This is a genomic window from Xanthomonas sp. LF07-6, from assembly GCF_034105445.1.
Classification (GTDB): domain Bacteria; phylum Pseudomonadota; class Gammaproteobacteria; order Xanthomonadales; family Xanthomonadaceae; genus Xanthomonas_A; species Xanthomonas_A sontii.
Genome location: NZ_JAXGGI010000021.1, coordinates 1 through 56,869 on the forward strand (window position 1 = coordinate 1; position 56,869 = coordinate 56,869).

At 69.3% G+C, this 56,869-nt stretch carries 40 protein-coding genes and 4 pseudogenes; 23 read left to right on the forward strand and 21 right to left on the reverse strand.

The window, feature by feature from the left end; genetic code table 11:
* Together SLW56_RS19870 and SLW56_RS19875 are read left to right on the forward strand one after the other, a co-directional pair.
* Positions 1-355, forward strand: a 355-nt coding sequence (locus SLW56_RS19870; protein WP_320695360.1) for a transposase, incomplete at its 5' end; no start/stop codon positions are given.
* Positions 356-518: 163 nt separating this feature from the next.
* On the forward strand, positions 519-1,061 hold the full coding sequence (locus tag SLW56_RS19875; RefSeq protein WP_017912458.1) for a glutathione peroxidase: 543 nt from the start codon (positions 519-521) through the stop codon (positions 1,059-1,061).
* Positions 1,062-1,194: 133 nt separating this feature from the next.
* On the opposite strand, the gene SLW56_RS19880 is transcribed toward SLW56_RS19875, so the two are convergent.
* Entirely contained in the window at positions 1,195-1,365 is a 171-nt protein-coding gene (locus tag SLW56_RS19880) for a hypothetical protein (protein ID WP_320695361.1), read from the reverse strand.
* A 565-nt stretch (positions 1,366-1,930) separates the two neighbouring features.
* On the opposite strand from SLW56_RS19880, the gene SLW56_RS19885 reads away from it, so the two are divergent.
* Entirely contained in the window at positions 1,931-2,203 is a 273-nt protein-coding gene (locus tag SLW56_RS19885; RefSeq protein WP_320695362.1) for a hypothetical protein, read from the forward strand.
* Between the two features lie 11 nt (positions 2,204-2,214).
* On the opposite strand, the gene SLW56_RS19890 is transcribed toward SLW56_RS19885, so the two are convergent.
* The 6 genes from SLW56_RS19890 to SLW56_RS19915 all read right to left on the reverse strand — a co-directional run bounded on the left by SLW56_RS19890 (position 2,215) and on the right by SLW56_RS19915 (position 6,462).
* Positions 2,215-3,303, reverse strand: a complete 1,089-nt coding sequence (locus tag SLW56_RS19890; RefSeq protein WP_267084929.1) for a VacJ family lipoprotein — start codon at positions 3,301-3,303, stop codon at positions 2,215-2,217.
* A gap of 3 nt (positions 3,304-3,306) precedes the next feature.
* Complete coding sequence (locus SLW56_RS19895; RefSeq protein WP_267084930.1) at positions 3,307-3,624, reverse strand: STAS domain-containing protein; 318 nt, start codon at positions 3,622-3,624, stop codon at positions 3,307-3,309.
* Positions 3,614-4,282: an ABC transporter substrate-binding protein gene (locus tag SLW56_RS19900; RefSeq protein WP_017909943.1), complete on the reverse strand. Its 669-nt coding sequence runs from the start codon at positions 4,280-4,282 to the stop codon at positions 3,614-3,616. Before SLW56_RS19900 ends, SLW56_RS19895 begins: the two co-directional genes overlap by 11 nt.
* Positions 4,279-4,818 (reverse strand): outer membrane lipid asymmetry maintenance protein MlaD, encoded by a 540-nt coding sequence (mlaD, locus tag SLW56_RS19905; protein WP_017909944.1) that lies wholly within the window; start codon positions 4,816-4,818, stop codon positions 4,279-4,281. The genes SLW56_RS19900 and mlaD overlap by 4 nt, the downstream gene beginning before the upstream one ends.
* Positions 4,819-4,921: 103 nt before the next feature.
* Positions 4,922-5,671 (reverse strand): MlaE family lipid ABC transporter permease subunit, encoded by a 750-nt coding sequence (locus SLW56_RS19910; protein ID WP_017909945.1) that lies wholly within the window; start codon positions 5,669-5,671, stop codon positions 4,922-4,924.
* Positions 5,671-6,462, reverse strand: a complete 792-nt coding sequence (locus tag SLW56_RS19915; protein WP_043093985.1) for an ATP-binding cassette domain-containing protein — start codon at positions 6,460-6,462, stop codon at positions 5,671-5,673. Before SLW56_RS19915 ends, SLW56_RS19910 begins: the two co-directional genes overlap by 1 nt.
* A 329-nt stretch (positions 6,463-6,791) precedes the next feature.
* Here SLW56_RS19915 and SLW56_RS19920 point away from each other — a divergent pair, with 329 nt between their 5' ends.
* Positions 6,792-7,079, forward strand: a complete 288-nt coding sequence (locus SLW56_RS19920; protein WP_017909947.1) for a hypothetical protein — start codon at positions 6,792-6,794, stop codon at positions 7,077-7,079.
* Here SLW56_RS19920 and SLW56_RS19925 read toward each other — a convergent pair.
* The 4 genes from SLW56_RS19925 to SLW56_RS19940 form a co-directional block, all read right to left on the reverse strand.
* The gene (locus SLW56_RS19925) at positions 7,072-7,641 is read right to left on the reverse strand and encodes a GNAT family N-acetyltransferase (RefSeq protein ID WP_267098977.1); all 570 of its coding nucleotides are present in this window, start codon (positions 7,639-7,641) and stop codon (positions 7,072-7,074) included. The two genes, SLW56_RS19920 and SLW56_RS19925, sit on opposite strands and share 8 nt — an antisense overlap.
* A 10-nt stretch (positions 7,642-7,651) precedes the next feature.
* Positions 7,652-8,188 carry a tail fiber protein gene (locus SLW56_RS19930; RefSeq protein ID WP_295909725.1) on the reverse strand — a complete coding sequence of 179 codons (537 nt, stop codon included), beginning with the start codon at positions 8,186-8,188 and terminating at the stop codon, positions 7,652-7,654.
* A gap of 60 nt (positions 8,189-8,248) precedes the next feature.
* Positions 8,249-8,776 carry a tail fiber protein gene (locus SLW56_RS19935; RefSeq protein ID WP_295909726.1) on the reverse strand — a complete coding sequence of 176 codons (528 nt, stop codon included), beginning with the start codon at positions 8,774-8,776 and terminating at the stop codon, positions 8,249-8,251.
* Positions 8,777-8,844: 68 nt separating this feature from the next.
* On the reverse strand, positions 8,845-9,390 hold the full coding sequence (locus SLW56_RS19940; protein ID WP_295909727.1) for a tail fiber protein: 546 nt from the start codon (positions 9,388-9,390) through the stop codon (positions 8,845-8,847).
* Positions 9,391-9,694: 304 nt separating this feature from the next.
* Between SLW56_RS19940 and SLW56_RS19945 the strand changes: the two genes are divergently transcribed.
* The 5 genes from SLW56_RS19945 (at position 9,695) to SLW56_RS19965 (ending at position 25,341) form a co-directional block, all read left to right on the forward strand.
* Positions 9,695-14,389 (forward strand): putative Ig domain-containing protein, encoded by a 4,695-nt coding sequence (locus SLW56_RS19945; protein WP_295909757.1) that lies wholly within the window; start codon positions 9,695-9,697, stop codon positions 14,387-14,389.
* A 598-nt stretch (positions 14,390-14,987) separates the two neighbouring features.
* A complete protein-coding gene (recC, locus tag SLW56_RS19950; RefSeq protein WP_320695363.1) occupies positions 14,988-18,395 on the forward strand; it encodes an exodeoxyribonuclease V subunit gamma in 3,408 nt (1,135 codons plus the stop codon).
* Positions 18,392-22,273, forward strand: coding sequence for an exodeoxyribonuclease V subunit beta (gene recB, locus SLW56_RS19955; RefSeq protein WP_320695364.1), 3,882 nt, complete (start codon positions 18,392-18,394; stop codon positions 22,271-22,273). Before recC ends, recB begins: the two co-directional genes overlap by 4 nt.
* Positions 22,270-24,261, forward strand: a complete 1,992-nt coding sequence (gene recD, locus SLW56_RS19960; RefSeq protein ID WP_320695365.1) for an exodeoxyribonuclease V subunit alpha — start codon at positions 22,270-22,272, stop codon at positions 24,259-24,261. The genes recB and recD overlap by 4 nt, the downstream gene beginning before the upstream one ends.
* A 21-nt stretch (positions 24,262-24,282) precedes the next feature.
* Positions 24,283-25,341 (forward strand): virulence RhuM family protein, encoded by a 1,059-nt coding sequence (locus tag SLW56_RS19965; protein ID WP_320695366.1) that lies wholly within the window; start codon positions 24,283-24,285, stop codon positions 25,339-25,341.
* 101 nt (positions 25,342-25,442) lie between these two features.
* On the opposite strand, the gene SLW56_RS19970 is transcribed toward SLW56_RS19965, so the two are convergent.
* Positions 25,443-25,775 carry a hypothetical protein gene (locus SLW56_RS19970; RefSeq protein WP_010341478.1) on the reverse strand — a complete coding sequence of 111 codons (333 nt, stop codon included), beginning with the start codon at positions 25,773-25,775 and terminating at the stop codon, positions 25,443-25,445.
* Between the two features lie 254 nt (positions 25,776-26,029).
* Between SLW56_RS19970 and SLW56_RS19975 the strand changes: the two are divergent.
* Together SLW56_RS19975 and SLW56_RS19980 are read left to right on the forward strand one after the other, a co-directional pair.
* Positions 26,030-26,311 (forward strand): annotated as a pseudogene (locus SLW56_RS19975) (HigA family addiction module antitoxin); the annotation flags it as partial.
* A 27-nt stretch (positions 26,312-26,338) separates the two neighbouring features.
* Entirely contained in the window at positions 26,339-26,590 is a 252-nt protein-coding gene (locus tag SLW56_RS19980; protein ID WP_267124166.1) for a type II toxin-antitoxin system Phd/YefM family antitoxin, read from the forward strand.
* A 118-nt stretch (positions 26,591-26,708) separates the two neighbouring features.
* Here SLW56_RS19980 and SLW56_RS19985 read toward each other — a convergent pair whose 3' ends face one another.
* From SLW56_RS19985 to SLW56_RS19995, 3 genes and pseudogenes are all read right to left on the reverse strand, one after another.
* Positions 26,709-28,394, reverse strand: a complete 1,686-nt coding sequence (locus tag SLW56_RS19985) for an ATP-binding protein (RefSeq protein WP_267124163.1) — start codon at positions 28,392-28,394, stop codon at positions 26,709-26,711.
* Between the two features lie 15 nt (positions 28,395-28,409).
* Positions 28,410-29,633: a DUF4297 family anti-phage-associated protein gene (locus SLW56_RS19990; RefSeq protein ID WP_320695367.1), complete on the reverse strand. Its 1,224-nt coding sequence runs from the start codon at positions 29,631-29,633 to the stop codon at positions 28,410-28,412.
* Positions 29,634-29,692: 59 nt separating this feature from the next.
* Positions 29,693-30,166 (reverse strand): annotated as a pseudogene (locus SLW56_RS19995) (restriction endonuclease); the annotation flags it as partial.
* 272 nt (positions 30,167-30,438) lie between these two features.
* Between SLW56_RS19995 and SLW56_RS20000 the strand changes: the two are divergent.
* Positions 30,439-31,140 (forward strand): DUF2306 domain-containing protein, encoded by a 702-nt coding sequence (locus SLW56_RS20000; protein ID WP_320695368.1) that lies wholly within the window; start codon positions 30,439-30,441, stop codon positions 31,138-31,140.
* A gap of 300 nt (positions 31,141-31,440) precedes the next feature.
* Here the strand turns inward: SLW56_RS20000 and SLW56_RS20005 are convergent, their stop codons facing one another.
* The 4 genes from SLW56_RS20005 to SLW56_RS20020 form a co-directional block, all read right to left on the reverse strand.
* Positions 31,441-32,703, reverse strand: coding sequence for a lipase family protein (locus SLW56_RS20005; protein ID WP_320695369.1), 1,263 nt, complete (start codon positions 32,701-32,703; stop codon positions 31,441-31,443).
* Between the two features lie 598 nt (positions 32,704-33,301).
* A complete protein-coding gene (locus SLW56_RS20010; protein WP_320695370.1) occupies positions 33,302-33,757 on the reverse strand; it encodes a hypothetical protein in 456 nt (151 codons plus the stop codon).
* 713 nt (positions 33,758-34,470) lie between these two features.
* On the reverse strand, positions 34,471-35,376 hold the full coding sequence (locus tag SLW56_RS20015; RefSeq protein ID WP_320695371.1) for a type II toxin-antitoxin system RelE/ParE family toxin: 906 nt from the start codon (positions 35,374-35,376) through the stop codon (positions 34,471-34,473).
* Between the two features lie 223 nt (positions 35,377-35,599).
* A complete protein-coding gene (locus SLW56_RS20020; protein ID WP_320695372.1) occupies positions 35,600-37,708 on the reverse strand; it encodes a methyl-accepting chemotaxis protein in 2,109 nt (702 codons plus the stop codon).
* A 340-nt stretch (positions 37,709-38,048) separates the two neighbouring features.
* Between SLW56_RS20020 and SLW56_RS20025 the strand changes: the two are divergent.
* The 6 genes and pseudogenes from SLW56_RS20025 to SLW56_RS20050 form a co-directional block, all read left to right on the forward strand.
* Positions 38,049-38,598, forward strand: a pseudogene (locus SLW56_RS20025) (YdeI/OmpD-associated family protein).
* Positions 38,599-38,694: 96 nt separating this feature from the next.
* Entirely contained in the window at positions 38,695-40,044 is a 1,350-nt protein-coding gene (locus tag SLW56_RS20030) for an MFS transporter (protein WP_320695373.1), read from the forward strand.
* Positions 40,045-40,213: 169 nt separating this feature from the next.
* Positions 40,214-40,813, forward strand: a complete 600-nt coding sequence (gene folE, locus SLW56_RS20035) for a GTP cyclohydrolase I FolE (protein ID WP_017909619.1) — start codon at positions 40,214-40,216, stop codon at positions 40,811-40,813.
* Positions 40,814-40,844: 31 nt separating this feature from the next.
* Entirely contained in the window at positions 40,845-42,314 is a 1,470-nt protein-coding gene (locus SLW56_RS20040; protein ID WP_153753350.1) for a DUF3375 domain-containing protein, read from the forward strand.
* A complete protein-coding gene (locus SLW56_RS20045) occupies positions 42,301-42,990 on the forward strand; it encodes a DUF4194 domain-containing protein (RefSeq protein WP_267084947.1) in 690 nt (229 codons plus the stop codon). Before SLW56_RS20040 ends, SLW56_RS20045 begins: the two co-directional genes overlap by 14 nt.
* A gap of 95 nt (positions 42,991-43,085) precedes the next feature.
* Positions 43,086-47,099: pseudogene (locus SLW56_RS20050) on the forward strand (SbcC/MukB-like Walker B domain-containing protein); the annotation flags it as partial.
* Here the strand turns inward: SLW56_RS20050 and SLW56_RS20055 are convergent.
* Positions 47,005-47,778, reverse strand: a complete 774-nt coding sequence (locus SLW56_RS20055; RefSeq protein ID WP_017912277.1) for a TSUP family transporter — start codon at positions 47,776-47,778, stop codon at positions 47,005-47,007. The pseudogene SLW56_RS20050 and the gene SLW56_RS20055 overlap by 95 nt on opposite strands.
* A gap of 96 nt (positions 47,779-47,874) precedes the next feature.
* Here SLW56_RS20055 and SLW56_RS20060 point away from each other — a divergent pair, with 96 nt between their 5' ends.
* The 5 genes from SLW56_RS20060 to bphP all read left to right on the forward strand — a co-directional run bounded on the left by SLW56_RS20060 (position 47,875) and on the right by bphP (position 55,415).
* The gene (locus SLW56_RS20060) at positions 47,875-48,267 is read left to right on the forward strand and encodes a YchJ family metal-binding protein (protein WP_152237060.1); all 393 of its coding nucleotides are present in this window, start codon (positions 47,875-47,877) and stop codon (positions 48,265-48,267) included.
* A gap of 269 nt (positions 48,268-48,536) precedes the next feature.
* Positions 48,537-50,813: a lytic murein transglycosylase gene (locus tag SLW56_RS20065; protein ID WP_320695374.1), complete on the forward strand. Its 2,277-nt coding sequence runs from the start codon at positions 48,537-48,539 to the stop codon at positions 50,811-50,813.
* A gap of 693 nt (positions 50,814-51,506) precedes the next feature.
* Positions 51,507-52,757, forward strand: coding sequence for a TCR/Tet family MFS transporter (locus SLW56_RS20070; RefSeq protein WP_148827721.1), 1,251 nt, complete (start codon positions 51,507-51,509; stop codon positions 52,755-52,757).
* A 157-nt stretch (positions 52,758-52,914) separates the two neighbouring features.
* Positions 52,915-53,514: a biliverdin-producing heme oxygenase gene (locus SLW56_RS20075; protein WP_152238544.1), complete on the forward strand. Its 600-nt coding sequence runs from the start codon at positions 52,915-52,917 to the stop codon at positions 53,512-53,514.
* Positions 53,511-55,415 carry a bacteriophytochrome BphP gene (gene bphP, locus SLW56_RS20080; RefSeq protein ID WP_267112390.1) on the forward strand — a complete coding sequence of 635 codons (1,905 nt, stop codon included), beginning with the start codon at positions 53,511-53,513 and terminating at the stop codon, positions 55,413-55,415. The genes SLW56_RS20075 and bphP overlap by 4 nt, the downstream gene beginning before the upstream one ends.
* Positions 55,416-55,436: 21 nt before the next feature.
* On the opposite strand, the gene SLW56_RS20085 is transcribed toward bphP, so the two are convergent.
* A complete protein-coding gene (locus SLW56_RS20085) occupies positions 55,437-56,615 on the reverse strand; it encodes a benzoate/H(+) symporter BenE family transporter (RefSeq protein ID WP_320695375.1) in 1,179 nt (392 codons plus the stop codon).
* Positions 56,616-56,869: the final 254 nt, after the last annotated feature.

The following is a 56,869-nucleotide window of genomic DNA, read 5'->3' on the forward strand; positions in this document are numbered from 1 at the left end:
CACCAGCGCGGCCTTGATGCTGGCCGAGCTTGGCGATGTGAGGCGCTTCGCCGATGCCTCGGCGGTGACCGCCTTCGCGGGCCTGAATCCGTGCCTGCAGGAGTCGGGCGAGCGCAAAGGCCACGTCTGCATCTCGCGCACCGGCTCGCCCCGCTTGCGCGCAGGCCTGTTCATGCCGGCCCTGGTGGCCATGACCCACAACCCGATCATCCGGGCGCTGAAACAGCGGCTGAGCGAACGCGGCAAAACCGGCAAGCAGATCGTGTGCGCCGCCATGCGCAAGCTCCTGCACCTGGCCTACGGGGTTCTCAAATCGGGCACGGCGTTCGATCCGAAAAGGGGCCTTGCCTGCTAGGGGGTAAGACGGTATCTGTGGGATCACATGATCCGCAGCAAAAGCGGGTGTTACGTGCCTGCACAGGCTAGCTGTCGGTGCGCTGAGTCACGCGGTCACGGCATGCGCATGCCGCACCGGCAGCGACTATGCTGGCGCTCCCTTTCGATCGAGGTAATGCCCCATGTCCGAGTCGTTGACCGCCATTCCGCTGACCCGCATCGATGGCCAGCCGGCCACCCTCGCCGCGTTCGAGGGCAAGGTGTTGCTGATCGTCAACGTCGCCTCCAAGTGCGGCCTCACCGCGCAGTACGCGGGCCTGGAAGCGCTGTACCGCGAGAAGCAGGCCGCCGGCCTGGAAGTGCTCGGTTTCCCGGCCAACGACTTCAAGGGCCAGGAGCCGGGCAGCGAGGCGGAGATCCAGCAGTTCTGCCAGCTCACCTACGACGTGACCTTCCCGATGTTCTCCAAGATCGCGGTTACCGGCGAGGACACGCATCCGCTGTACCGCGCGCTGATCGCCGCGCAGCCGCAGACCGAGGGCGAGGGCCCGATGCGCGAGAAGCTGGCCGGTTACGGCATCGAGCCGAATCCGGCGCCGGGCGTGCTGTGGAATTTCGAGAAGTTCCTGGTCGGCCGGGACGGCCAGGTCCGCGCGCGCTTCGCTCCGGACGTTACCGCCGAGGATCCGCGCCTGCGCGCGGCGATCGACGCGGCGCTGGCGTAACGGCGCGCGGCGCCATCTGGCTGTGCTTGGACGAGCTGAAGGTGTGTTGCGGCGTCTAGGTAGTTGGTGAACGAGCCGGAGAGGTGATCGATGTCCTCGTTGGCCGGCGTCGCTTGTTGCGGCTGAACCGCTCCTACGCAAGGCGTGCAGCATCGAAACCGTTGCCGTTGCCGTTGCCGTTGCTTTGCCGTTGCTGTTGCCTTGGCTGTTGCTTGGCTTTGGCTGTTGCTCTGGCTTTTGATTTACCGGGTTCCCTTCCGAAGCGGCGGCCATCGCGGGGAAAAACCCGAAGGGCGGCGTACATGGATGTACGCCGTCCGCGGCAGGGCAGGGCTCGCCGGAAAAAGGCGAAGCACTGCTTCGCCCCGGCGGGCGGGCTGGCGCCGTGAGGCGACTGCCCCGGACTTGGCTGCGAAGCAGCCAAGCCCCTTCCGCGGATCCCCGTGATGGACGCGGACCCGGAGCGCGCAGCGCGGAGGGCGCGAGGCAGGGCGCGCTTTCTTTTGGTTACCTTTTCTTTGCGCGAGCAAAGAAAAGTAACTCGCCCGAAAGGGCGAAAGCCTTTGCTGTTGAATGACATATCAGATGAAGTGAACTTTAGGAGCGGCTTCAGCCGCGACCCACATGATCCGCAATGCCTGCCGCGGCTGAAGCCACTCCTACGAGCTAGCGGTTGCCAACATATCAGCAAGAGCAAGAGCAAAGCTTTCGCCTTGCGGCGAGTCACTTTTCTTTGCTTGTGCAAAGAAAAGTAACCAAAAGAAAGCACACCCCGCAGCGCGCCTTCCGCGCTTCGCGCTCCAGGTTCGCAGCCACGACGGGGATTCGCGGAAGGGGCATCCTGCCCCTGCCGCGAACGGCGTACATCCATGTACGCCGCCCTTCGGGTTTTTCCCCGCCGTGGCTGCCGCGCCGAGGGGACCCCGGTAAATCAACTGCAACAGCAACAGCAACAGCAACAGCAACAGCAGGAACAGGAGCAGGAGCAAAGCCGGCTGCACCCTGTAGTCCGCCGCGACACTCGATCACCCACTGCAAACCGCGCGCTCATCCCGCACATCGCGCTGCGCCCACAGGCGATGGCGGCAAAAGCTTCGGACACAAAAAACCCGGCCGAAGCCGGGGTTTTCTGTGCTGCCTAAGTGCAGGCGACTCAGCGACCGCCGCGCCACTCCGGGACCGGCATCGCATCCACCGGCACCGTCGGATTGGTCTCTTCCTCGCGCAGATAGGCCGGCAGATCGTCGTCCTGACGCTTGTGCCCGCGCATGTCGCTCTCGATCTGATAGTTGCGGCGCTGCAGCCACGCATCGCGGGTCAACTGGTACTCGTCCGGCGCCTGGTCGCGCAGACTGTCCAGCGACAGCAACTGCGCGCGCGTGTCGACCAACTGCAGGCCCTGCAGACCGATGCGCACTCGGTCTTCCTCGATCTGCTGCAGTGGCGACAGCGGCGCGTCGCCGACCAGGCCGAACGCATCGCGCACCGTGCGCGGGCCGAACAACGGCAGTTCCAGGTAACGCGAGCGGCGCCAGCCCCACACACCCAGGGTCTGGCCGAAGTCCTCGCTGCGCCGCGGCAGGTTGGCGTCGGTGGCCGGGTCGAAGATGCCGCCGATACCCAGCGTGCTGTTGATCAGGAACCGGCTCAGGGTCTGCCCCGCCTGCAGCGGACGGCCCTGCAGCAGCTGGTTGACCATGGTCAGCGGCGAACTGAGGTTGTCGAAGAAGTTGGTCACGCCCAACCGCACCGGCCGCGGCACCACGTTGACGTAGGCGCGTGCCAGCGGCCGCGCCACGCCACGGTCGACCACGTTGTTGAAGGCATGCACCTTGCGGTTGAACTTCTCCCACGGATCGTAGCTCTGCGGTGCAGGCACGCCCTCCGGCAGGGTCGGATCGGCGACCGGGTTGTACGGGTCGCCGCCGTACAGCGCGGCGTAGTCGTCCTCGGCCGAGGTCGGCGTGCCGTTGGCCGACGCGGCGCCCGGGGCAGCACTCGCCGGCGGCATCGCCGCAGGCGCGCTTGCCGGTGCCGGCGCGGCGCCGGTGTCCATGCCGGTGGCGCTGTCCGCGGTCGCCGACGCGGCGTGCGCATCGGGAGCCGCGGCGCTGTCGCCGGCGGCCGGCGCGGTCTGTGCCACCGGCGGCGGTGGCGGTGGCGGTGTGCGCTTGGGCGCGCCAGCGCAGGCGCCCAGGGCGGCGGCCAGGGTCAGGGAGGTAAGGATACGCAGCACGTTCATGTGTCAGCTCGCCGCAGGGGGAGAGTGGAAGTCCAGGGTCGAGGCCAGCCGGTAGGCGGCGCTCAGGTCGGTCAGGCCGGCCGGGGCGCCATGGATGGCGACCTCGGCCTGGCCCTGGGCGCGCAGGCGCGCGGCAAGTTCGGCGAGCAGCGCCAGGCCGGCGCTGTCCACCCGCGAGACGCCCTGCAGGTCCAGCGCGCGTGCGCCCGGCAGCGCGCGCAGCGCTGCCGGCCACAGCGCGGTGGCCGCGGCACGGTCGAGCACGCCGCTCAGCGCGAGCGTGTCGCCGTCGCGGCGCAGCTGCGGCGCATCACTTGCCACTGTTGCCCGCCGGTGCCGCCTGCAGCGTGCCGTTGCGCAGCTCGGCCGCAACCTCGGGGATCGACTTGTTGCGCAGCGGGGTGTCGAACTGGTTGCGGAAGGTCTGCACGTAGGACACGCCCTCGACCATCACGTCGAAGATCTTCCAGCCCGCGCCGGTGTTGCGCAGCAGGTAGTCCACCGGCACCGGGTCGCCGCCGCTGCGCAGCAGTTCGGTGGAGACCTTGACGCCGCGGCCGCCGGGCAGCGGGGTTTCCGACTTCACCCGCACCTGCGGCTTGCCTTCGAAGGTCAGCAGCGAGGTGCCGTAGCGCTGCATCAGGTTGTCGGCCATCGCGTCGCCGAACAGCTTGACGTCGGCGTCGGAGGCGCCGCGGCCGTGCACGCCTAGCACCAGGCGGGCGGCGTAGTCGCGATCGAAGGACTTGTTCATCTCGCTGTCGATGAACTGGCGCAGCGCGGTCGGGTTGCTCTTGAACTCGCTGCGGCGCTGTTCCAGCGTGGTCAGGATGCGCGTGCTGTTCTCCAGCACCACCTTGCTGGCCGAACCGGCCTGGGTGGCGGCGGCGGCCGGCGCGGCGGCCTGGGCCAGGGCGGCGGAAGGCGCGGCCACGGCCAGCGCGGCGGCGAGAGCGGCGGAAAGCAGTTTGATCGTCATGGCTTGGGTTCCGTTGCGGGCGTGGTGGGGTCGGCCGAGGGTGCGGCAGCGGGTGTTGCGTTCTTGTCGCCGCCGGCGCTGCCGCCGCCGAACATGTACTTGCCGACCAGCTGGATCAGGTCCACCGCCGGCTGGGTGAAGGCGATTTCCTGGCCGGGCTTGAGCGTGTCGGGGTCGCCGCCGGGCTGCAGGCCGACATAGCTCTCGCCCAGCAGGCCACTGGTCAGGATCGCCGCCGAAGTGTCGGCCGGCAGGTCCTTGTACTTGTCGTCGATGGACAGGGTCACCACCGAGTCGAACTTGGTCGGGTCCAGGTCGATCTTGGCGACCTGGCCGATGATGACGCCGCCGATCTTCACCGGCGCCTGCGCACGCAGCTGGCCGATCTGCGAGAAGCGCGCGACCAGGTCGTAGCGGTGGCCGCCGAAGCCCCACTGGCGGTTGGTGGAAGCCAGCGCCAGCACCAGCAGCGAGGCCAGGCCCAGCAGCAGGAAGGCGCCGACGGCGAACTCGAGACGGGGACCACGGAGAGCCATAACGTGTCTACCTTGTTGATTCAGCGTGGCCGCGGCGCCAGTGCCGCGACCGGGATGTTGCCGCGGAGCCTGCCGTCGCCGGCCGGTCCCGCGTTGGCGCCGCTCAGCGGAACAGCAGCGCCGACATGACGAAGTTGAACATCAGCACCAGCAGCGAGGCGTTGACCACGGCGCGGGTGGTGGCCACCGAGGTGCCCTCGATGGTCGGCTCGGCATGGAAGCCGACATAGGCCGCCACCAGCGCCGCCGTGCCGCCGAACACCGCCGACTTCAGCATCGCCACGCCGAAGTCGTCCCAGAAATCCACGCTGCTCGACAGCGCCGACCAGAACGTGCCGCGGTCCAGGCCGAGCGCCGCCACCGCCTCGAAATAGCTGGCGCTGATCGCCAGCGAGCAGAAGATGCCGGTCAGCAGCGGCACGGTCAGCACCGCCGCCCAGAAGCGCGGCGCCACCGCCTTGGCCACCGGGTCGATCGCCATCAGCTCCAGCGCCTTGATCTGGTCGGTCGCACGCATCAGGCCGAGCTCGGCGGCGATGGAACTGCCGGCGCGGCCGATGAACAGCAGCGCGGTCAGCACCGGCGCCAGCTCGCGGTACAGCGACAGGCCGAGCAGCGTGGACAACGCATCGGAGGCCCCGTAGGTCTGCAGCGTGCGGTAGCCCTGCAGGGTCAGCACCAGGCCGACGAAGGCGCCGCCCACCGCGATGATCGGCAGCGAGCGCGCGCCGACCTTGTAGATCTCGCGGATCAGCTCGGCCAGCAGGTCCCGGGTCGGCAGCGAGCCGCGCAGCACGGTCAGGAAGAACAGCCCGGCACGGCCCAGGGAACGGATCGGGGCAACGATGGCCATCAGGCGGCGCTCCGCGCGCGCTGCGGCGCATCGAACGGGATCGGGCCGTCGGGACGGCCGTGCAGGAACTGCTGCAGCAACGGATCGCTGCTGGCCTGCAATTCCTGCGGGGTGCCGGCGAACACCACGCCGCCGTTGGCGATGGCCACGGCCTGGTCGCAGATCGGCAGGGTCTCGTGGACGTGGTGGCTGACGATGATGCTGGTCAGGCCCAGGGTGTGGTTGAGGCGCTGGATCAGGCTCATGATCACGCCGGAGGCGATCGGGTCCAGCCCGGTCAGGGGTTCGTCGTAGATCATCAGCGGCGGGTCCAGGGCCAGTGCCCGCGCCAGCGCCACGCGCCGCGCCATGCCGCCGGACAGCTCGCGCGGCCAGGCGTCGGCAGCGGCCAGCAGGCCCACCGCGTGCAGCTTCAATGCGACCAGCCGCTGCAGCACCGGTTCGGGCAGGCGGGTGTGGGCGCGCAATGGCAGCGCCACGTTCTCGGCCACGCTCAGGTCGGTCAGCAGGCCGTTGCCCTGCAGCAGCACGCCGATGCTCTTGCGCGTCTCGCGCAGCGCACGGCTGCCGCGCGGCAGCGGCTTGCCGAACACCTGCAGCGTCCCCGCGGCCGGCTCCAGTTCGCCGGTCAGCGCCGCCAGCAGCGTGGACTTGCCGCTGCCGGAGGGGCCGAGCACCGCGGTGATGCTGCCGCGCGGCACGCTCAGCGAGACGTCGCGCAGGATCGCCCGGCCGCCGCGGTCGATGCGCACGCCCGACAACTGCACCAGATTGGATTCGGAAGACGCCATCGCGACCTTTAACGAAAATACAACATAGGATCGATCCGTTCGGCTGAACTTAACCGAACTGGCCCGTGCAGTATTGTGGCACCGCGCGGGCCGGTGTGCGCGCCCGCTTCACCCCGTTCATGCAACAGCGTGTCATGCGGCCGCGCATTGGTCGTCGGCGACGCCGCATCGCCTCGGGATGGCCGCCACCGCGCCAGCGCCTCGCAGCTGCACTTGAGGGGTGGACAAAAGGCGGTGTGGACAAATGCCCGCACAGCGCTTGTGCGCGTCGCGACGGCACGCGACGATGCCGGCATGGCGACCGTGCCGAACCACACCTGGAGTCAAGGATGGAGCTGTTGAGCTTGGAACACTTCGCTGGAAGCGTGAACGAGACGTTCTCGGCGCAGTTGAACGAAGGCGAGGTCGCATTCGTGCTGGTCGAAGCGCGGCCGCTGCCGACGCCGCCCGCGGCGCGGCGCGCCCCGTTCTCGCTGCTGTTCCGCAACGGCTCGGCGTTTCTGTTTCCGCAGCAGACCTACCAGATGCGCCATCCGCGCCTGGGCGAGATCGGCATCTTCCTGGTGCCGGTCGCGCGCGAACGCGACGGCTTCCTGTATCAGGCGGTGTTCAACTGACGCGCGCGTCCGGCTTCGTGCCGGCGCCATCCCAGCGCATGGCCAGATGGGTCTGGCCGGCCTCGCCGGCAACGAAGCCCAGCCGCGCGTAGAGCCGCTGCGCTGCGGGATTGGCATGCAGCACGTGCAGCGTCAGTGCGCGCCCATCCGCATGCGCGATCGCCTGTGCCTGCGCGATCAGCGCGCCGCCGATGCCGTGGCCGCGGCAGTCCGGCAGCAGGCTGATATCGACCAGGACGTGCGGATCCGTGCTGCGGTCCAGATACAGCCGGCCCAGCCGCGCGTGCGCGTCTTCCACGATCAGGAAGTCCGCGCCGGGAAAGTGTTGCAGATAGTGCGCATGCTGCAAGGCGAACTGCTGGTCGAGAAAGGCGCGCTTGGCTGGCTCCGGCCAGGGGACTGCGGCCAGTTCGTCGCGCCGCGTGCTGGCGTACAGGTCGCGTAGCCAGGGTAAGTCTTCTGCCCGTGCCGGACGCAAGGCGATGCCGCGAGCCCGCAGCGCCGCAGGCGCTGCGAGCCCGGCGTCCCGCGGCGGGAAGCCGGGCGACGCGGCGATCGACATCGCGCCTGCCTCAGTTGAAGGCCGGATAGTCGCCCTGCAGCGCGATGCAGAAGTTCACCGCCAGATACGGCTGGCGGTTCTCGTGCGGCTGGCCGGTGCCGGTGGGCAACAGCATGGTCGGGGAGAACTGTTTGTCCGGCGCGACGGCATTGTATGGACGCGCGTTGCTGCTGCCAGGTGAAGACAGTGCCGCGCCGCTGACGGGCGCGCTGCTCTTCTTTGTCTGGTCAGACAACGAAAACGAATTGACGCCGTGCTGGTGCAGCGGGATCTGCGTGCTCTGCAGGCTCACCGAGGCCGAGCCGAAGTTGCTCCCCAGCGTGTGCGGGGTCAGGCCCGGCCCCGCACCTTGCTGACAGCCGGCGCGTGCCGAGAAATTCGGCAACTGGAAGGTGGTGGTGCCATTGCCGCCATAGGCCGCGCCCAGCAGCGAGAACAAGGCGGTGTTCTGGGCGACCGGCAGCACGGCGCCATTACAAAAGGCCCAGCCATAGGGGTTGTAGTCGAAGCCGAACAGCTGGATTTCGCCGAGATAGGGTTCGGTCATGAGCGGAGTCCTCCGATGGAGCGGATGCGGGCCGCAGCCGGTCGGCGCGGCGCAGGGGGATCAGGCCTGTTGCGGGAAGATGCCGGTGGTGGCGATGCAGTACTGCACCGTCAGCGTCGGCATGACGTTGTCGTGCGGCTGGTCGCCGCCGGCGAACGAAGTGCTTTGCCCGGACATCGCTTGCACAGTGGCACCAGTAGTGGTGGTGAGATAGAAGACGTCGCCGCTCACCGCGCCAGGCAACAGGCCTGAGGGCGCGGTCGCTGTCGCCGCTGCAGTGGTGGCCTGCGCGACGTGCGTATGCGCAGGCATCTGCAGGTCGGTCAACGTCACCGTCTCGGTGCCGGCCTTCTGGGCGAGGGCATAGTTGCTGAGTCCCGGTCCCTGGCCCTGATGGATCGGCAGGCGTCCGCGCAGATCCGGCACCGCGAAGGTGCTGGTGCCATTGCCGCCGTAGGCGGTGCCGAGCAGCAGGTACAACGGTTCGTATTCGGAGATCTGCAGCAGCGTGCCGTCGCACGCCTGCCAGCCCAGAGGGGTGCGGCCGAAGCCGAACATGCGGATTTCGCCGATGAAGGGAGTACCCATGAGATGCTTCCTGGTCGATGAGGCGCCACGCGCACCAATGCGCGCTGTGCGCCCGAATGCGGATGCGCCTAGCTGCGCGAAGGGAAGATGCCGGACAGCGCGATGCAGAAATTGAGCGTGGTGTACGGCTGCACGTTCGGATGCGCCTGGCCGCCGCCTTGTGTACCGACGGTGGCTTGCGAGAGCGGAACCATGCTTCCCGGTGCAGCGTACAGCGATGTCGCCGCTCCCGTAGTGGCGCCGTTGTTCGCGAAAAGGCGCCCAGTCGGGTTGCGGCTGTTGCCTGCGGCGCTGGTGCACTCCACCAAATGCAGATGTGGCGGCAATTGTTCCGTCACCAGCGTCACAGTCTCCGCACCGGCGGCCTGGCCCATCGGCATCGCAGCCGGCTGCCACGCCGGATCGGCCGACGGTCCATAGCCCATCGGCGTGCGCCCGCGCATGTCGGGCAAGCCGAACGTGATCTTGCCGTCGCCGCCGAAGCGGTTGCTGAGCAGGCTGAACAGGGCCTGGTTCTGATTGATCGGCAGCAATTGCCCGTTGCACTGCGCAAAATACTTCGGCGCAAACGCGAAACCGGTCAGCATGATCTGACCGATGAAGAACTCGCTCATGCGGATCTCCCCCCGGAGTGGATAGCGCCAGACCTCGTGTCTGGCACCGGACTACTTAATCACGACTTCGGCGACTTGCAAGAGACGATTTCGCTGAACCAGACAGACGTGATGCATTTGTTGCTTTACGCAGCGCCGAATTTGTTGTTCCAATAGCGGCGCGACGCGCATGGCCGATGCTTGCTGGGCCGATGTTCCGCGAAGTCCGAGGCGCCAGGATGGCTGCCAGCGCCCATGGGGTGGCGCGTTTTGGGGGAATCAAAATATGTCTACGAATTGCACCGGTTCGCGCCGTGGCGCGCGCATCGCATTGCGCTGGTCGATGTTGCTGACTCTGTTGACGGTGGCGACGTTGTTCTCCGGCGTGGCCGCAGCAGCGCCGTCCCAGTATTGCCCGACGTTGAACGCCACCGTCGCCCAAGGCGGCTCGGTGCAAATCGATGTCACCACCTGCGACGGCACCGGCGTAGACGACATCGGCGTCGGCTGGAATGGTGTGCAGCCTCCTCACGGTACGCTGGTCGTTCCCAGCCCGAGCGGTGCGCAGGGAACGCAGATCATCACCTACACGCACAATGGCGACAGCGCCACGAGCGACACGTTTCCGCTCGAAGACGGCGCTGGCAACACCATTACCGTCAACATCACCATCACCCCAGCGCGCACCGCCAGCATCACGGTCTCCCCGTCCAGCGCCAACGAGGACAGCGGCACGCCCTTCGTCTACACGGTGACGCTGAGCTCGACCAACAGTTCGGCGACCACGGTGAACCTGACCCGCAGCGGCACGGCCACCAGCGGGACCGACTACACCGGTGCGGTCAGCAGCGTCGTGGTGCCGGCCAACGCGACGTCCGCCAGCTTCAGCGTCACCCCGGTCACCGATACCACTGTGGAGCCGGACGAGACGGTGATCTTCCAGGTGGCCAACGGTACCGGCTACTCGATCGGCAACCCCTCCAGCGCCACCGGCACCATCCTCAACGACGACCAGCCGGCGCTGTCGGTCAACGACGTGTCGCAGAACGAGGGCAATTCCGGCAACACCGCGTTCACCTTCACCGTCTCGCTCAGCCAGCCGGCCGGCAGTGGCGGGGTCAGCTTCGACATCGCCACCGCCAACGGCACCGCGACCGCGGGCACCGACTACATCTCCTCCAGCGTGAACGGGCTGACCATTCCGGCCGGCAGCAGCAGTGCCACCTTCACCGTGCAGGTGATCGGCGACACGCTCAACGAACCCGACGAAACCTTCTTCGTCAACGTCAGCAACGTCAGCGGCGCCACCGTCGCCGACGGACAGGGCCAGGGCACCATCGTCAACGACGATGCGCAGCCGTCGCTCTCGATCGGCGATGTCAGCGTCATCGAAGGCAACAGCGGCAACACCACGGCGACGTTCACGGTTACCCTCAGCGCCGCCAGCGGCCAAACCGTCATGGTCAACTACGGGACCGCCGACGGCACCGCCACTGCCGGCAGCGACTATGTCGCCACCTCGGGTCCGCTGGCCTTCGCGCCCGGCACCACCGTGCAGAGCATCGCAGTGACGATCATCGGCGACACCACCGTCGAGCCGGACGAGACGTTCACGGTGACCCTGTCCGCTGCCAGCAACGCCACCATCGCCCGCGCCACCGCCACCGGCACGATCCTCAACGACGATGCGGTGGTGACGATCTCGCCGACGTCGCTACCGGCGGCCACCGCCGGCACCAGCTACAGCCAGACCTTGACGGCCAGTGGCGGGACGGCGCCATATGGCTTCGCGATCACCACCGGCACATTGCCGGTGGGCATGCTGCTGAGTTCCGCCGGCGTGCTGACCGGCACGCCCAGCGGCAGCGGCAGCTTCAATTTCACCGTGTCCGCGACCGACAGCGGCGCGTCGCCCATCAGTGGTAGCCGTGCCTATACGTTGACGGTGGCTGCGCCAACCGTGACGCTGCCGGCGACGACCCTGCCAAACGGCACCGCCGGCCAGGCCTATAGCGCGGCGATCACCCAGGCCAGCGGCGGCATCGCGCCGTACACCTATGCCGTCACGGCCGGCGCCTTGCCGGCAGGCGTGACCGTCAACAGTGCGACCGGTGCGCTCAGCGGCACGCCCACCGTGACCGGCAATTTCAGCTTCACCCTGGTCGCGACCGACAGTACCTCCGGAACGCCGGGCCAGGCGTCGCGCAGCTATACGCTGGCGATCGTGGCGCCGACCTTGACCGTCGCCCCGTCCACCCTGCCGTCCGGGACCGCGGGCACCGCCTACAGCCAGACGTTGAGCACCAGCGGCGGGACGGCGCCCTACACCTACGCGCTCAGCTCCGGTGCCTTGCCTGCGGGCCTGAGCCTGAGCAGTGCCGGTGTCCTATCCGGCACCCCGACCGTGGCCGGCAGTTTCACCTTCGTCGTCGGCGTCACCGATGCCGGCAGTTTCGGCGGCTCGCACGCCTACACCCTGTCCATCGCCTCGCCGACCCTGGCCATCACCCCGCCGACGTTGCCGGCAGCGGCGATCAACGCCAGCTACAGCCAGGCGCTGAGCACCAGCGGCGGCACCGCACCGTACAGCTATGTGCTCAATGCCGGCGCCTTGCCGAGCGGGATGAGCCTGAGCGCGGGCGGCGTGCTGTCCGGTACGCCGACCACGGCCGGCAACTTCGCGTTCACCGTGGGCGTTACCGACGCCAACGCCTTCACTGCGGCGCAGGCGTTCACCCTGACGGTGGCCTCTCCGACGCTGACGCTGTCGCCGCCGGCGCTGCCGGCCGGCACCGCGGGCAGCGCCTACAGTCAGGCGCTCAGCGCCACCGGCGGTACCGCGCCCTACAGTTACAGCCTCGCTACCGGCGCGTTGCCGGCCGGGCTGAGCCTGAGCGCGGCCGGCGTGCTGTCCGGTACCCCGACCCAGGCGGGCAGTTTCGTCTTCACCGCCACCGTCACCGACAGCACCGCCGGCGTCCCCGGCCAGGCCAGCCGCAGCTACACGCTGAGCATCGCGGCGCCGACCCTGACTCCGGGGCAGCCGACCTTGCCTGCCGGCACCGCGGGCACCGCGTACAACCAGACCCTGAGCACCAGCGGCGGCACCGCACCGTACAGCTACAGCGTGGTCAGCGGCGCGCTGCCGACCGGGCTGAGCCTGACCCCGGCGGGCGTGCTGTCCGGCACGCCGAGCGCGGCCGGCAGCTTCGCCTTCAGCATCAAGGTGAGCGACGCCAACGGCTTCTCGGCCACGCAGGCCTACACCCTGACCATCGCCTCGGCGGTGCCGGCACCGGTGGCGGCGAACGACACCGGCGCCACCCTCGTGGATACCGCGCTGACCCTGGCGGTCACCGGCAACGACACCGGCAGCATCGACAGCATCGCCATCGCCACCGCGCCCAGCCACGGCACCGCGACCGTCGATGGCGTGCGCCTGGTGTACACGCCGGCGCCGGGCTACGTGGGCGTGGACAGCGTGCACTACACCGCCATCGGCGCCGGCGGCAGTTCGGCCCCGGCCGTGGTCACCATCACCGTCAACGCCCGCCCCATCGCGGTGTCGGTGACGGTGCCGGCGGTGACCGGGCAGACGCAGACCCTGGACGTCACCCGCGACGCCACCGGCGGTCCGTTCGTGGCGGCCGCCGTGGTCGCGGTGCTGCCGGCCAACGCCGGTACCGCGACGATCACCCGCGCGGCCGCCAGGGCCGCCGGCGTGCCGACCGCGGCCGCGGACGACGGCCCGGGCTTCATACTGACCTTCGTGCCGAACCCGGCCTTCTCCGGCAACGCCACGGTGCGCTTCACCCTGTCTAATGCATACGCGACCTCGGCCGCGGCGGACATCGTGTTCGTGATCGCGCCGCGCCGGGATCCGACCCAGGATGCGCAGGTGCGTGGTCTGATCGACGCGCAGGCCGAGTCGACCCGGCGCTTCGCCAAGGCGCAGATCGACAACTTCCAGCGCCGCCTGGAGGCGACCCACCGGGGTGCGCGCGGCTTCGACAACGGCGTGAGCTTCCAGGCCAGCTCGCAGTGCCGCCAGCGCGACCGCACGCTGCAGAGCGATCGCAACCTGGACGCGCAAGCGTGCGACCCGGCCAACCGCGACCTGCGCGACGGCGCCATGGACGGCGGCGCCGACACCGCGTCGGCGGCACCACGCGATGCCACTGCGGCAGGCGATCTGGGCCTGTGGGTGGGTGGTGCGATCCGCTCCGGCAGCCTGGACAGGCAGTCGCAGCGCGCCGGCGTGGATTTCCAGACCGATGGCCTGAGCCTGGGCGCCGATTACCGCGTCTCCTCGTCCTTCGCATTGGGCGCGGGCGTGGGCTTCGGCCGCGACGACAGCGATGTCGGCCGCGACGGCAGCCGCAGCAAGTCGACCGCGTACACGCTGGCGCTGTATGCCAGCTATCACCCGGGCCAGACGCTGTTCTTCGACACCCTGGTCGGCTACCAGTTGCTGTCCTACGACCTGCGCCGCTACGTCACCGACAACGGCGCCCTGGCCGAAGGCGACCGCAGCGGCCACCAGTGGATCGCGTCGCTGTCGGCCGGTGCCGATCTGCAGCGCGGCGATTGGCAGATCACCCCGTACGCGCGGGTGGATGCCGCGCGCGCCACGCTGGACGCCTACAGCGAAGCGGCGATGGCGCCGTATGCGCTGCGCTACGAGGACATGGACGTGGCCACCACCACCGGCAACCTCGGCTTGCGTCTGGAATGGCGCAGGCAGACGTCCTGGGGACGGCTGACGCCGCAGTTCCGGCTGGAGTACCAGCACGACTTCCAGGGCCGTGGCGACGCCACGCTGGGCTATGCCGACATCGTCGGCGGCACCCTGTACCGCACCGGGCAGAGTGTCTACGACCGCAACCGGCTGATGCTGGGCGTCGGCGTGGTGTTCAGCACCGACCAGGGCTTGTCCACGCGCGTGGAATACCGCGGCGTGACCGACGGCGACAGCGGCAGCGACCAGACCTGGATGTTCAACGTCGAGAAGAAGTACTGACGCTTTGAGCCCCTCTCCCCCCGGGAGAGGGGTTGGGGTGAGGGTCCAACGCGCAGCGACGCGCGATGTTTGGGTGCACCAGGCTGGCGCCCGTACCCTCATCCGGCCCTTCGGGCCACCTTCTCCCGAGGGGAGAAGGGAGCGGCTAGCTCCTCTCCCCCCGGGAGATGGGTTGGGGTGAGGGTCCGGCGTGAAGCGACTCGCGATGTGTGGGTGCGCGAGGCTGGGCCCGTACCCTCATCCGGCCCTTCGGGCCACCTTCTCCCGGTGGGAGAAGGGAAGGGCTAGCCCCTCTCCCCTCCGGGAGAGGGGGTGGGGTGAGGGTCCGGCGCGAAGCGTCTCGCGATGTTTGGGTGCACGAGGCTGCGCCCGTACCCTCATCCGCCCCTTCGGGGCACCTTCTCCCAGTGGGAGAAGGGAGCGGCTAGCCCCTCTCCCCCCGGGAGAGGGGTTGGGGTGAGGGTCCGGCGCGAAGCGACGCGCGATGTTCGGGTACACGAGGCTGCGCCCGCACCCTCATCCGGCCCTGCGGAGCACCTTCTCCCAGTGGGAGAAGGAAACAGCGCCGCCTGCCCGCATCCGGCACAATGCCCGGCACATGCCTGCCCCGTCCGCGCCCGATTTCCGGCTGTATCCGTCCAACGCGCTGGATACCCTGGCCGCCCTGCTTGCCGAAGAACTGCGCCGGCCGTCGCCGGGGCAGCCCTTGCTGGCGCCGGAGGTGGTGCTGATCCCGCAGGTGGCGATGCGGCGCTGGCTGCAATCGACCCTGGCCGCGGTGCACGGGGTGGCGGCGAACCTGGAATTCCTGACTCCCGGCGAATTCGTCGCGCGCGCGCTGGAGCGCAATCTCGGTGCCGCGGCCGACGACCTGGACATGGCGACCATGCACTGGCGCCTGTACGCGGCACTGCAGGGCGACCTGGGCAGCGATGCGGCGCTGGCGCCGCTGGCCGGCTATCTGGCCGATGGCGATGCGCTCAAGCCGTGGAGCCTGGCCGGCGAGCTGAGCAACGTGTTCGAGAAGTACCAGGCCTGGCGTCGCGACTGGCTGCTGCGCTGGGAAGGCGGCGCCGACCCGGACGATCCGCAGGCGCGGCTGTGGCGGCGCATCGCCACGGGCCGCGCCTACCGCGCACGCCGCATCGGCCAGTACCTGGACCGCTACGCGCGCCCGGACGGGCCGTTACCGCAGGGCCTGCCGCGGCGCTTGTTCGCCTTCGCCGTGCTCAACATCTCTCCGGATGTGCTGCGCGTGCTGGCCACGCAGGCGCGCGCCGGCACGCTGCACTTTTACCTGCCGACGCCGGCGCAGGGCTACTGGGGCGATCTGCAGACGCTGTGGCAGCGCCGCCGCGAGGGCGGGGCGGTGGACCTGTTCGCCGACCACGTGCAGGAGAACCCATTGCTGCAGGCCTGGGGCGCGGCCGGGCGCGATTTCATGGCGCTGATCGGCGACTACGAGGTGGTGCATCCGCTGGCCGAGATCGCGGTCTATGCCGATCCGCTGGAGTCGGGCCGGCGCGCGCTGGCCGAGGGCGGCCTCGGCGACAGCCTGCTGCGGCGCATGCAGAGCGATCTGTTCCATCGCCGCGCGCCGGCGCGGCCGGCGCCGCTGGCCGCGGTGGACCCGCACGATCCCAGCCTGCAGGTGCATGCCTGCCACACCCGCCTGCGCGAACTGCAGGTACTGCACGACCAACTGCGGGCGCTGCTGGACGACCCGCGCTTCGAGCCGCCGCTGCAGCCGCGCGAGATCGCGGTGCTGTCGCCGGACATCGATCCCTACGTGCCGTATCTGGACGCGGTGTTCGGCGGCCACGCCGGCGACGACGCCTTGCCCTATGCGCTGGCCGACGCCAGCCCGCTGGCCAGCGAGCCGCTGGCCGAGGTGTTCCTCGCGCTGCTCGGCCTGCCGATCGCACGCTTCGGCCTGCACGAGATCCTGGACCTGCTCGCCAGCGCGCCGATCGCCGAGGCCGCCGGGCTGGACGAGGCCGGGCTGGAACGTCTGCGCGCCTGGCTGCACGCCGCCGGCGCGCGCTGGGGCCTGGACGCAGCGCACCGGCAGCGCCACCAGGCGCCGGCCGACGACGCCTACACCTGGCGCTTCGCCCTGGACCGGCTGCTGCTCGGCCACGCCAGCGGCGCCGAGGACGACATCGACGGCGTGGCGCCGTGGCCGCAGCTGGAAGGCAGCGCGCTGGCCGCGCTGGACACGCTGCTGCGCCTGCTGCGCGTGCTCGATCGCCACCAGGCCGCGCTGGCCGAGCCGATGCCGCCGGTGCAGTGGCGCGAAGTGCTGCTGGGCCTGCTCGAGGCGCTGCTGCCGCAGAGTCCGTCGGCACCGCGCCAGCAGCGCGCGCTGGAGCGCTTGCGCGCGCTGATCGACCAGTTCGCCCGCGACGCCGCCCGCGCCGACTACGCCGACGCGGTGCCGGCCGAAGTGGTCCGCGCGCACTTCGCCGCGGTGCTGGGCGAATCGGACACGCGCGCGCCGCTGCTCACCGGCGGCATCAGCTTCGGCCGCATGGTGCCGATGCGGCTGCTGCCGTTCCGGGTCATCTGCCTGCTGGGCATGAATGATGGCGACTTCCCGCGCCGCGATCCGGCCGCCGGGCTCAACCGCCTCACCGCCGAACTGGGCACCACGCGCCGCCGCCACGGCGACCGTTCGACGCGCGAGGACGACCGCTTCCTGTTCCTGCAGCTGTTCGCCTCGGCGCAGGAGGTGTTCTACCTGAGCTACCTGGGCGCCGACGCGCGCGACGGCAGCGTGCGCGAACCCTCGCCGCTGGTCGGCGAACTGCTGGCCTGCGCAGCCCAGTACCATGCCGACCCGGCCGCCGCCGCCGCGCTGGTGGTGCGGCATCCGCTGCAGCCGTTCGCCGCCGCCGCGTTCGGCGCCACCGGTGCGGAGGACGCCGATCCGCGCCGGTTCAGCTACCGCCGGCAATGGCGGCCGGCGGTGGACAGCCTGGTCGGCCAGCGCCAGCCGCTGGCGCCGTGGATCGACGCGCTGCCGGCCGCGGCCGACGACGCGCTGCCGGCGCAACTGTCCATCGACGACCTGCGCCGGCTGCTGGTCGATCCGGCCGGGCAGTTCCTGCGCCAGCGCCTGGGCCTGCGCCTGCCCGATCCGGCACAGGCCGACAGCGATCTGGAACCATTGCTGGCGCCCAGCCGCGGGCTCGATCAGTACGGCCTGCAGCAGCAGGTGTTCGAGGCGGTGCTGCGCGAGGACACCGAGGCCCTGTACGAACGCCTGCGCGCCCGCGCGTTGCTGCCGTCCGGGCCGCTGGGCCGGCGCCAGCTCGACGAGCGCGTGCGCCAGTTGCGCCCGTACGCCGAGGCGTTCCGGCAGTGGCGCGGTGGCGACGACGCGCCGCTGGCGCCGCGGCTGCAGGTGGACCTCGACGGCACCGCGCTGCATGGCCGCCTGCCGGGTTGGTACGCGCCCGGCGTGGCACGCGTGCAGGTGGGCGCCTTGAGCGGGCGCAGCGCGATCCGCCACGGCCTGGAATGGCTGCTGCTGCGCGCCGCCGGCGAACGCGCGCCCTACGTGCGTTTCTTCGACCACGACGACAGCCTCGGCCCGCATCCGATGGATCGCGAGCCGCTGCCCGCCGCGCAGGCGCAGCAGGCGCTGGGCGAACTGCTGCAGCTGTACCGGCATGGCCGGCAGGCGCCGCTGGCGTTCGCGCCGTACAGCAGCTGGAAGTACTACCAGGCCGCGCGCGCCGGCGATCTCGACAAGGCGATCAAGGACGCTGCCGCGCAATGGCAGGCCAGCTTCGGCTGGAGCGAGGCGGACAGCCCGGAACTGCGCCTGGTCGGCCGCGGCCGCGACCCGTTCGCCGATGCGCAGCGCTTCGCCGACTTCGCCGCCACCAGCCAGCGCGTGTTCGGCCTGCTCGAACTGGGCGACGCCGGCCCCGCACTCGATCCCGACCGACTGAGCGAGAGCTGGCAGCGCTGGCGCGGCACCCAGGAAGACGCCGAATGAACGCCGCACCCGACCGCGACCCCTACCTGCAGCTGCCGCTGCACGGCGTGCGCCTGATCGAGGCCAGCGCCGGCACCGGCAAGACCTTCACCCTGGCCACCTTGTTCACCCGCCTGGTGGTCGAACGCGGCCTGCGTCTGGGCCAGATCCTCGCCGTCACGTTCACCGAGGCCGCCACCCAGGAACTGCGCCGGCGCATCCGCGAGCGCCTGGCGCTGGCGGCCAGCCTGGTGCCGGATGCTGCCCCGGACCTCGTAGGAGCGGCTCTTGTCCCCTTTTCGGGATTAGCCGCGACCGACCTCGCGACCGACCCATCGCAGCCAACCCCGCACCAAGACCCACCCGACGTCGCCCTCACCCGCGCCATCCTCGCCGCGCACCTGGCCGCCAGCACCGAAACCCCAGCGGCCCTGCGCCGCCGCCTGCAGCAGGCCGCCGAGGACATCGACCTCGCCGCCATCTTCACCATCCACGGCTTCTGCGCGCGCGTGCTGCGCGAGCACGCGCTGGAAAGCGGCCAGGCCTTCGCCGCGCCGCAACTGCTCACCGACGACCGCGAACTGCTGCGCGATGTCGCCGCCGACCTGTGGCGGCAACGCGCCGCCGATCCGGCGATGGCCGAGGACCTGGTGGCGCTGTGGCCGGGCGGACCGGACGGCATGGCCACCGATCTGCGTGAACTGGTGCGGCATCCGACGCTGTTGCCGGCCGCGCCGGTCTTTTCCGCCGAGGACGGCGCCGTGTTGCAGCAGGCCGCGCAGCGCGCCGGCGTGGCGCTGGCCGAGGCGTTCCGCACGCACGGCACCGCCTGTTTCGAAGCGATCGCCGCGGCGATGGATGCCGGCGTGCTGAGCAAGGTCAGCTACAAGTCCGACTGGCTGACCGCGCTGTGGCACTGGCTGGACGCCTTCGCCGCGGCACCGACCGCGGACGCGCCACCGCATCCGAAGCTGATCAAGCTCACCGCCGCCGAACTGATCGCCGGCACCAACAAGAAGCACGCCGAGCGCACCCCGGCCTCGCCGCTGGGCCACGCCATTGACGGCTACCTCGCCGCGTTGGCGCAACTGGCGCAGTGGCGCACGCAACGCCGCATCTGCCTGCTGCACGCGTTGCGCGCCGACGCGGCGGAGCGGCTGGCCCATCTCAAGCGCCAGCGCCGCGTGCAGACCTACGACGACCTGGTCGAGGGCGTGGCGCGCGCGCTGGAAGGCCCGCACGGCGCCGCTCTGGCGCAGCGGCTGCGCGCGCAGTACGCGGTGGCCCTGGTCGACGAATTCCAGGACACCGACGACCGTCAGTGGACGATCTTCCGCAAGGTGTTCGCCCCGGACACGGCCAATCCCGCTGCGGCGCAGGACGACGCGGCGATCGCGCCCTCGCTGCCCGCGCCGGACGACACGCTGCCGCCGCTGCTCGCCCTGATCGGCGATCCCAAGCAGGCCATCTACGGCTTCCGCGGCGGCGACGTGCGCACCTACCTGGCCGCCGCCGCGGACGCCGAACGCGCGCCGCCGCTGGCGCACAACTTCCGCTCGCGCCCGGCGCTGCTGGCGGCGATCGACGCGCTGTACGCGCAGGCCGGCTACGCCGAGGCCTTCCTCACCGACGGCATCGCCTTCCACCCGGTGCAGCCGGGCAGCAAGCGCGGCGATGCCGACCTGCAACGCGGCGGCGTGCCGGCCCCGGCGCTGACCGTGTGGCGCGCACCGGAACCGCCGCCGCCACCGGCCACCGCCAAGGCGCCGGGCAAGCCCAAGCCGTGGAGCGCCGGTCGCGCCCGCGAGTTGTGCACCGCCGCCTGCGTGGCGGCGATCCGCGGCTGGCTGGCCGATGCGCGCGACGGCCGCGCGAGCTTGCTCGGCCGCCCTGTGCAGGCCGGCGACATCGCCGTGCTGGTGCGCAGCCATGGCGAGGCCACGCGCATCCAGCAGGCGCTTGCCGCCGCCGGCATTCCCGCGGTCGCCGCCGGTCGCCGCAGCCTGTTCGCCACCGACGAGGCGCTGGAGCTGTTGGCCCTGCTGCAGGCGCTGCTCGATCCCGGCGACGACGGCCGTTTGCGCGCGGCACTGGCCACCGTGCTGATCGGCGAGGACGCCGCGGCCATCGCCGCACTCGACCACGACGGCGAGCGCCACCGCCGCTGGCAGCAACAGGCGCTGGACTGGCGCGAGCGCTGGCAGCGCGGCGGACCGCTAGCCCTGATCGGCGACCTCGGCGCCGCACACGGGCAGCGCCTGCTGGCATTGGTCGATGGCGAGCGCCGCCTCACCAACTACCTGCAACTGGCCGAACTGCTGCAGGAAGCCGACACCCGCGCGCTCGGCCCGCATGGCCTGGTCGACTGGCTGGCGCGGCGCATCGCCAATGCCGACGACAGCGACGAAGCGCAGCAACTGCGGCTGGAGTCGGACGCACGCCGCGTGCAGATCGTCACCCTGCACAAGAGCAAGGGCCTGGAGTATCCGCTGGTGTTCCTGCCGTACGCCGGCATCGGCCGCAGCGAGCGCAGCCCCGGGCGCCACTGCGTGGTGCCGGCGCCGCAGGGTGGGCGCCAGTTGCAGTGGAACACCAGCCGCAGCGGCGGCGAGTCCGACCCGGCCTGGGACACCGCTGAGGCCGCGTGGAAACAAGAGCAGCGCGCCGAGGACGCGCGCCTGCTCTACGTCGGCCTGACCCGCGCCGAACACGCACTGTGGACCGCCACCGGCGCCTTCCCGCAGCACGAGCGCACCGCGTTGGCACCGATGCTGCGCGATCTCGATGCCTTGCAGGCCGCCGCTGCTCCCGGCGCCATCGCCATCGACAGCACCCCGCCGCCGGCGCAGTTGCCGCGCCTGCCGCCCGAGCCGGCGCCGCCGGTGCCGCCGGCGCGCGTGCCGCAGCGGCGCGTGCTGCCGGAGTGGTGGGTGTACAGCTTCACCCAGCTCGCCAATGCCGATGCCGGCAGCGACCCGATGGCCAGCGCCACCGTGCCCAGCAGCGGCGGCAGCGACGAACCCGCCGCCAGCGAGCCGGTCAGCGCCGCGGTGGAAGTGGACATGGTCGACCGTCGCTTCGTCGGCAACCGCTTCGGCGTGGCCATGCACGACGTGTTCGAGCGCTGCGACTTCGCCGCCTGGCGCGACTGGCACCCGGGCCAGCCGGCGCCAGCGGGGCAGGCCACCGCCATCGTCGAAGCGCTGCAACGCGGCGGCTATGCCGAGGACGAACTGGAAGACGGCACCGCCATGCTCACCGCCCTGGTCGGCAACACCCTCACCGTGGCGTTACCCGAAGGTACCTGCCTGGCTGCGGTGCCGGAAGAGCAGCGGCGCAACGAAATGGAATTCCACTTCGCCATGCGCCCGACGCGCGTGGACGCATTGCTGGCGCTGCTGCACCGCTTCGGCGTGGCCGGCGAGCGCCAGGCGTTCGGCGCGCGGCAGCGCCTGGAGGGACTGATGACCGGCCTGATCGACCTCACCTACCAGCACGACGGCCGCTGGTACGTGCTCGACTACAAGTCCAACCGCCTGCCGGGCTACGACCCCGACGCCCTGGCGCGGGCGATGGCGCACAGCGAATACACCTTGCAGGCGCTGATCTACACCGTGGCCCTGCACCGCTGGCTGCGCTTCCGCCTGGGCGGTGCCTACGACTACGCCCGCGACTTCGGCGGCGTGCGCTACCTGTTCTGTCGCGGCCTGGACGCCGCCCGCGACCCATCGCCGGGCGTGCACGCCTGGCGCTTCGACCCGGACCTGATCGAAGGCGTCGACGCCCTCTTCGCCGGCGCCCCGCTTGAGCCCCTCTCCCCCCGGCGACCGCAGGAAGTCCCCGTGGGAGAGAGGGGTTGGGGTGAGGGTACGTCCGCCCACGGAGCCCCCACCCCGTGAGCCAATCCAACCTCCTCGCCACCCTCTACCGCACCGGCACCTTGCGCACGCTGGACCACGCCTTCGCGCACAGCCTGAGCCGCCTCGACCCGAACACCCCCGACCTGGTCCTGGCCGGCGCCGCCCTGGCCTCGCTGGCAGTGGCCAGCGGCCACGCCGGCCTCGACCCGGCACGCGCCAGCCTCCTGCTCGACAGCCGCGACGGCGCCGCCCCCACGCTGCCCACCGCAGACGACTGGACCCGCGCCCTGGCCGCCTCGCGCTGGGTCGCACAACCCGCCGCCGAAGACCCGGCCAGCCCCGACTGCCCACTCGTACTCGAACACGGCCTGCTCTACCTGCGCCGCTACCGCGAATACGAACGACGCCTGGCCCTGGGCCTGCGTCGCCTCGCCGCACAGCCGCTGCCGCATAGCGACCTAGCCGCCCTCGCACCCCTGTTCGCCCAGCTCTTCCCTCTCCCCCCGGGAGAGGGTGCCCGCAGGGCGGGTGAGGGTACGACTGCCAACGATCCATCCGACCGCCAAGCCCAAGCCGCCGCCCTCGCCCTGCGCCGCGCCCTGCTGCTGGTCACCGGCGGCCCCGGCACCGGCAAGACCACCACCATCGCCCGCCTGCTGCTGCTGCGCCTCGCCCAGGCACGCGCCGCCGGCCTGCCGCCGCCGCGCATCGCCCTGGCCGCGCCCACCGGCCGCGCCGCCGAACGCATGGCCGAGAGCCTGCGCGCCGCGGTGGCGCGCGCACTCGCCGACGGCGTCGACCCGACCCTGGCCGAGGCCCTGCCGGCCGGCGCCAGCACCCTGCATCGCCTGCTCGGCGTCATTCCCGACCTGCCGCGCTTCCGCCACGACGCCGACAACCCGTTGCCGTTCGACCTGATCGTGATCGACGAAGCCTCCATGGTCGACCTGCCGCTGATGTGCAAGCTGGTCGACGCCGTGGCCGACGGCGCGCAACTGATCCTGCTCGGCGACGCCGACCAGTTGCCCTCGGTCGAGGCCGGCGACGTGCTCGCCGCGATCCTGCAGGCCGCCGGCCACGGCGACGCGCTACAGCCCGACGACGCGCAGGCGCTGCAACCGCTGCTCGGCCACAGCGCGGTCGCGCACGACCAGGGCGGCCTGGCCGGGCACCGCGTGCACCTGCTGCGCGGCTACCGCCAGGCCCAGGACTTCGCTCTGGCGCCGCTGGCCGACGCCGTGCGCAGCGGCGACGCCGACGGCGCCCTGCGCCTGCTGCGCGACGGCCAACTCGCCGGCGTGCACTTCCACGACGGCGTCGACGACGCGCTCGCCGCCGGCGGCGACGCCCTGCTCGCGCACTGGCGTGCCCTCGGCGACACCGACGATCCGGCGCAAGCCCTGCGCGCCGCCGCGCGCCTGCGCCTGCTCACCGCCGTGCGCGCCGGTCCGCAGGGCGCGCGCGGACTCAACGCGCGCATCGAACAACTGCTGGCCGAGACCGCCAGCGGCGCGCGCCGCCTCGGCGCCGCCGCGCCCTGGTTCCACGGCCGCCTGCTGCTCATCACCGAGAACAGCTACCGCCACGGCCTGTTCAACGGCGACGTCGGCATCTGCCTGAAGGACGCACAGGGCACCCTGGTCGCCTGGTTCGACGGCGCCGGCGACGGCCAAGTCCGCGGCTTCCACCCGGCCGCACTGCCCGCGCACGAAAGCGCCTTCGCCATGACCGTGCACAAGGCCCAGGGCAGCGAATTCGAGGAAGTCTGGCTGCAGTTGCCGGCCCGCGACGCCCGCGTGCTCAGCCGCGAACTGGTCTACACCGGCATCACCCGCGCCCGCCGCGCGCTGCACATCGCCGCCAGCGAACCGGTGCTGCGCGCCGCGCTCGCCCGGCACGCGGCGCGGATCTCGGGGTTGGCGTGGCGGTTGGGTGGGGAGCAGCAGCCACAGTCGCAGCCGATGCGGCCTGCAGCCGATATCCTTCCCGAACTACCCAGCACGCCGATCCAGGGCGCGCTGTTTTGACGAGCCGCGTCAGGAGCTGGCATGCGTAACGACGACAAGGACGCCCCCACCTCGGAATTGATCCTGTATCGCAGCGAGGATGCGCAGACGCGCATCCAGGTGCGGCTGGAAGGCGAGTCGGTGTGGTTGACGCAGGCGCAGATCGCGGAGCTGTATCAGGTCTCGGTCAAGACCATCAGCGAGCATTTGCAGAACATCTATGCAGAGGGGGAAGTCGAAGCTGAACGAACTGTCCGGAAACTCCGGATAGTTCAAGCCGAAGGTAGCCGCCAAGTGCGCCGCACCCTCGACCACTACAACCTCGACGCCATCCTCGCCGTCGGCTACCGGGTCCGCTCCGCGCGCGGCACCCAGTTCCGCCAGTGGGCGACGGCGCGGCTGTCCGAGTACCTGATCAAGGGCTTTGCGCTGGACGACGAACGGCTCAAGCGCGGGCCTGACGATGGCTATTTCGAAGAACTGCTGGGCCGCATCCGCGACATTCGCTCGTCGGAGAAGCTGTTCTGGCGCAAGGTGCTGGACATCTACGCCACCAGCGTGGATTACGACCCGTCGGCCGAGGCCAGCCAGCGTTTCTTCGCCACTGTGCAGAACAAGATGCACTGGGCGGCCCATGGCCACACCGCCGCCGAACTGCTCATGGAGCGCGCCGACGCCAGCAAGCCGCACAGCGGCATGACCAACTGGGTGGGCGCCGCGCCGCGCGCGTCCGATGCGGTCGTCGCCAAGAGCTACTTGAACGCGGAGGAGCTGGGGGCACTGAACCGCATCGTCACCGCCTACCTGGAGTTCGCCGAGTTGCAGGCCATGAACCGCAGGCCGATGACCATGGCCGCATGGATCGCCAAGCTGGACGACTTCCTGCGCCTGAGCGACCGCGACGTGCTGACGCATGCCGGCCGCATCGGCCGCGAGCAGGCGCTGGAATTTTCCAAGGCCGAGTTCGCCCGCTACAGACAGCGCACGTTGGAAGAACCGTCGCCGGTAGAGCGCGATTTCGAAGAGGCAACGCGCAAGCTGAAAGCGCTCGAGAGCGATAAGCGCCGATCCACGCGGACCAAGGGTCCCACTGGCGAGTAAGCGAAGCGGCGTCCCGGGAACCGGCGAACTGCCGGGCCCGCAGCAACCTTCCGATGCGCGCAGGCCAGGCGAGCCCGGGGTCCGGGCTCGACGTCGCGCGACTACTTGGCCGGAACCCGCTGGTACTCGTCGCTGCCGGTGTTGAGGTGCCCATCGGCCTCGTCGATGGCGAAGTTCACCGTCTCGCCGTCGTTGGTCACCTGCAGCACGCCGTCCTTGTAGATGGCCGGGTAGCTCTCGGTCTTGGGCTTGCGGGTGAAGAAGCGCGGGGTGGTGTTGCGCACCATGAACGACTCCCCGTTGCGCTCGATGTCGATCGTGTCGTCCTTCGACTCCACGTTGACCCAGTGGCCGACGAACTTCTCGCCCTCCACCCGGGCGCAGCCGGTCACCAGCATCGCCGCGGCCAGCGCCGCCCCCATCCACTTCGTCATGTCCCCGCCTCCGGTGTTGGAATCGGGGCGAGGATGCGATGGGTTGGATGTATGGGAGGTCAAGAATGGGGAGGAATTCCCCATCGTGCGCAGGCTCGCCCCAATCCGCCGCCGCGTCGCGTTATTGGCGTGCTTCCAACACTTGAGCAGAGGGGCCTTGCGCAACGCCGTAACGGATTGCGTCGTATGACGGGCGCCGTTATGGTCTCTGGATGAGGTCGCCATCGCCGACCCACCAATTCAGGCATCCCGTCATGGCCTCCTTGCCCAACATCCATCCTGGCGACGTGCTGCGCGACGAGTTCCTCGTCCCGCTGGGCATTAGTCAGAACGCACTTGCCCGCGTCACCGGCGTGCCGCCGCGCCGGATCAACGAGATCGTGCTGGGCAAGCGAGGCATCACCGCAGACACCGCCGTGCGCCTGGCTGCGGCGTTGGGCACGACCGAACGCTTTTGGCTGAGTCTGCAGGCGGACTACGAACTGGAAGAGGCGCATCGCTTGCTTGGTGACTTTCCGGAGCGGATCAAGCGGCTGGTACCAACGGGTTCTTCCGTCACCAACGTGCAGCCTTCAACCCTGGCATGCGCCAATCTTTCCGAACTAGCCGACCAGGCAAACGCCGGAGCCGAGAACATCATCACCAACAAGGGCGAGAGCGACGCCGAGCTGATCGATGCCGACCGGCTGGACGACTACCACCGGCTCAAGCGCGAGCGCATCCACCTGCTTTTGCTGGATGACGCGAAGCGCGGCTTGGCCGACATCGACGCCGGCCGCACGGTCGACGCCGATGCGGCCATCGGCCAACTGTAGCAGCGGCGCGCGGTCGGCAAGGCGCTTGACTCTGCACACCCTGGCAAGCCCGCGCCGAAGAAGCGGGGCTGACCGGATCTAAGCTTCTAGTCGCAACGGCAAAAAGGAATGCCTACTGCTACTTATACCACTCTGCTTTTATTGCGGCAAAGTCCATGTCTTTCCACTCCTCCTTCCAAAGCTGCCAGTACGGAATATCGTTGGAAGAGGGGGCTTCAGTGCAAGGGTCGATCTGAACTATCGACGGAAGAATAATTGACTCTCCAACCAGTAGAGCTTCGCCCTGGCGGAAGGATGTCATCTTGTCGATGAGTGAACCGAGAGAGTCTGGAAGCAATTTCTCCACATAGCCTTGGTCCGCTGGATTGGTAAGGCGCATAGCGATGAAGTTGCTGCATTGAGAGAAGATGGTCTCGGATATCTCGGAGGGACGTTGGCTTGCGAGCAATAGAGTAACCCCATACTTCCGGCCCTCCTTAGCGATCCGCTCGATGGATATTTTGGATGAACGATACTTGGATAGCTCGCTATTTGGCACATATTTGTGTGCTTCCTCATAGACCAAGAGGATAGGCGCATCGTTGTTGATCTTCTCGCTGGGGTTGTTAGCGCAGCGTAGACGCTTATATATGTAGCCATGTTCAAATACCAAGCGAGATATGAGCGAGACTGTAATGCTCAGGACCTCAAAAGGGACCCCGCTGAGATCAATAACTGTAACGTTAGACGCATTTGGTGACGGATATCCGAGAAGCTTCTGGAGAGTGTCCTCAAAAGTAACACTTTTGGATTTTTCCCCCAAGAAAAATTCAAGCCTACTATCATTAACTTTGTTCTCAAGGCGATTTACAAAGTTTGTCAGTTTTCCATAAAGACTGCCTTGAGTGTACTTTGGCTGCCCTGCCTTCTCTTTATTGCTAGCCGCGTAAACTTCTCCTGAATCGATCATCTCTCCATTCTTTGAGATTGCATATGCAAGAACTTCATTTATATCAAATAAAATTGGCGTGTCTAAATGAATCTTTTGCTTTTCCGATTCCGATCCGCCAAATTTTGCTCGGCGATCTTTGATGATCGCTTCTTTGAAGATATTTCTTTGATTGTGGTCATTAGCTTCGGTGTCGAGAAAAAATTCCTCAAGTTCTTCGCTGTTTAGCATCCAATATGGCAAAACAAGATTGGATATGTCTATATGGTTTGCGTGAGGGAATGCTGATTTGTACTCTGAATGTATGTCAAAAATTATTACATGTGAATTGTTGAGCGAGAAGTCCCCGGCTTTTTCTGATACGGCTTTCTGGATGATGGTGGCTAAAGTGTGTGACTTACCCGAGCCCGTCGAGCCGACTACAGCAATGTGCTTGTTAAAGAACTTGTTTCCGTTTACCGGGACGGGGACATTCTTGTTTGATGCTAGCGTTGCGAAACAAAACCTTTCTACGTTGGGCACTGAATCACTGTAGATCTTCTTGATATCAAAGATGGTTGCAGGCTGGACCTCCTTCGGTGGGATAGCAAGCGAATCGCCACCGCGCTCGAACTTTCCATCCCTCAGTATGCCAAGCGGGAATGCCTCGATGATGTAGTCTCGTTTGCCTTCCGCACTGACGGCGATTTGAAAATTCTCAATGATAGCGACGAGGATGGCGTTCTCGTTATCAGCGATCTTTAAGTAAGAGCCTACCTTCAGTGATTCTTCTGCTACCTTGAAGTCTTCCAGATTATCTACAACGATGCGAACCTTGTCGGGGAAAACCGCGATCACTTGAGCATTAATTTTTTCTTCACTATGTGATTGTTTCATTTTAATGTCCCATGGTTAAATTATAGAGCTCACATCCAGTAGTCTTTCCACCTGAATCTTGACGTGTCTAACAGATGGGTTGTCGTAGTCAAAATATAGGCCGCCAAGATGGAACTGATATATTTGTCGGGTCTTTGTAATGGCATTAACAGTTTGAGTGACATTGGGTAAGGTGTTTAGCATCTTGATCTTTATCCCGTTTCCAAATGTTGCCTTCTGCATAATTGCTTGATGGCTAAATTCCGCATCCCTAAACTCATGACCATCAATAGGTTTGAGTCCTTCCGCACTGAGTTCTTTCTTTAACGCGAGCAACTCGCTCTCTGAGATGCCGTGGACGTAGACGTAGGGACAGAATGAGTGGGGCTCCCGAGCAGATAATTTGGACCATTTCCTAGAGATTTCAAAAAGCAAATCTTTGAGTTCACTTCGAACGTAAGATTCAGCATTAGCTTCGATTAGGAAAAAGCGCTCATAGGGGGAAATATTAAACTCGGAGAAGTACTCATTGCGGAGTGCCGAAAAATGTGCCTTCCTACCGTTTTTTTTGACGAACCACTCGTTAAATAGGATCGTGGAAGTGTCAATTCTTTTCAGAAACGTCTTTTTCGTGATTGTCCGGTCGGCTGGCAGTGCCTTGGTTGATAGCTCGCGAATTACGGCCAGTGCACTGTTGTAGTAGAAGTACTCCGCTGCGAACCTCGTACCTCCGAAGATCGCATGGAGCGCATCAACTACTTCGCGGTACTGTGCTCCAAACTCCTTCGCCCTAATATCGATAACCAAGCGCTTCAGGAATTCCTGTAGATCGGCATCCGTCAGACCAAGCTCGCAATGATGGTGGCGAGTAATGCTGTCCTCGCCTTTCCCCTCTGAATAAGTAAGAAAATTCTTCTTTAGGAATTCTACGTCGATGTAGCAATCTAGTTTTTCCTGGCCAGAAGCGTAATGGCCTTTAATGGAGTAATGTACACTTGGCTTCGTGCCTGCTAACACTTCTTTGAAGTGGGAGGCCATATGCTTTATTGCATCTTTGATTACGGAGTGGTTGTACTCCGTCTTCGCGTAATACTTGCATTGAGTGGCCGTGACTTCGGTCGCGGTCCGTATGTCAATATCTTCGGTGCATTCAATTTCAATTGAATCGTCTTCTGAACTAAGTCTTAAAACGCTGAGGATTGACAAGTCGAATTGGTAAAAATAGCCGCGAATGGTGTCAACGGCGTTTCGATCAGTCATGACATACCTGGTTAATTCTATGGGCCTAAAGTAATAAAGGCGGGCATCGCTGGAATGGCGCTGACGCCTACCTGCTGTCGCTTACACTGCTTGCACTGCACTAGGCTGCGACCAAAGCTCTTGCGCAGGATCAGGTCGATGCCGCCGTCGGCGCCGCCGAGGCCGGTTTCTTCTACTGCGTGGCCCTGGCGGCGGAAGGCTTCGCCGACCAGGAGTTCGAACTGGCGCCAGCCGCCGGCGGCCAGGCTTTCGAGAGTAGTGCGGGTATCCAGCAGGCGACGGCGATGCCGCGCCTTGAGGAACGAGGCCAGCGCCGCCAGCCAGCAGAGCAGCAGCATGATCCACGCCATCGGAGCGAATGCGCCTTCCGCTTGCTGGGCGATGGCCTGTGACAACGCGCCGTTGTGGCGGGAGAACCACCAAGGGATGCCGTCGCGCAGGGCGAAGAAGCCGGCGATGCCGGCCATGATTCCCACTGGCCACGGCAACGCCGCCAGCGCGTCGAATCCGGTTTTCCCCTGTCTGCGTCCCATGCGACCCCCGTCCCCGGATCGACCATAGACCTGTGTGCGGCAGATGTCTGTACTGTTAACCGTGTCGTCTACAAAGCGAGACATACGTTGCATTTAAGGCTCGGTGGTGGCGTCGCGATCAGTAGCCGGATCGCCTGTGCCGATCGGCGAAGCGACGTGTGCGGCAGTGTTCTCGGACGCGCCTGTCCGCCGCCCGTCGCCGCCTTTCGTGGCGCCGAGACGTCCATGCTAGCGTCGCGCTGCCGACGGTCCGGCGCACTGTGGGGCAGGAAATGAGCAGCGAGTCGACGCGCCGCCAGCTGGCGTCACCACGCACCACGCCAATCGCGCGCCTAGCCTGGTGGCTGCTCTGGCTCGCCCTGGCCCTGTTCGCCGTGGAGTTCGTGCATTCCGTCTATCTGAAGTACGCCTCGCTGCAGTCGCCGGCCTATGCGATGTTCCTGACCCGCCGCGGGTGGCTCTGGTGCCATCTCGGTGGCGGGGCGGTCGGTCTGTTGCTGGGGGCGCTGCAGTTCGCGACGCAGCGGTGGCGGCGCTGGCCGCGGTTGCATCGTTGGGTGGGGCGGGCGTATTTCGCGGGGATGGTGGTGGCGATGGTCGGGGCGGTCGGGCTGATCGCGACCTCGCCGGCGCCGTTTGCGATCCGGGTGGCGTTCGCGGCGACGGCGCTGGCGTGGCTGGTGACCGGGTCGGTCGGACTGATGGCGATCCGGCGCGGGCAGGTGCTGCGGCACCAGCGCTGGATGGTGCGGGCCTATCTGACGACGCTGGCGCCGGTGGTGTTCCGGGTGTCGTTGCCGTCGGCGATCGGTCTGGGCATGACGCCGTCGCCGGGCTTGATCGCGCTGTTGCTGTGGGCCAGTTGGGTGGTGCCGCTGTCGGTGTATGGCGTGGGCCGCGCGCTCGCCGATGCGCGGGGCCGACGAAAGCAGGTGTCGATGTCGCCGCGTGGTGCCGATCTGGGCGCGGGATGATGTCAGGCGTTCGGGAATGTGTGGCGGCGTGCGAATGCCGCTGCGGCATCGCCACGCTGCTCTGCCGTCAGCCCGCTACCTGAGCCCGTTGTCGGCAACGTCCGCTTGCCCACGGTCGCGTCGCTGCGTACAACGCGCGGTCGTCCTCGTCGCCGATCGGCGACGGCCTCGCACAGCAGGCCGTGTCCGCACCGCACGGAAAAACGCTGCCACGCCTGCGCCCAGGCGTGGCAGCCAGCGGGACGGACGATCGCAGGCGCCGGGGGAGGGAGTGCGCCTGCGTTGTCGTCCGCCGCGACCTCAGCGAAGTGTGTCGAACAGTTGCTGGCGTACGGCCACGGCGCAGGCGTCTTCGGTCGCCAGGTGCTCCAGCGCGCTGTTGTCGCTGGGCTTGCCGGTGCCCAGGTCGAGTACGGTCGCCTGGTGGCTGCCGCGGGCCTTGAACGCGGCGATGGCGGTGGTGGCGTTCTTCAGCGGCACGGTGGCGTCGTTGTCCGAGCCGCACAGCAGGGTCGGGGTGCGCGGCGCCCAGTCGAGCAGGTCGTTGCGCTCCAGGTCGCGCAGGAACGGGTCGTTGGCGTTGCTGGCGAAGTCCTTGTAGAAGCCCGGCTGGAAGTACTGGCGGATCTTGTCCACGCCCGGCAGGGTGTCGCCGAGCACCAGGTCGGTCAGGCTCTGGTTGCCGGGGAACAGCTTCTCCACCTTCTTCGCCCACGGATCCTGGAACACCTGCGACGGGTCGAGGTAGAGGTTCTTGTAGGTGTGCTGCATGCCGACGATGGCGTAGCTGGCCAGCACGATGCCGAAGGTGTTCTCGCCCACGGCGTTGCGGCCGCTCCAGCTGTCGCGGAACGTCTGGCTGAGCGCATACGGGCCGGAGATCGGTGCGCTGGCGACCAGGTTGAATTCGTTGGACAGGTGCGCTTCGATCTCGCGCTGGGTGGCCATGGCGGCATGCCCGCCCTGCGAGAAGCCGGTCAGCATGACCTTGCCCGACAGCGGGGTGTTGAGGCGCTGCAGCACCTGGCGCGCGGCGCGCATCGCATCGATGGTGGCACTGGCCTCGGACGCGGCGTGCAGGTAGGGGTGGAACGCGTAGGTGGACTGGCCGATGCCGAGGTAGTCGCTGCTCACCACCACGTAGCCCTGGGTGGCGAGGTGGGTGACCATGGTGTCGTCGCCCTTGTCGTCGCGGATCTCCTTGGCCTGCTCGGCGCGGCGTTGCGACTCGGTGCCCTGGCTGTAGCTCACCAGCGGGAACGGACCGGGGCACTGGCTGCCGCCCGGCACCAGCAGCGCCGCCGACGCCGTGGTGGGTTCGCCATCGACGCCGATGGTGGCGTAGGTGAACTCGGCCACGCGTACGTCGCACTTGGCCTGGTCAGGGGATTGGTCGTTGGCCAGCAGCGTGGCGATCGCCTGACGGGTGTAGCTGGTCAGGACACTGCTCTTGAGCACGGTGCCACGCGCCGGTGCCGCCGTGGCGGCGATGGGCAACAACGCGCCCGCGATGCCGATGAGGGAAAGTGCGCGCAGCGCCAGCCGATTCCGCTGTGTGGCCATGGAAACATCCTCGTGTCGAATCCCGGTCGCCCGGGGGGTGGGGGAGGGCGCAAACGCTACTATGTCGTCCGCATTATTTTTGCGACACGCCGAGATAATATTTAGCTGCGGTATTGATTCGCATCGCGCCTGACGGAATTTCACGACACATCGCGTTGGATAATGCCGAGATCCGTCGATGCTGCGGCGTGCGCTGCGCCACAGTGGCGCCGAGGAAAGGATGAAAGATCCGCATGGTTTCGCGCGAATCCAGCCGAACTCCGCTGTTTCGGCTGGCTGCGTGCACGTCACAGGAATTTGTCTACGTTTCTGAAGCGGACTTTTCAGAAGTCAATAATCTTGATTTCAAGATAATCGGAGGTTGGCGATAGATAATCGCGCCAGATGATCCGGATATTGTCCGCCGCCACGAAACGCGTGGGCGGCGCAAGGACAGGAGCAGGACATCATCGACGTCGTGCGCGTCACGGCGTGTCTTGTCTGTCGCCGTGCGCGGTCGCGATGGAATTCGCACTGCGGCATAAAAAAGCCGGCGGACCTTGCGGGCCGCCGGCTGCGATCGACGTTGCTGGCCCGCGCGCGAGCCAGCGGAACGGGGTCAGCGCACCTGGTACAGCACGGTGGCGCCGGGCTTGGGTTCGAACGCGGGCACCGTTTGCTGCTTCAGCGCGGTGCCCTTGGCATCCCACACCAGGGTGTCGGACGGATACTCGTCCTTGCGGGTCATCGCATCGATCTGCTTGACGATCACGCTCGCGCCGGCGGGAACCTCGGGGTTCCAGGCGAACACGCCGAGCCTGCCGTAGAACACGGCCGGGGCGGTGGCGTCCAGGCGCCGGTCGGGGCACATCACCAGGCCGCGGTCGAGCATCACCCGCAGCGCGCCCACCGGCACGGCCTTCACCGCCGGCGATGTGCGCTCGGTGCTGTGGCCCGGGCAGACGTTGGCCGAGCGGGTCAGCATGTCCTCGACCACCTGCCGGTCGGGCTGGGCCAGCGCGGGCAGCGCGACGGCGGCGAGGGCGAGCGTTGCGAGGGGGAATTTCCAGGGCATGTCGAGACTCCTTCAATGGAGGAAAGACGCCGGGCCCGGCGGGACCTGCAAAGCGGGGGGCAGGCGGCCGCGGCGGCGCGGGCAGACTCTAGCAACGGGGCGGGCGGCGAATGCAAAGCGGGCGTGAGGGCGCTGGCTGGGCAGCCGCTTCGGGCGTCGGGCGCTGCGTCGCGTTCGCTCCGCGTTGCCGCAGGGTCGCGGATGGAACCGCTCCGACCGTAGCGGCGCCGCTCGCTGTGTTGTCCAGCGTGCCGCCAGCGCGGAAAGCGGGCAATCGCGTGGCAAGGGATTCAGTCCGATCGCAATGGAACCCCGCATGTGCCGATGGCTTCACTCGTCGCGGCTGAAGCCGCTCCCACAGGTGCGGCGCCCGCCTCGCTGGAGGATCACGGTGGGAGGGACTTCAGTCCCCACGCATTGCACCATCCGACAGAACACCACTCCACGCGTCGCGGCTGCATGACAGTTGACTCCCACAAGTGCGGCGACCGCCTCGCTGGAGGATCACGGTAGGAGAGACTTCAGTCCCGACCGCAAGGATGTCGGATCGGCCGACGGCTTCGCTCGTCGCGGCAGAAGCCGTTCCGCAGGGATGAAGCCTGCGTCTCCAACGAATGCTGACCACCGCGCTGAAGGCTGGCCGCTCCCTGTGGGAGGGACTTCAGTCCCGACTGCAGCGAGGGTGGACGCACCGATCGCCCGCTCACAGCAACTCAGCGATACGGCCCCGGCCCCCGCCAGACCAGCTCGCCCTGGTGATAGACCTGCAGCATGGTGATGACCTGGCGGGCGTCGCCGATGCTCTTCAGTTCCGGCGAGTCCGGCGGCAGGGCGCGGCACTTGCCGGAGCCGCGGGTCAGGGCGATCTCCAGCGGGCAGACCATGCGGTACTCGGTGCCGGGCAGCAGGATGAACATCTCTTTCATGCCCTGCTGCTGCCAGGTGCGCAGCTGGCTCTCGCTGCCCAAGTCGTAATAGACCAGGTAGCCGCCGACTTCCAGGCTGGGCTGGGCCGCGTCCATGTCGTGGCGGTTGCCGCGGCTGCCGGGGCCGGCGGCCATTCCGCTGTTGTCCGGCGCGGTGTCGGTGTCGAGCGCGCCGGGCGGGCGCCCGGTCCAGGTCTGCGGACGGCGCTCGGTCGGCGGCGGCGGATTGCTGTCGGCGGTCTGCGCCGGACTCGGCGCCGGGGCGTCCGCGGGCGGGGTGGGCGCCGGCGGTGCCGGACGCGGTTGCGGCGCCGGGGCGGGCGCGGGCGTGTCCGCCGCTTTCGGCGTGTCGACGCGATCGGGCGGCGGCACCGGGTCGTCGGACTGCGCGACCAGGGTGGATTGCACGGTGGTGGTGGCGCGCGTGCGCTTGGGCGCGGCGGACGCCGGCGGCGGGCTGGGCTTGGGCGGCAGCGGCTTCGCCGGCTTGTCGCTGTCGCCGAGGAAGTCCACGCGGATCCGGCTGCCGCCGGCCGCGCCCTGCGGCGTGGACATGGTGGGCTTGGCCGCGTACAGCAGGGCGAGCGCCATCAGCACGTGCAGCAGCGCGCTGAGCAGCCAGGCGATCCAGCGCTGCCAGCGTTCGCTGCGGGTCTCGGCGGCGACGGGCGCGCGGTGCGACGCGCGGCTCATGCCGTCGCGGCGGCGTCGGGGAGGCCAGCCTTCATGCGGTTCCGGGGAGGGGGCGAACGTGGGAGGCCGCCATCGTACCGCTTGCGCCGGCAACGGCCATGGCAGCCGATGCGATGGCCGGCACCGGCCGACACCTGGCGTTCACGCGCTGGGTTGCCGGCCGACCACCGTCGCCGGCCGGCGGGACGAACCGAAGCGGCACGGCCGCCGCCGTGCGCGTGGATCAGACGTAGGCGCCGACCTTGAACACTTCCACCGCCTGGGTGAGCTGCGCCGACTGCTCCTCCAGCGAGCGCGCCGCGGTGCTGGCTTCTTCCACCAGCGCCACGTTCTGCTGGGTGGTCTCGTCCATGCGCGCGATGGTCTGGTTGACCTGGGCGATGCCGTTGGCCTGCTCGTGCGAGGCGGCGGAGATCTGGCCCATCAGGTCGGTGACGTGCTGCACGCTGGCTACGACCTGGTCCATGGTGGCGCCGGCCTGGTGCACCAGCGTGGCGCCGTGGGCGACGCGCTGTACCGAGTCGTCGATCAGGGTCTTGATCTCTTTGGCGGCGCCGGCCGAACGATGTGCGAGCGTGCCGACCTCCGCGGCCACCACCGCGAACCCCTTGCCCTGTTCGCCGGCGCGTGCGGCTTCCACCGCGGCGTTGAGGGCGAGGATGTTGGTCTGGAAGGCGATGCCGTCGATCACCGCGATGATGTCGGCGATGCGCCTGGAGGCCGCCTGGATGCCATCCATGGTCGCCACCACCTGGCCCACCACGTCGCGGCCTTCGCTGGCCACGCCGGCCGCGCCCAGCGCCAGCTGGTTGGCGCGCTGGGCGTGCTCGGCGTTCTGCTTCACCGTGGAGGTCAGTTCCTCCATCGAGGCGGCGGTCTCTTCCAGGCTGGCCGCCTGCTGCTCGCTGCGCTTGGCCAGTTCCTGGTTGCCGCTGGCGATGTCCTCGGCGGCGAAGCTGATGCTGTTGGTGGTGCGCTGGATGTGCGCGACGATGTCGGTGAGGCGGTGCACGGTGCTGTTGGCGTCGTCGCGCATGGCGGCGAACACGCCGTGGAAGTTGCCGCTCATGCGCACGGTGAGGTCGCCGTCGGCGATGCAGCGCAGCAGCGCGGAGAACTTGGCCAGGTTGGCGTCGGCGGTGGCCATCATGGTATCGAGGTTCTCGACCATGGTGCGGAAGGCGTGCTCGAACTTCTCCGGCTGGCCGCGGTGGGCGAAGTTGCCGGCGCAGGCGGCTTCGGCCAGGGTCTGGATCTGCACGTTGATCGCGTGCAGGTTCTGCTTGACCTGCTGCATCGCCGCGGTGATCGCGGCCTTCTCGCCGGGGTAGTGGGCGATGTCCTGGCTGAGGTCGCCGATGGCGTAGCGGCCCATCACCTCGGTGATGCGCAGCTGGGTCTGCACGTGCGCATCCACCAGGGCATTGGTGTCGGCGACCATGCGCCCGTACTCGCCGGGGAAGCGCTGCGCATCCATGCGGTAGCTGATGGCGCCGGCATCGTGGCGCGCAGCCATCTCGCGCTGCGCGGAAATCACCTCGTGCAGGCGCCGCTGCATCTGCTGCATGGCGCGCAGCAACTGCCCGGCCTCGTCGTGGGTGGTGACGGTGTCCGGGCTGCTCAGGTCGCCGGCGCCGATGCGCTCGGCCAGGCCCAGCGCCTGCCGCAGCGGCCGCACCACGCGGCGGGTCAGCAGCAGGGCGATCAGCGTGCCCAGCAGCAGCGCCAGCACGGTGCAGCCGACCATCAGCAGGGCGAAGCCGCGCGCAGTGGCCATCGCTTCCTTGGCGGCCTGGCGGTTCTTGGCTTCCTGCAGGTCGATGAAGGCGTTGATGCTGGCCAGCCAGTCGACGAAGGCCGGGCGCGCTTGCTGCAGCAGCAGCGCCTGCGCCTGCACGGTGTCGCCGGCATCGCGCAGCTGCCGCACCTGCGCGATCAGCGGCATGGTGCGCGCTTCGATGCCCTGGATGCGCTGCAGGATGGTTTTCTCCTGGGCGTCGCTGGAGACGGCGAGCAAGGCATCGAGCGGCTGTGCGGCGCGCGCGTAGTCGCCGGCCAGCTTGTCGATGGTCTGCTCGGTCGCCTGGCGGCTGGCCGCATCGTCCAGCAGCACCACGTCGCGCAGGGCGATGGCGCGGTCGTGCACGCTGCCGCGGAAGTTGATCGCGTAGCGCTGCTTGACGCTGTTGACTTCGTTGATCGCGGTGAGTCGCTGGTCGATGCTGTGCACGCGCTGGATGCCGACCACGGTGAGCAGGACCATCAGCACGATGATCGTGAGGAAGCCGAGCGCGAGGCGCTGGCCGATGCGCAGATTGGAAAGGGCGTGCATGGGATCGGGGGAATGGGGGGAAGGAAGAGGGATCGACGGTAGGTGACGGCGGACGGGCGGGCAGGTTGCCTGCGCCCGCGTGACGCGCGCATGGCGCGGGTCCCCCGGGCCGGCGCATGGATAGCGGCGATGGCCTGTCGAACTGAAGGGATCGGGCCCTGGGGGCAGCTGCGCAGTGTGGGGAACGTGACGCGATGCCGGTCTGCAGCGGCGATGGCCGCTGGCCTGGTCAGGCGGCGCGTGGCGTGCGGTGACCGGCACGGCCGCAGCGCGCCGCGCCGCCGCCGTCGCCGCGCAGGCGCAGCATGGCCCCGCCCGCGGCCGGTGCCAAGCTCCGCGCATGGCCCGTGGCAGCGACCCGATCCGCGCACCGGCGAGCTTGCTGCGTCCGGCTTCGCCGCCGGACGCGTCCTGGGGGTTCCTGCCGCTGCCCGCGGCGGCGAGCGCCGCCCTGCCCACGCGCGGCCGGCCTGGTCAGCGTGGAGGGCCGGTTCGCCGGGCATCCGTTTCAGGCCACGCTGCAACCCGATGGGCAAGGCGGCCACTGGCTGCAGGTCGAGGAGGCGTTGCGGGCGGCCGCGGCGGTCGAGGTCGGTACCACGGTGACCCTGGAGATCGCGCCGGCGGCGGTGGAACCGGAACCCGTGCTGCCCGACGACCTGGCGCGCGCGCTGGCCGCGCATCCGCCTGCGCGTGCGGCCTGGGACACGCTGACCACGGTGGCGCGGCGCGACTGGATCTTCTGGATCGGCGCGGGCAAGCAGGCGCAGACGCGGGTCAAGCGCATCGCCAGCACCTGCGACATGCTCGCCGCGGGCAAGCGGCGGGTCTGCTGCTTCGACCGCTCGGGCATGTACAGCAAGGCCTTCGCCGCGCCGCAGGCGCAATGAGGGCATGGCGCGCACGCCCGGCGTGTCCGCCGTCGCGACAGGATCCTCGCAAGCGCCTGCCTATACTCCGTGACGTCCATCCATGAGGCCCACTGAATGAGTGCATCCACCTCTTCGTCCGCCGCCGCCGCACCGGGCAGCCTGCGCCGCTCGGTGTCCAACACGCTCAAGGGCTCGGCCGGCAACCTGGTGGAGTGGTACGACGTCTACGTCTACTCGGTGTTCGCCACCTACTTCGAATCGCAGTTCTTCTCCAAGGAGGACAAGAACGCCACCCTCTACGTGTGGGCGATCTTCGCGGTGACCTTCCTGATGCGCCCGATCGGCGCCTGGTACTTCGGCCGCTTCGCCGACCGCTACGGCCGCCGCCTGGCGCTGACCGTGTCGGTGTCGGTGATGGCGGCCTGTTCGTTCCTGATCGCGGTGACGCCCACCGTGGCCAGCATCGGCGGCGCCGCGGCGGTGGTGCTGCTGCTGGCGCGCCTGCTGCAGGGTTTCGCCACCGGCGGCGAGTACGGCACCAGCGCCACCTACATGTCCGAGGCGGCGATCCCGGGGCGGCGCGGCTTCCTGTCCTCCTTCCACTACGTCACCCTGGTCGGCGGCCACGTGCTGGCGCAGGCGGTGCTGTTCGGGATGCTGCACTTCTTCGACAAGGGGCAGATTTCCGAATGGGGCTGGCGCGTGGCCTTCGGCCTGGGCGGCGTCGGCGCGCTGGTGGTGTTCTGGTTGCGGCGCACGATGGACGAGTCGCTGACCTCCGAGTCCATCGCCGCGGCCAAGCAGGGCAAGGACAGGTCCTCCGGCTCGCTGCGCGAGCTGTTCGTGCACCAGTGGCGCCCGCTGCTGCTGTGCTTCCTGATCACCGCCGGCGGCACCGTGGCGTTCTACACCTACTCGGTGACCGGGCCGAAGATGATCCAGACCGCCTTCGCCGGCGACGACGTCATGGCCGGCACCATCATCAACCTGGCCGCGCTGATCGTGCTGATGCTGATGCAGCCGGTCGGCGGCTGGCTGTCTGACCTGATCGGGCGCAAGACCCTGCTGGTGTTCTTCGGCATCGGCGGCGTGCTCTACACCTGGTTCCTGGTGCTGGAGCTGCCCAGGCAGAGCGACTGGCTGAGCGCCTTCGCCATCCTCACCGCCGGCTTCGTCATCCTCACCGGCTACACCTCGATCAACGCGGTGGTGAAGGCCGAGCTGTTCCCCACCCATATCCGCGCGCTGGGCGTGGGCCTGGGCTATGCGCTGGCCAATTCGGCCTTCGGCGGCACCGCGCCGTTGCTGTACCAGGCCTCGCTGAAGACCGGCCACGTCACCACCTTCGTCTGGTATGCCACGGCGGTGATCGCGGTGTCGCTGGTGGTGTACATGTTCTTCCTGACCAACAAGGGGTCCAACTGGCTCGACCACGAGGGCGAGATGCACGCGCGCCGGCGCTGACCGGCGCGGCGCTGGCCCGGGCGATGCGCATGCCGCCCGGGCGCGGAGCAGGCGGACGCTGAACGGCGCACCCGGTATCGGCCGGGTCGCCCCGCCGCACGGAGGCCGCGCATGCGGCGGCTGCCAGGCGACTCGGGTACCATGCAGCCCCCTTACGGGCGTTCCCCCCATGGCCGATTCCGACAACAGCTCCACTCCCCCGGTGACCCAGGCGCAGGCCGAAGACGCAGTGCGCACCCTGCTGCGCTGGGCCGGCGAAGACCCCACCCGCGAGGGCCTGCTGGACACCCCGCGGCGCGTGGCCGAGGCCTATGGCGACTGGTTCAGCGGCTACCGCGCCGACCCGCGCGAGTACCTGCTGCGCACCTTCGAGGAAGTGGCCGGCTACGACGAGTTGATCGTGCTGCGCGACATCGAGTACGAAAGCCACTGCGAGCACCACATGGCGCCGATCATCGGCAAGGTCCACGTCGGCTACCTGCCGCGCGGCAAGGTGGTGGGCATCAGCAAGCTGGCGCGCGTGGTCGAGGCCTATGCGCGGCGCTTCCAGGTGCAGGAGAAGATGACCGCGCAGATCGCCCAGTGCATCCAGGACGTGCTGCAGCCGCTGGGCGTGGGCGTGGTGGTGGAAGGCGCGCACGAGTGCATGACCACCCGCGGCATCCACAAGCGCGGCGTCAGCATGGTCACCTCGAAGATGCTCGGCACCTTCCGCGAGGACGCGCGCACCCGCGCCGAGTTCCTGCGCTTCATCGAGCGCGTGCGCTGAGTCTGCGGATGCGGTGGCGGTCGGTTCCTGCATGAAGCCGCATGTCCGGATCGCCGGCTATCGCCAGTTGCGCGAACAGCCGTTGTGGAAACTGCTCGCTGCCGACCATGCCCCCGAGCTGATCGGCCTGCTGCAGACCCTGCTTGGCGACGCCCAGCGGCGGCTGCCGGCCGATGTGCTGCACGAGCGCCTGCAGCGCCAGCTCGATGCGCTGAAGGACGACGAGCTGTCGCGCGAACTGCCGCGCACCGCGCAGGCCTACGTGGCGCACTGGCTGGCGCAGGGCTGGCTGGAGCGGCGCCTGCCCGAAGGCGACGCGCAGGAAGAATACGAACTGTCGCGGCAGGCGGCGCAGGCCATCCGCTTCATCGCCGGCGTGCGCGACAGCGCCAGCGTGGCCACCGAGAGCCGGCTGTCGCTGGTGATCCAGCAACTGGTGCAACTGGCCGGGCAGACCGAGACCGATCCGGACGCGCGCCTGGCCGCGCTGCGCGCCGAGCGCGAGCGCCTGGACGCGGAGATCGAGCGCGTGGCCGCCGGCAAGCTGGCCGCGCTGGACGGCAAGCGCGCGCTCGAACGTACCCGCGACATCATCCGCCTGTCCGACGACCTGACCGAGGATTTCCGCCGGGTCCGCGACGATTTCGAGCGGCTCAACCGCGAGTTCCGCGAGCGCATCATCGACGACGAGGGCGCGCGCGGCGACGTGCTGGAGAAGCTGTTCGCCGGCATCGACGTGATCGGCGAGAGCGAGGCCGGGCGCAGTTTCCAGGCGTTCTGGAGTCTGCTCAACGATGCCGAGCAGAGCGTGCAGCTGGATGCGGCGCTGGAGGCGCTGCTGGCGCGCGGCTTCGCCCGCCGCCTGGACCGCCACGAACGCGCCTTCCTGCGCGGGCTCACCGGCACCCTGCTCGAACGCGGCGGCCAGGTGCACGAGGTGATGCAGCATTTCGCGCGCAGCCTGCGCGGGTTCGTGCAGAGCCGCGGCTACCTGGAACAGCGCCGGCTCAACCAGCTGCTGAAGCAGGCGCAGGGCGAGGCGCTGCAGTTGCGCGACCAGCTGCATGCCACCGCGGCCACCGGCTACGTGCTGCCGCTGAGCAGCGCGCGGCTGCGCTCGCCGTCGCAGTGGCGCCTGCACGACCCGCGCAGCCAGCTGGTGGACGGGCGGGTGCAGGCGGCCGAGGCGGCGATGATCTCGCTGGACAGCGTCGGCGACCTGGTGGCGCAGTCGGAGATCGACCTGCGCGGCCTGCGCAACGACCTGCACGACCTGCTCGGCCGCCAGCCGCAACTGAGCATCGGCGAGGCGCTGCGGCAGCGCCCGGCGGCGCAGGGCCTGGGCAGCGTGATCGGCTACCTGGCGCTGGGCACCCGCCATGGCGTGGTGGTCGACGGCGAATGGGAAGCGGTGCAATGGGAGGGCGGCGACGGCCAGGTCCGGCGCGCGCGCATCCCGCTGGTGTGGTTCACCAAGGAAAAACGCAATGAGCTGGTCTGACGAATTCCATGGCCACGACGCCGATGCCGGCGATGTCGCCGCGGCCGCCGCCACGTCCGTGGCGGCCGATGCCGGCACCGCGCTGTTCGCCGGCGACAGCGGCAGCCTGCCGCTGGAGGCGCGGCGCGCGCTGTGCCAGTTGCTGTCCGGCCCCAGCGTCGATGCCTACCGGCACGGCTCGCTGTGGCAGGCATTGCTGCGCCACGAGGCCGCGGTCCGCCGCGTGCTGAGCGAGCTGTTCCTGGAACTGGTGCTGGACCGCGATGGCGGTGTGGCGTTCGCGCGCCAGGCCGACACCGGCGAACTGGAGACCCCGGCGCTGCTGCGCACGGCGCCGCTGACCTTCATCGAGTCGGTGCTGCTGCTGTTCCTGCGCCAGCAACTGGCCGAGGCCGACACCCGTGGCGAGCGCGCGGTGGTCGACGAGGCGCAGCTGCTGGAGGTGCTGTCGGTGTACGAGAAGAACGTGTCCACCGACCGCGCCGGCTTCGCCCGGCGGGTGCTGGCGGCGATCGCCAAGATGCGCGACAACCACCTGCTGTCCAAGCTGCGCGGCAGCGAGGACCGCTACGAAGTCTCGCCCGCGCTGAAGCTGCTGTTCTCGGCCGAGGACGTGCAGGCGCTGGCGGCGGCCTATCGCGGCCTGCGCGACGGCGTGGCCGAGGCGGCGCCGTGACCGGCCCGCGCCCGCAGGTCGCGCACGCCTAGCGCTGGCTTTGCACCGTGCGCCGGCCGCCGTGGCGGCCGTCCCCGTTTTCCGATGAGTTCCCGATGACGTCCCTGTCCGAATCGTCCACCGTCCCCGTCGCCCCGTCCCTGTTCGCCGAGACCCTGGCCGAGCAGCGCGCGCAGCAGTACCGCATGCGCCGCCTGCAGGTGCACAACTGGGGCACCTTCAACGGCCTGACCGACGTGCCGATCGCCGAGAAGGGCTTCCTGTTCGTCGGTCGCTCCGGTTCGGGCAAGTCGACCCTGCTCGATGCGATGTCGGCGCTGCTGACGCCGCCGAGCATCGTCGATTTCAACGCCGCCGCGCGCGAGGCCGAGCGCAGCGGCCGCGACCGCAGCCTGGTGTCCTACGTGCGCGGCGCCTGGGCCGACCAGCAAGACAGCGCCTCCGGCGAGATCGCCACCCAGTACCTGCGCAAGGGCGCGACCTGGTCGGCGCTGGCGCTGGAGTACCGCAACGCGCAGGGCCAGGCGGTGAGCCTGGTGCGGCTGTTCTGGATCGCCGGCAGCGGCACCGCCGCGGCCGACGTGCGCAAGCACTACATGGTGGTGCCGCGCGGCTTCGACGTGGCCGCCGAGCTGGACGGCTTCGACCTGGACCTGCGCCGGCTCAAGCTGCGCCTGGGCGAGGACGTGCACCACTTCGACAGCTTCGCCGGCTACGCCGAGCGTTTCCGCCACCTGCTCGGCATCGGCAACGAGATGGCGCTGCGGCTGCTGCACAAGACCCAGTCGGCGAAGAACCTCGGCGACCTCAACGCCTTCCTGCGCAGCTTCATGCTCGACGAGCCGCGCACCTTCGAGGCGGCCGACCGCCTGGTCGAGGACTTTGCCGAACTCGACGGCGCGCACCACGCGGTGGTGACCGCGCGGCGCCAGGTGGAAACCCTGACCCCGGCGCGCGACTACCACGCCGAACTGCTGGCGCTGCGCCACAGCGTCGGCGAGCTGCGCGAACTGCAGCTGGGCATCGACGGCTACCGCGAGCAGCGCCGCCTGGCCCTGCTGGACGCGCGCCTGCAGGAACTGGACACGCAGGACCGCGGCCTGGCCGGCGAGGAAGGGCAGCGCCGCGAAGCGCTGGACAACCACGAACAGACCCTGGCCGAGCTGGAGACCCAGCAGCGCGCGCAGGGCGGCGAGCAGGTCGAGGCGCTGGAGCGCGAACGCGGCCGCGTCGAACGCGAGCGCGACGAGCGCATGCGCCGCCGCAGCCAGGTCGAACAGGCCTGCCGCCAGCTCGGCATGGGCCTGGCCGGCAGCGCCAGCGGCTTCGCCGAGCAGGTGGCGCAGGCGCGCGCGTTGCGCGACGGCGTCGCCGGCGAGGCCAGCAGCCTGGACGAGGCGATCGCCGAGCGCATGGCCGAGCGCCGCGAGGACGAACGCCGTTTCGCGGTCATCCGCACCGAGATCGAGGCGCTGCTGAAGGCGCCCTCGAGCATTCCCGCGCCGATGCAGGCGCTGCGCGCGCGGCTGTGCGCCGAGACCGGCCTGCCCGAAGCCGCCCTGCCGTTCGTCGGCGAGCTGGTGCAGGTGGAGGCCGACCAGGCTGCCTGGCGCGGCGCGATCGAGCGCGTGCTGCACGGCTTCGCGCAGTCGCTGCTGGTCGACGAACGCCACTACGCCAGCGTCGCCGACTGGGTCAACAAGACCCAGCTCGGCACCCGCCTGGTGTACTTCCGCGTGCGCCACAACGCGCCGCTGCAGCAGCGCGAGCCCGACGCGAAGTCGCTGCTGCGCAAGCTGGAACTGCGCGACCATGCCTATGCGCCGTGGCTGCGCCAGGAACTGGCGCGGCGTTTCGACTACACCTGCGTCGATACCGTGGCGCAATTGCGCGATGCCGAGCGCGCGATCACCCGCGAGGGCCAGGTCAAGCATCCGGGCGACCGCTACGAGAAGGACGACCGCCACGCGGTCGGCGACCGCAAGCGCTGGCTGCTCGGCTACGACAACCGCGACAAGCTCAAGGTCTTCGAGCGCGAGGGGCAGACCCTCGCGCAGCGCATCGCCGCCTGCGACGCCGACGTCGCCGCCCTGCGCAAGCAGCGCGAACAGGACCAGGGCCGGCAACTGGCCGCGCACACCCTGGCCGAGCGCGAGTGGGACGAGATCGACGTCGCGCCCAAGCTGCAGCGCCTGAGCGACATCGCCGAGCAACTGCTGCAACTGCGCGAAGGCGACACCGCGCTGCGCGCGCTGGGCGAGCAGATCGCCACCGTCCGCGCGCGCCGCGACCAGGCGCGCCGTACCTACGAGGACGTGCGCCTGGAGCGCGCGCAGGTGAGCCGCGAGCGCGCGCGCCTGGAAGCGCAGCGCGAGACCTGCGCCGCGCGCGTGGCCACCGCGGTGATCGGCCCGGCGCAGGTCGCAGGGCTGGACGCGCGCCTGGCCGCGCTGCCGCCGCTGAGCCTGGACAACCTGGAAGCGCATCTGCGCAGCGTCGAGCGCGGGCTCGGCGAACAGCTGGCGCAGAGCCAGGCGCAGGACGCGCGGCTGAGCCAGCAGGTGCTGGACTGCTTCCGCCGCTACTGCCAGCAGTGGCCGGAGGACAGCGGCGACTTCACCGTCAGCCTGGCCAGCGCCGACGACTTTCTGGCGCGCCTGCAGCGCCTGGAAAGCGACGGCCTGCCGCGTCACGAAGGGCGCTTCTTCGACCTGCTGCAGACCCAGAGCAAGAACAACCTGCTGGCCCTGCAGCGCTACACCGCCGAAGCGCACAAGGCGATCAAGCAGCGCATGGACGAGGTCAATGCCAGCCTGGAACAGGTGCCGTTCAACCGCGGCACCCTGCTGACCATCGAAGTCAGCGACCGGCGCCTGCTCGAGGTGCAGGAGTTCCAGCAGCAGTTGCGCGCCGTGCTCGGCCACCAGCAGACCGAAGATCGTGCGTTGGCCGAGGCGCAGTTCGCCATGCTGCGCGGGCTGGTGCAGCGGCTCGGTGCGCAGGAGCCGGAGTTGCGGCGCTGGCGCGAGCAGGTGCTGGACGTGCGCCAGCATGTGGAGTTCGTCGGCGTGGAACTGGATGCGGACAGCCGCGCGCAGGTGGAGATCTACCGCAGCGGTGCCGGCAAGTCCGGCGGCCAGCGCCAGAAGCTGGCCACCACCTGCCTGGCCGCGGCGCTGCGCTACCAGCTCGGCGGCGAGGACGGCGAACTGCCGCGCTACGCCGCGGTGGTGCTGGACGAGGCCTTCGACAAGGCCGATAACGAATTCACCGCGCTGGCGATGAACATCTTCGAGAACTTCGGCTTCCAGATGGTGGTGGCCACGCCGCTGAAGTCGGTGATGACGCTGGAGCCGTTCATCGGCGGCGCCTGCTTCGTCGAGATCAGCGGCCGCCACAACTCCGGCGTGCTGCTGATCGAATACGACGAGCAGGCGCACCGGTTGAAGCTGCCCGAGCGCAGCCGCAACGAGGCGGCGACACCTGCGGTGGAATCCCGCGCGGCGATGGATCAGGCTGGCGCCGATCTGCCGCCGCCGGCCGCGGACGCAGCGGCCACCATCGCCGAGCCCGGCGCAGCGACTGTGGCAGACACCGTTGCCGCGCCGGCGCGTGCCTCCGCCAAGGCGCGCGATGGCCGCGGCAATCGCGCCAAGTCGACCCCGCGCAAGGCGTCGCCAATGGCGCCGGGCAAACGTGGCGACACGCGTGCCGCGCCGTCCTCGGCAAAGACCACCTCGGCGAAGGCGCCACGCACGTCCACCGCGGCTGCGGCAGCTGCGTCCGCGGCAACGCGGCCAGCCGCGCGGTCGGCGTCGGCGAAGCCGGTGAAAGCAGGCACAGGCAGCAAACCTGCGAAGCCGGCCAAGGCTGCAGCAGCCAAGACGGCGCCTGCGAGCGGCAAGCGCCGCGGCCACTGAGCGGCACTTGCGGTCGCGCGTGCCGATCGGCCGCGCGCTGCACCATCGTTGGGAGGGATGGCACGCGGCAACCACACGGTACCGCGCACTGCGCTCAGTGCAGCAGATCCCAGCCCATCTTGCCGATCAGCACCACCACCAGCACCAGGAACAACTGCCGGATCAGCGGCGTGCCGCCGCGCAGCGCCAGCCGGGTGCCGGTCACCGCGCCGGCCACGTTGGCCACGGCCATCGGCACCGCCGCGGCCAGCAGGATCTTGCCGCTGGGCACGAAGAAGCACAGCGCGGCCAGGTTGGTGGCCAGGTTCACCACCTTCGACGCGGCCGAGGCGCGCAGGAAATCCAGGCCGAAGAAGCGGATGAACAGGAAGATCAGGAAGCTGCCGGTGCCCGGGCCGAAGAAGCCGTCGTAGAAGCCGATCGCCGCGCCGATCGCCAGCGCGATGGCCAGTTCGCGGCGGCCGATGTGGCGCGGCCGGTGCAGCGCACCGAAGTCCTTCTTGACCAGCGTGTAGCCCAGCATCGCGATCAGCAGCACCAGGATCAGCGGGCGCACCGCCTGTTTCGGCAGCAGGCTCACCGCCGTGGCGCCGAGGAAGGCGAACACGAACGCGGCGGCGGTCGCGTACAGCACCGGCCGCCACGGCAGGCGCACGTGGCGCGCATAGCGCCAGGCGGCGGTGCCGGTACCGGCCATGGAACTGAACTTGTTGGTGCCCAGGATCACCGCGGGCGCCTGTTGCGGCAAGGTCGCGAACAGCCCGGGCAACTGGATCAGGCCGCCGCCGCCCACCGCCGCGTCCACCAGCCCGGCGACGAAGGCGATGCACAGCAGCCAGGGCAGTTCGGTGGGGATCGACTCGAGCACGCCAGCGCTCCGCGCAAGGGGCCGCAAGCATAGCCGCCACCGGCCGCGACGCGTGCGCGGCGTGCGCCGTGTCGCCGCAGCCGGCACAATCGGCACATGTCTCCGTCCGCCCCGCGCCTTGCCGATCCCTGCCCCTGCGGCCATCCGCGCGAGTACGCGCAGTGCTGCGGGCCGTACCACGCCGGCACCCCTGCGCCGGATGCCGAATCCTTGATGCGTTCCCGCTACAGCGCCTACGTGCGCCAGGACGCCGATTACCTGCGCGCGAGCTGGCATCCTTCGACCTGTCCGCCGCAGGTGGAGATCGATCCGCGCACGGCGTGGCTCGGCCTCACCGTGCAGCGCGTGCTGCAGACCGGCGCCGACAGCGCCGAGGTCGCCTTCCTGGCGCGCTATCGCATCGGCGGCGGCAGCGCCGTGCGCATGACCGAGCACAGCCGCTTCGTGCGCGAGGATGGGCGCTGGTACTACCTCGACGCGCTGGACTGAGCGTCGCGCGTCGCGCCGGCGGGGCGCACGCCCGCACACCGCCGTTCGTTGGCGGGGCAAGCGTTGGCCCTCTTGCGCTTCGAACGGAATGCCGCGTTGGCCCGAACGCCATGCGTGTCGCGGCCGCGGCATCGTGCCGCGCGATCCGCCAACCAGGCCACGCTCGGAACGCGCTGCCGGTCGCGTGCCTGCCGCCCGCGTCGCGTGAGCGGAGCGCACACGCGCCGGTTGTTTATGATGTCGGCCCTGCCGTCGGCGAGGATGTTGCGATGATGCGTTTGGCCTGGATCCTGCTGCTGGCGGCCCCGTGTGCGCTCGCGCAGACCCCACCCGTGGCGGCGCCGTCCACGCCCGATCCGGCCTTCGCCAGCTGCGTGGCCGGCCTGCGCCCGGCCGCGGCGAAGGCGGGCGTCGCCGAGGCGTCGTTCGATCGCTTCACCGCCGGTCTGCAGCCGGACCCGAGCGTGCTGCCGCTGCTCGACGCCCAGCCCGAGTTCACCACGCCGATCTGGGACTACCTGGCCGGCCTGGTCGACAGCCAGCGCATCGACGATGGTCGCGCCATGCTCGCCGCGCATCGCGACCTGCTCGCGCAGGTGGCGCAGCAGTACGGTGTCGACCCGGAGACGGTGGTCGCGGTGTGGGGCGTGGAGAGCGACTACGGCCGCATCTCCGGCAAGCGCCCGCTGCTGGTGTCGCTGCTGACCCTGTCCTGCGAAGGCCGCCGCCAGCCGTTCTTCCGCAGCGAGCTGTTCGCACTGCTGAAGCTGCTGCAGGCCGGCGACCTGCGGCCCGAGGGCCTGACCGGGTCCTGGGCCGGCGCCTTCGGCCATACCCAGTTCATGCCCAGCACCTACGCCCGTGTCGCCGTGGACGGCGATGGCGACGGCCGCCGCGATCTGGTCGCCAGCATTCCCGATGCGCTGGCCTCCACCGCCAACTATCTCAAGCTCGCCGGCTGGCAGAGCGGCCAGCCGTGGGGGCTGGAGGTGAAGCTGCCGGCGGGCTTCGACCCGGCGCTGGCCGGGCGCACCCAGCGCCGGCCGCTGTCGGACTGGCGCGCGCGCGGCCTCACCGCCGCCGACGGCAGCGCGCTGCCTGCACTGGCCGCGCAGACCCCAGCAGCGGTGCTGATCCCGGCCGGCGTGCACGGCCCGGCGTTCCTGGTGTTCCGCAACTACGACGCGATCTACGCCTACAACGCCGCCGAAAGCTATGCGCTGGCGATCGCGCTGCTGTCCGACCGGCTGCGCGGCAAGCCCGGGCTGGTCGCGGCCTGGCCGACCGACGATCCGGGCCTGGGCCGCCCCGAGCGGCGCGAATTGCAGACCCTGCTGCTGGCGCGCGGCCACGCCATCGGCCAGGCCGACGGCGCAATCGGCACCGCCACCCGCCGTGCGATCCAGGCCGAGCAGCAACGCCTGGGCCTGCAGCCGGCGGACGGTCGCGCCGGGCAACGCATCCTCGATGCGCTGCGCCGCGAGGCCGGCGGCGCGCCTGCGGCACCGGTGACGTCACCGGCCACGCCGCCGTCGCCGCCGCAATCGCCTGCACCAGCACCGGCACCTACATCTACACCTACAAAGACGCCGTTCGGCGGCACGCCGCCCACCGCATTCCGGCTGCCGGCCGCCTACCCGGCCTTCGCCCACTCCCCCGCGCCACGGAGCATCCACCCCATGTCCGACGTCCCCGGCCTGAGCACAGGCGACTTCCACGGCTATCCCTCGCTGCTGGTGGAGACCCCGCAGTCCACCGCCGCGATCAGCCTGTTCGGCGGCCAGGTGCTGTCGTTCGTGCCCAAGGGCGGCACCGACGCGCTGTGGCTGTCGCCGGACGCGCAGCCCACGCCGACCCCGATCCGCGGCGGCACTCCGGTGTGCTGGCCGTACTTCGGCCGCCAGGGCCAGAGCGACGCCGTCCCCGCGCACGGCTTCGTGCGCACCGTACCCTGGCAACTGAAGGACGCGCGGCGCGAGGCCGACGGCACGCTGGTGCTGACCCTGGCGCCGCCCGACTTCGACGACCTGCCGCTGCGCCTGCGCATGCAGTTGCGCATCGGCGCCACCCTGGAGCAGCGCCTGGTCACCGACAACGTCGGCACCGCGCCCGCCCGCTTCACCCAGGCCCTGCACAACTACTTCCGTGTCGCCGACGCCACCCAGGTGCGCGTGCAGGGCCTGGACGGCCTGGACTACCTGGACAAGTTCGAGAACTACGCCACACCGCATCGCCAGCACGGCGACTGGAGCCTGCAGGATCCGCGCGACCCCGGCCGCAGCGACCGCATCTACACCGGCGCCGGCGGCCGCTACACCCTGCTGGACCCGGGCCTGCAGCGCCGCATCGAGATCGCCACCACCGGCAGCCACACGCTGGTGGCCTGGAACCCGGGCGAGGCCGGCGCACAGAAGATGGCCGACGTCGGCCCGCACTGGCGCCAGTTCGTGTGCCTGGAAGCGGCCAACGCCGGACCCGAGGTGATCGAACTGGCCCCGGGCGCCCAGCACGTGCTGCAGCAGACGATCTCTGTCGCGGCGTTGTGACCCCGGCCGAGTGACCGCGGCCGGACGGCGGCACCACCTGCTGCGGCCCGGCAGTCGGCATTGGTGACGGTCCGGCCGTGACTGCTGCGCCGCCGCGCCTTGGTGGCATGAGTGGCGCCGCTGCCTCCGCCGGACCCTCACCCCCGACCCCTCTCCCGACGGGAGAGGGGAGTCGCTCGGTGTAGAGCACCTCGGTTCCGACACAATCCGCCAAGCCTCGACCCTGTTGTGGGAGGGACTTCAGTCCCGACGCCTCGGCCCCTCAGGTCGCGGTTGAAACCGCTCCTGCGACAAGCAGCCTGGCTGCGTCGCTGGTGCAGGAAGGGGGCTCGAGCTTCGAGTCGCAATCAGCCAGCCCGGAAACTTCTGTGGGAGGGACTTCAGTCCCGACGCCTCGGCCCCTCAGGTCGCGGTTGAAACCGCCCCTGCGACAAGCGGCCTGGCTGCGCCGCTGGTGCAGAAAGGGTTGAGCCCTGACCCGCAATTGGCCAGCCCCGACGCTTCTGTGGGAGGGACTTCAGTCCCGACGCCATGACCCCACCGGTCGCGGTGCAAGCGCTCCCGCGACGGCCAGCCGAGCCACCACGGTGTCGCAGGCACGCCGCCCGTTCCAATCGGCCACCTCCCACACCCACGGGTGCGCCGATGGCCAGGTACGCCGATTACACTGCCGCGTCCGCCAGGAGGCCTGCCGTGCACGCTCCGACTCCCGCTGTCCGCTCACGCCGCGCCGCGGTCGCCTTCATCTTCGTCACCCTGCTGATCGACGTGCTGTCCTTCGGCGTCATCATCCCGGTGCTGCCCACGCTGGTGCGCGGCTTCACCGGCGGGGACTTCGCTGCCGCGGCCCGCTGGGTCGGCTGGTTCGGCTTCCTGTTCGCCGCCCTGCAATTCGTCAGCTCGCCGCTGCAGGGCGCATTGTCCGACCGCTACGGCCGGCGCCCGGTGATCCTGGCCTCGTGCCTGGGGCTGGGCGTGGACTTCATGGTGATGGCGCTGGCGCAGAGCCTGCCGGTGCTGCTGCTGGCACGCATGGTCTCCGGCGTGTTTTCGGCCAGCTTCACCTCGGCCAACGCCTACATCGCCGACATCACCCCGGCCGACAAGCGCGCCCAGGCCTACGGCATCATCGGCGCCGCGTTCGGCGTTGGTTTCGTGGTCGGTCCGCTGCTGGGCGGCTGGCTCGGCAGCCTGCACCTGCGCGCGCCGTTCTGGTTCGCCGCCGGGCTGGCCTTGCTCAACTTCCTCTACGGCTTGTGGGTGCTGCCCGAATCGCTGGCGCCGGAGCGACGCACCGCGCGGGTGGACTGGGCGCACGCCAACCCATTCGGGGCGCTGCGCCTGCTGCAGCGCTACCCGCAGGTGTTCGCGCTGGCCGCGGTGATCTTCCTGGCCAACCTGGCGCACTACGTCTACCCGAGCATCTTCGTGCTGTTCGCCGATTACCGCTTCGGCTGGGGCCCGAAACAGGTCAGCTGGGTGCTGGCCCTGGTCGGCGTGTGCAGCATCGTGGTCAACGCCGTGCTGGTGGCGCGGGTGGTGCGGCGCTTCGGCGAGCGCGGCGCGCTGCTGTTCGGCCTGGGCTGCGGCGTGATCGGCTTCGCCATCTACAGCGTGGCCGGCAGCGGCGCGCTGTTCCTGCTCGGCGTGCCGATCAGCGCGCTGTGGGCGGTGGCCGGGCCGGCGGCGCAGGCGATCGTCACCCGCCACGTCGGCGCCGATGCGCAGGGGCGCATCCAGGGCGCGCTGATGAGCCTGGTCAGCCTGGCCGGGGTGATCGGGCCGTTGCTGTACGCATGGGTGTTCGCGGCCTTCATCGGCCCGCATGCGCTGCTGCACTTCCCGGGCGTGCCATGGCTGCTGGCGGCGCTGCTGCTGGGCGGCGGCTGGATCGTGGCCTGGCGCCGTGCGCGAGTGCCGGAGGCCGCGGCGGCCGGCGGCTGAGGCGCAGCGCGGGCAGCGTATCCGGCATGAACGGCTCAGCTTGCTGGGATGGGCGTCGCGGCTCCCGCGCTGCCTCGCCTGGCACCGCGCGGTCGCGATTGTTACGCTGTGTCCTCTCTTTCGTCGCGGCCGGCCGGCTGCTGTACCAGTCGCCTGCATGATGTCCCCTCCCGACGGAACCGCCCTGCCGTTGACCGCTGCGCGCCTGCTGCGCGAGGCCACTGCGCAGCAGCACCAGGCGGTGGAAGACCTGCCGGCGATGCGCGCGCTGATGGACCCGGCACTGTCGCTGTCCGCCTATGTGCAGGTGCTGCGTCGCCATCACGCGGTGCTGGCCGGCTGGGAACAGCGCGAAGCGGCCTGGCTGCGCGACTGCGGCGATGCGCAGTGGCAGTACCAGCCGCGCACCCCGCTGCTGGCGCAGGATCTGCATGCCCTGCAGGCAACGCCGCCAGCGCCGCAGCCGCTGCCGCCGGCCGTCGACGTCGGCGCGCGTTGGGGCATGCTCTACGTGGTCGAAGGCTCGCGCCTGGGCGGCCGGGTGATCGCCCGGCACCTGCGGCAGACCCTGCCCACCGCTGCGCCGGCCCTGTCCTATTTCGAACTCGGCCATGCCGACCCGGCCGCCTGGCGACACTTCCAGCAGCGCCTGGAGCGGGCCTTGCCGACCGCGCCGCTGCAGCAGGCCGCGGTCGACGGCGCCCGCGCCATGTTCGCGCACTTCCACACCCACTTCGCCCTGGAGATCGCCGCATGAGCGACATCGTCGTGCCCCTGGACATGGACGCATGCGCACGCGAGCCGATCCATATCCCCGGCTCGGTGCAGCCGCACGGCGTGCTGCTGGTGATCGAGCCGCAGGACGGGCGCGTCGTCCAGGCCAGCGCCAGTGCCGCCGACCTGTTCGGCCGGCCGCTGGACGAATTGCTCGGACAGCGCTACGACGCCCTGCTCGTGCTGGAGGATCCGCGCACGCGTCTGTTGCCCGACGCGGCCGAGCGCAGCGACCTGGCCTATGTCGAAGTGGGGTTCAAGGACGCGGCCGCCACGCAGCGCTGGGTCGGCGCCTGGCATCTGTATCCGGAGCAGTGGCTGCTGGAACTGGAGCCACGCGACGCGCCGCTGGCCGATGCCACCTTGCGCGAAGCGCTGCCGGTGCTGCGCCGACTGGAGGCCGACCACAGCATCGAGGAGGCCTGCCAACGCGCCGCCAAGAGCCTGCGCAGCCTGATCGGCTACGACCGGGTGATGATCTACCGCTTCGACGACGACTGGAACGGCGACGTGGTCGCCGAGGCGCGCGCGGCGGAACTGGAGCCGTATCTCGGCCTGCACTATCCGGCCAGCGACATTCCGGCGCAGGCCCGCGCGCTGTACCTGCGCAACCGCGTGCGCCAGATCGCCAACGTCGGCTACGTGCCGTCGCCGATCCAGCCCACCCTGCATCCGCGCCTGCGCGCGCCGGTGGACCTGAGCGACGTCAGCCTGCGCAGCGTCTCGCCGGTGCACCTGGAGTACCTGGCCAACATGGGCGTCACCGCCACCCTGGTGGCCTCCATCGTGGTCAACGATGCGTTGTGGGGCCTGATCGCCTGCCATCACTACCGCCCGTATTTCTGCAACCACGAGATGCGCGACGTCGCCGATGCATTGAGCCGTGCATTGGCCGGGCGCATCGGCGCGATCACCGCGGTGGCGCGCGCGCGCACCGAGTCGGTGCTGCTGACCGTGCGCGAGAAGCTGATCACCAACTTCAACGACGCCGAGATGCTGACCGCGTCGATGCTCGACGAGATGGCCTCGGACCTGCTCGACGTGGTCGATGCCGACGGCGTGGCGGTGTTCCATGGCGACCACGTCACCCGCCACGGCATGCTGCCGGCCACCGAGGACCTGGCGCGGATCCGCGAGCAGATCGAGTCCACCCATCACGAAGCGCTGCGCCACGACGCGGTCGGCGCGCTGCACTCGGACCAGATCGGCGAGACCTTCCCGGCGCTGGCCGATCTGGCCCCGCTGGCGGCCGGCTTCATCTTCGTGCCGCTGATGCCGCAGGCGCGTAGCGCCCTGCTGTGGACCCGCCGCGAACAGGTACGCACGGTCAACTGGGCGGGCAATCCGCAGTTGGCCAAGCTGCAGGACATCGCCGGCTCGCGGCTGTCGCCGCGCAAGAGCTTCGACCTGTGGCAGGAGACTGTGCGTGGCCGCGCACGGCCCTGGTCGCCGATCAGCCTGGAATCGGCACGCAGTCTGCGGGTGCTGATCGAACTGATGGAGCGCAAGCGCTTCCAGCAGGATTTCGCCCTGTTGGAGGCCTCGCTGTCGCGGCTGCGCGAGCCGGTGGCGATCGTCGAGCGCGGCGAGGGCGCGCGGCGCAGCCGCCTGGCCTTCGTCAACGAGGCCTTTGCCGCCCTGTACGAGCGCGAGGTCGCAGAATTGATCGGCTGCGACCTGGAGCGCCTGTATGCCAGCGAGGCGGTGCTGGCGGAGACACAGCGCATCGACACGCTGCTGCGGCAGGGACGGGCCGCCTACGTCACCCTGCCGCTGCGCGTGGACGGCACCACGGCCGTGCACCGCCAGTTCGATTTCGAACCGCTGCCCGATCACTCCGGCGTGCCCAGCCACTGGCTGCTGCAGTTGCGCGACCCGCGCTGAGTCCGGTGCGGCGGCGCGGCCTCAGCGGCTGCGCCGCCACAGCGCCAGCGTCGCCGCACCGGCCAGCAGGCCCCACAGCGCCGCGCCGATACCGAACAGCGACAGTCCCGACGCGGTGACCAGGAACGCGATCAGCGCCGGCTCGCGCTCATGTTCCTCGCGCAGCGCCGAGGCCAGGCTGTTGCCGATGGTGCCGAACAGCGCGATGCCGGCGATGGCCATCACCAGCTCCCGCGGAAAGGCCGCGAACAGTGCGGCCACGGTAGCGCCGAACACGCCGATCAGCAGATAGAAGACCCCGGCGAACACCGCGGCCATGTAGCGCCGCTGCGGATCCTCCTGCGCCTCGCGGCCCATGCAGATCGCCGCGGTGATCGCCGCCAGGTTCAGCCCGTAGGCGCCGAACGGCGCCAGCAGCGTGTTGGCCACGCCGATCCAGCCGATGGTCGGCGAGATCGGCACCGCATAGCCGGACGCGCGGATCGCTGCCACCCCGGGCAGGTTCTGCGAGGTCATCGTCACCACGAACAGCGGCAGCGCGATCCCGAACAGCGCCTGCCACGACAGCGTCGGCCACACCAGCACCGGCTGCGCCAGGCGCAACCGCGCCGCCTCCAGGTGCAGCGTGCCGCTGCCCGCGGCCACGGCGATGCCGACCAACAGGGTGGCGATCACCGCATAGCGCGGGAAGGTGCGGCGCCCGAGCAGATAGGTGGCGAACATCGCCAGCGCCATGGCCAGTTGGTGCTGCATCGCCACGAACACGTCCAGGCCGAAGCGCAGCAGCACCCCGGCCAGCATCGCCGAGGCCAGCGACAGCGGAATGCGCCGCAGCAGGCGTTCGAACAAGCCGGAAAACCCGGCGAGTGCAGACAACACCGCCACCACCACGAAGGCGCCGATCGCATCGGACAGCGGCAGTCCGCCACCGCTGCCGATCAGCAAGGCCGCGCCGGGCGTGGACCAGGCGGTGACCACCGGCATCCGGTAGCGCAGCGACAGCCCGATGCAGGTCAGGCCCATGCCCAGCCCCAACGCCCACATCCAGGACGCGATCTGTGCCTGCGAGGCGCCGACGCTGCGCGCAGCCTCGAACACGATCGCCGCCGAACTGGTGAAGCCGACCAGCACGGTGACGAAGCCGGCGATCAGCGCGGGCAGCGAAGCGTCGCGCCAGAGCGCGCGGGTAGCAGCGGTCATGCGGAGTTCCATGGTGGAGCGCAGGCTGCATTCTCGGGCAAACGCCGGCGATCGGCTGTGCCGCGCCCTTACCGATAGAGAGGAGAGCGTGGCAGCACGCAGCGCTGCAAGGGCGCGCAAAAAAACGGTTGACCTTTTTTTCGGTGCCATTACACTGCGCGGCCCGCTACGCAACTGCCGGGCTTCGGCGCGACAGAGGCAGGCGGGGCCGGAAACACCTAGCGAACATCGGGTGTTGACAGCGTGAAAAAGTC

What these genes read in the sequence shown, in the direction of transcription:
- SLW56_RS20015 (WP_320695371.1), bottom strand. Translation starts at nt 35,376, where the DNA reads ATGAGCCGCGCGTCGCACCGCGCGCCCGTCGCCGCCGAGACCCGCAGC.
- SLW56_RS19925 (WP_267098977.1), bottom strand. Translation starts at nt 7,641, where the DNA reads ATGTCGATCGCCGCGTCGCCCGGCTTCCCGCCGCGGGACGCCGGGCTC.
- SLW56_RS19910 (WP_017909945.1), bottom strand. Translation starts at nt 5,671, where the DNA reads ATGGCCATCGTTGCCCCGATCCGTTCCCTGGGCCGTGCCGGGCTGTTC.
- SLW56_RS19970 (WP_010341478.1), bottom strand. Translation starts at nt 25,775, where the DNA reads ATGACGAAGTGGATGGGGGCGGCGCTGGCCGCGGCGATGCTGGTGACC.
- recB (WP_320695364.1), top strand. Translation starts at nt 18,392, where the DNA reads ATGAACGCCGCACCCGACCGCGACCCCTACCTGCAGCTGCCGCTGCAC.
- recC (WP_320695363.1), top strand. Translation starts at nt 14,988, where the DNA reads ATGCCTGCCCCGTCCGCGCCCGATTTCCGGCTGTATCCGTCCAACGCG.
- SLW56_RS20065 (WP_320695374.1), top strand. Translation starts at nt 48,537, where the DNA reads ATGATGCGTTTGGCCTGGATCCTGCTGCTGGCGGCCCCGTGTGCGCTC.
- SLW56_RS20085 (WP_320695375.1), bottom strand. Translation starts at nt 56,615, where the DNA reads ATGACCGCTGCTACCCGCGCGCTCTGGCGCGACGCTTCGCTGCCCGCG.
- SLW56_RS19940 (WP_295909727.1), bottom strand. Translation starts at nt 9,390, where the DNA reads ATGAGCGAGTTCTTCATCGGTCAGATCATGCTGACCGGTTTCGCGTTT.
- SLW56_RS19985 (WP_267124163.1), bottom strand. Translation starts at nt 28,394, where the DNA reads ATGAAACAATCACATAGTGAAGAAAAAATTAATGCTCAAGTGATCGCG.
- bphP (WP_267112390.1), top strand. Translation starts at nt 53,511, where the DNA reads ATGAGCGACATCGTCGTGCCCCTGGACATGGACGCATGCGCACGCGAG.
- SLW56_RS20045 (WP_267084947.1), top strand. Translation starts at nt 42,301, where the DNA reads ATGAGCTGGTCTGACGAATTCCATGGCCACGACGCCGATGCCGGCGAT.
- folE (WP_017909619.1), top strand. Translation starts at nt 40,214, where the DNA reads ATGGCCGATTCCGACAACAGCTCCACTCCCCCGGTGACCCAGGCGCAG.
- SLW56_RS20060 (WP_152237060.1), top strand. Translation starts at nt 47,875, where the DNA reads ATGTCTCCGTCCGCCCCGCGCCTTGCCGATCCCTGCCCCTGCGGCCAT.
- SLW56_RS19900 (WP_017909943.1), bottom strand. Translation starts at nt 4,282, where the DNA reads ATGACGATCAAACTGCTTTCCGCCGCTCTCGCCGCCGCGCTGGCCGTG.
- SLW56_RS19930 (WP_295909725.1), bottom strand. Translation starts at nt 8,188, where the DNA reads ATGACCGAACCCTATCTCGGCGAAATCCAGCTGTTCGGCTTCGACTAC.
- SLW56_RS19915 (WP_043093985.1), bottom strand. Translation starts at nt 6,462, where the DNA reads ATGGCGTCTTCCGAATCCAATCTGGTGCAGTTGTCGGGCGTGCGCATC.
- mlaD (WP_017909944.1), bottom strand. Translation starts at nt 4,818, where the DNA reads ATGGCTCTCCGTGGTCCCCGTCTCGAGTTCGCCGTCGGCGCCTTCCTG.
- SLW56_RS20000 (WP_320695368.1), top strand. Translation starts at nt 30,439, where the DNA reads ATGAGCAGCGAGTCGACGCGCCGCCAGCTGGCGTCACCACGCACCACG.
- SLW56_RS19990 (WP_320695367.1), bottom strand. Translation starts at nt 29,633, where the DNA reads ATGACTGATCGAAACGCCGTTGACACCATTCGCGGCTATTTTTACCAA.
- SLW56_RS19875 (WP_017912458.1), top strand. Translation starts at nt 519, where the DNA reads ATGTCCGAGTCGTTGACCGCCATTCCGCTGACCCGCATCGATGGCCAG.
- SLW56_RS19965 (WP_320695366.1), top strand. Translation starts at nt 24,283, where the DNA reads ATGCGTAACGACGACAAGGACGCCCCCACCTCGGAATTGATCCTGTAT.
- SLW56_RS19920 (WP_017909947.1), top strand. Translation starts at nt 6,792, where the DNA reads ATGGAGCTGTTGAGCTTGGAACACTTCGCTGGAAGCGTGAACGAGACG.
- SLW56_RS20010 (WP_320695370.1), bottom strand. Translation starts at nt 33,757, where the DNA reads ATGCCCTGGAAATTCCCCCTCGCAACGCTCGCCCTCGCCGCCGTCGCG.
- SLW56_RS19880 (WP_320695361.1), bottom strand. Translation starts at nt 1,365, where the DNA reads ATGTACGCCGCCCTTCGGGTTTTTCCCCGCGATGGCCGCCGCTTCGGA.
- SLW56_RS20075 (WP_152238544.1), top strand. Translation starts at nt 52,915, where the DNA reads ATGATGTCCCCTCCCGACGGAACCGCCCTGCCGTTGACCGCTGCGCGC.
- SLW56_RS20005 (WP_320695369.1), bottom strand. Translation starts at nt 32,703, where the DNA reads ATGGCCACACAGCGGAATCGGCTGGCGCTGCGCGCACTTTCCCTCATC.
- SLW56_RS19890 (WP_267084929.1), bottom strand. Translation starts at nt 3,303, where the DNA reads ATGAACGTGCTGCGTATCCTTACCTCCCTGACCCTGGCCGCCGCCCTG.
- SLW56_RS19935 (WP_295909726.1), bottom strand. Translation starts at nt 8,776, where the DNA reads ATGGGTACTCCCTTCATCGGCGAAATCCGCATGTTCGGCTTCGGCCGC.
- SLW56_RS20040 (WP_153753350.1), top strand. Translation starts at nt 40,845, where the DNA reads ATGAAGCCGCATGTCCGGATCGCCGGCTATCGCCAGTTGCGCGAACAG.
- SLW56_RS20020 (WP_320695372.1), bottom strand. Translation starts at nt 37,708, where the DNA reads ATGCACGCCCTTTCCAATCTGCGCATCGGCCAGCGCCTCGCGCTCGGC.
- SLW56_RS19885 (WP_320695362.1), top strand. Translation starts at nt 1,931, where the DNA reads ATGTACGCCGCCCTTCGGGTTTTTCCCCGCCGTGGCTGCCGCGCCGAG.
- SLW56_RS20030 (WP_320695373.1), top strand. Translation starts at nt 38,695, where the DNA reads ATGAGTGCATCCACCTCTTCGTCCGCCGCCGCCGCACCGGGCAGCCTG.